The sequence below is a fragment of the Pseudoalteromonas sp. NS-SX12 genome (assembly GCF_057367955.1).
On record NZ_CM170634.1, the window covers coordinates 346028 to 403698 of the forward strand.

Genomic DNA, 57671 nt, shown 5'->3' on the forward strand with positions numbered 1-57671 from the left:
TCGGTGCCACCGTCAGCTTCTAACCCTGCAACAAAACGTTTAGCCGCTTGCAGCTGTGAATACGTTGCCGCGACGGATCCACGCTGAAACAATTCAACTTCATGATCAAATGCCACAATATTAAAGAGATCATCTGTACCGAGTTTTTCCAACGCTAAAATTAACGCCTGTTTTGCTTGTTCCATTGATGTGCCCGCCATAGAGCCCGAGGTATCAATCACAAACACCAATTCACGGGGCAAGCTGTGCGATATAAAATCCGATTTAGGCGGCATCATCATCACTTTGTAAAATGACTCGCCATTAATATTTTCATGGAACACTTGCGTGGTAATTTGCTCATTTAAAAGCGGCACAAATTTAATATCAAAGTCGCGATTTGCCACTAAGCTTTGTGGCGCAGGAATAAGTTGATACTGTGTATTTCCGGTTTGCACTACCGACAACATATGGCTTGGGCTAGTGATGCTATCGAGTTCAAAACCTAAGTTCACATCAAAATTGATAGTAATTTTGTTGTTTACATTGAAACTGGTTAACACAGTGTTTTGCAAAAAATCGAGAGTTGGCGCCTCCTCGGCCATCAATGTGTTGGTATTAAAACTGCTTTGCGAGCGCGTTTGAAAATGGCTAATCGGGTCATTTTCATCAAGGTCAAGATTATTAAAATAGCGCGGTGCAACCACTGTCGGTAAGCGCAAGCTAAACACTTCATCTTGATAGGTTAATGGAAATTGAAAGCTCAACTTAACAGCAACTTCTTGCCCTGGCTCAATATTAGCAACCTTGGTTTTAAATACATTGGCGCTTTGGTTTTTAACTAATGCGGCTTTATGGCCTTGTTGCTGGGCTTTTTTATAAATCACCTCAGCCTGTTGTTTTTCTTTAATTTCACCAATAATTTTGCGGTTATCAAGCATCATTTCCATGGCAAACACCGCGCTATTTTCAGGCAATGGAAACTGATAACTGCCATTGAGCGTTTCTAATGCTGGGTTTTGATAGACCTGTTTTAATTCAACAAACGCAAGCATGCCTTTTACTTGAATATCAAGGTGGGTCGATTTAAGCACGCTTTGCTCAACTTCTTGCCCTGCCTGATTAGTTAAAATAAGCCCTTGTGCCGACACTTTCGCGCTAAACAAAATGGCCGAGGCAAGCCACGCTACAAAAAGAATGGCAAGGTTAATGAAAAGGCGCATATGCGCGCCTTTTCGTTTACCTTGTTGTTCTTTTTCACCTCCTGTTGTGTGTTTTGGTAACATTACTAGCCCCTCTCTAGTATTGGTTGTTAGCGGTTTGAGATTGCTCTTTAAGTCGTGCATGCACTGTTACACGGCGGTCAAATACGTTGCTTTCGAAGCTGTCTTCTGCATTTTGTTTGGCAATACTTTGGCTTTCACCAAAGCCATGGGTGCTTAAGCGGTTATGGTCAACACCTTGTTTAATCAGAAATGCGGCTACGTTGTCGGCACGTTTAGTTGATAGTGCTAAATTGTTTTCATCATCACCGCGTTGGTCGGCAAAACCATTTAGGTCGAGATAAATTTCTGGCTGCTGTTTCATCACTTCAGCAAGTTCAATCAATTGCTCAGCAAAGTGTGGTTCAATTTCTGAAGAGCCCGAGCGGAACTGCACCGACATTGCTAGTAAATTATCGATACGCTGCTGTGCAATGTGCTCAAGTTGTGATTCAAGTTGCTGTTTTGAGGCAACTAGCTCTTGGTAATCAGAGGTTTTATGTTGTAGTGCAACAATGGTTTGTTGCTGTTTTGAAATTTCAGCTTGCTGCTCTTTAATATCAACCTTATCGCCTTCAATCTTACCGATAAAAATACCGACAATACCGCCTGCTACCGCGCCAACCGGGCCGCCAATTAATGCGCCTACCGTTGCGCCAGCGCCAAAGCCAATTAGTGGCTCTTTTTCAAAGTCTTGCTCTTTGGCCATTGCTGGGTTGCTAAGTGCTAATGCGATAACTGAAACTAAAAGTGCCTTTTTCATAATATTCTCCAAGAATGTTTTAATTTTTTTAAATACGTTGTTTTGTGTTGATGCTGCTGCACCGTTTGCGTTGGAGTAATTAAAACAAGCTGATCTGGCAATTTTTGGTTTGAAAAAAGGCAATGCGATGAGCAATTGTGGCAAAAAAATGGCAATTGCTCCGATTCTCTATTTTTTGCTCATTTTTTAGGTATAGTGGCGGCTACCAATACGCAATTAACCGTAATCAATGAAAAAAATCGCCATCATCGAAGATCAAGACGCCATTCGTGAAAACTATATTGATATGCTAGAAAGCCAAGGCTATTTAGTTAAAGGCTATGCTGATCGCATCAGCGCACAAGACGAGTTATTAGCAAACCTGCCAGATTTAGCGATTATTGATATTGGCCTAGGTGATGAAATAGATGGCGGCTTTATGTTGTGCCAAGCATTACGCGCAAAAAGCCAAACCTTGCCGATTATTTTTTTAACAGCCCGCGATAACGAAATCGATACCGTATCGGGTTTACGCATGGGTGCTGATGACTACCTTACAAAAGACATCAGCCTTGCCCATTTAGCCGCGCGTATTTCTGCAATTTTTCGTCGCCAGTTGGCGCTCAATACTCCCCAGCAGCAAGCACAACTTATTGAACGCGGCGAATTAGTGATAGACCCTGAGCGCATGCAGGTCACTTGGCAAGGCGTTACGATTGATTTAACCGTGACTGAATATTGGTTAGTGCATGCACTTGCTATTCGCCCAGGCCATGTAAAACAACGCAATGACTTAATGAATGAGGCAAAGATTTACGTTGATGACAGCACCATCACCTCACATATTAAGCGTATTCGTAAAAAGTTCTTAAAAATTGATGATGCATTTGATCATATCGATACCGTGTATGGCATGGGTTACCGCTGGGAGGCAAAATAAGCCATGAGAATTGGTCTGCGCACTAAAGTTGTTGTTCTTTCAAGCTTTTTGTTATTACTGCCATGGCTTGGTCACCAGTATGTGGCTGAAATGGAAAACTTTTTACGCTTAGGACAAGAAAAAAACTTAGTTGCCACCAGCCGCGCTTTGGCAACCGCTCTGCACGACAGACCAAAATTATTCGATAGCCAAGCAAGCTTTTTAGAATCGGTTGAAAAAGGCCGCGATCTTTACGCTTACAATATTGTAGGACCTATTCAACTCGACGGTAAGCTGCAAGATTGGCAACCCTACTTGCCCCTTGTTTGGCATTATGGCGACGCCTACTTAACGCAAGATAACGCAATGCATAGCGATGAAGACATCTCGTTTAAGCATATGGTCGGCAAATACAAAGACTACCTTTACGCGCAATTTAGCGTAACCGATGACGATGTTGTTATGCGCGGTAGAAACACCATCAGCTTAGAGCGTAACGATCACTTAAAAATTGCCTTTACCAATATTGAAGGTGAGGTGAAAACCTATTTAATTTCAACCAAACAAGCAGGTTGGGTTAACGCCTTTGACGCCGAAACCAAAATGCCCTTTACGCAAATTCAAGGTTACTTTCGTTTAACTAAGCAAGGCTACAATATTGAGCTGCGCCTGCCATTAACGCTTCTCGGTAATAAATTGGGCTTTGCAATTTTAGATAAAGACCAAGGCGAGGAAAAATTAGCAGAAATCGCCACCTCTAACCTCAACGAGCAGCAAAGCTTAGGCTCGATTTTAGTGCCCTCACCAGAAATTGAAGAAATTATTAAAGGCATGGCACGTGCGGGCAGCCGCGTATTTGTAGTCGACCAGCATCGTCGTGTTTTAGCCGATGCCGGTAATATAAAAAGTGCCGATGGCGGCTGGGGCGACACCATTAAAAAGCGCAAACCATCGCGTTGGGAGAAATTTGAAGAAGAATACCTGCACCCAATTTATTACAAAATTCTCACTCGCCCTGCAACTGAGTTTACCGATATTACCCGTGATGTAGCCGCGCTTGATGGCAGCCATATCAATGCAGCACTTGATGGCCACGCAAAATCAACATGGCGCTTAACCCCCGATCAAAAAGCGGTGATCCTTTCTGCGGCCTACCCTATTTGGATTGACGACCAAGTAATGGGCGCTGTAATTGCCGAAGAAACCACTAACGGTATTCGCGAAATAAGAAACAAAGCGTTTGAAAAACTGTTTAATGTGATTTTAGCTATTATGCTCATTGGTACGCTGAGCTTATTTTTATTCGCATCCATTATCTCAACACGAATCAGGCGCTTACGCGACGCTGCAGAAAAAGCCATTGATGCACAAGGGCGTGTTACAGGAAAAATTGACAAACAATTCTCTAGCGATGAAATTGGCGACTTGTCACGCAGTTTTGCTAGTATCGTAAATCGCCTTGGCGGCTACACTCATTATTTAGAAAATATGAGCTCGCGTTTATCGCATGAGCTGCGCACGCCAGTAGCTGTGGTACGCTCGTCCCTTGAAAGCCTTGAGCTACAAAATACTCATGAGCCTAGTCAAAAATATATTGCTCGCGCAAAAGAAGGTGTGGCGCGTTTAAACAAAATACTCACCACCATGAGTGAAGCAACACGCCTAGAGCACGCCATTGAAAATAGCCAAAAAGAGCAATTTAATTTAAGCGAAGTAATAAATGGCTGTATGCAAGGTTACACCCTTGCCTACCCGAATAAACACTTCAATTTAGCCCTTAGCGATGAAGCTTATGCACTTAATGGGGTGCCTGAATTCATTGCACAATTGCTCGACAAACTGATAAGCAACGCAGTTGATTTTGCCGAGAAAGAGACAAGTATTGAAGTGAACTATCACATCACGAGTGGTAAAGCGCAATTTAGTATTTTTAACGCAGGCCCTCAATTGCCGCCAGATATGGCCAATCATATATTCGATTCTATGGTATCAGTACGTGAATCAAGCAAACAAAAAGAGCCTCATTTAGGGTTGGGTTTATATATGGCACGTTTAATTTGCGACTTCCACGGCGCAACTATTACAGCTGCTAATAAAAACCAAGGCGTTGAGTTTTTAGTAACGTTTAAGGGTTAACTATAAAACTGTTAACCCACTAATTATTAAAAACAATTTGGTTACCTTACCGATATTTTTGAAAATAATTTCTCAAGTTTTTATTGCGATAAACGATATAAAGTTATTGTATTAGTTGTGAAGTAGATATGTAATGCAAACCGATTCAAACAATAACTTAAACCTAGCCTCTTTAAATAGCGCGATTATCGTTGAACAAGAGCTATGGCAAGCCGTATGTATTAACTGCTATGACCTTGTTGCTAAAGGTGTTGCTAGTTGTACAAACTCGCTTAACTACATCATTGAAACGGCATTAAAGCTGGCTCAACAACTTAATTTACCCGCTGTACTTTGGACAACCAACTGCGAGAATGAGCAAAAATTAGCATCATTATTAGTTGCCATTAATGCCCAAATTAAAACACCACAACAGTTATTAAACCGATAACCCTCGACTGTGTGACCTTCAACAGTCACACTTAATTTAACGCCCGAACAAGCGGTTCGTGGCGTTAAATTCTTTTCATTAGATCAACATTTTTTAGTACATAAGCTAATATGCAATTTGTTGAAATTGCGTGCTGACTATAATGAGACACACACTCAAATTACCACGAGCATGCTTTGCAAATTTGTAATCTCAATCTTAGGTTATTTATTTGTTTTAACTTTGTTATTCTCAATACACACACTTAGCGTGAGAATAACAATGACAACAAAAAAACAATTGAAACGTGCCCTACTAGCAGTGAGTGTCAGCTTGGCTAGCTTTTCGCCATTTACCTTTGCTGATTACACCATTTTCCACAATGCAAAAGGCTATACGCTAAAGCAAGATAAAGGCGTTCACGAATTTTCTACTTTAGTTATTAAAGACGGGAAAGTCGTCGCAACAGGCGATAAATCAATTATTTCAACTTATAGCCCTGCTGAAAAAATCGATGTAGAAGGTAAAACCTTACTACCAGGCCTAATCGATGCGCACGGCCACATTATTGGTCTTGGTAAAAATCAAAGTCAGCTTGATTTACGCAGTAGTAGCTCATTGAAAGATGCGCTAAAGAGCATAGAAGAATATGCAAACCAAACAGATGGTTGGGTGATTGGCCGCGGTTGGAACCAAGAAAACTGGCCTAGTAAGGCATTTCCTACTGCCAAAGATCTCGATGCGATAGTGAGCGACAGACCTGTTGCACTAACACGCGTTGATGGTCATGCCCTTTGGGTAAACTCAAAAGCACTCGAAATTGCGGGTATTAATAAAGATACACAAGCACCTAGCGGCGGTGAAATTATCCGCTTAGACAACAGAGAGCCTTCAGGTATTTTGATTGATAATGCAGAACCACTTGTTTATCAACATATGCCAAGCGTTGATAAGGCCGAAGCAAATAAACGCCTTGATGCCGCAGGTGAACATTTGCTGAGTTTAGGTATTACCTCAGCACATGATGCTGGCATTGATAACTTAACCTACCAAGTTTATTTAGAACGCGCAGCTAACAACACCTTACCTATTCGCATTTATGCCATGTTAAGTGCAACAGATAGCGAGTTAACTAAACAACTTGCCGCTGGCAAAAAGTTTGATGATCACGACATGTTGGCGATCCGCAGTATTAAAGTGTACTCGGATGGTGCGTTAGGTAGTCGCGGGGCTGCGTTACTTGAAGACTATCAAGACCGTATTGGCCACAAAGGCTTAATGCTAATGAGCAAAGATGAATTAGAAAACGTATTTACTCAGGCGTTTAAAGCTGGGTTTAGCGTAAATACGCATGCCATTGGTGATAGAGCAAATCGTGTGGTACTCGACACTTATAAAAAAGTTTACGCTAAAAGTGGCGGTAAACTACTTAGAAATCGCATGGAGCACGCGCAAATTGTTGAGCCAAGTGATATTAAACGCTTTAAACAACTCGCTATTATTCCTTCAATGCAACCAGTGCATGCCACATCTGATATGCATATGGCGGAAGATCGCCTTGGTAAAACACGCTTAACGGGCGCTTATGCATGGCAAACCTTTTTAAAGCAAGGTTCTCGTGTAGCGGCGGGTTCAGATTTTCCAGTTGAGTTAGCAAACGCGTTTCATGGTTTATACGCCGCAGTTTCACGCCAAGATAAGGATGGTGCACCAAAAGGTGGCTGGCTTGCTGAGGAAAAGTTAACTCGCGAGCAAGCGCTACGCGCATTTACTTTAGATGCGGCCTATGCGGCTCACCAAGAATTTAAAATTGGTAGTTTAGAAAAAGGTAAGTGGGCAGATTTTATAATTGTGGATACTAATTATTTTAAAGCGCCACTGAGCGATATTTACCACACTCAAGTTGAACAAACCTGGCTGGCGGGTAAATTAAAATACCAACAAAAGTAAGTATAGAGATTTTAGAATTCAGAGTCTTGATACTGCGCTCTGAATTCTAAATATTGAAGCTTTTTAGCTGTCTGCTTTAATATCAGCTGTCGTTGATTTTTTCTTTGCTAATTTAATTAAGTGATAAAGATTTACGAAGGAAAGTAAGCCATTGGTAAAAGCTACCGGCCAAGCTGAAATAGCCAAACCATACAAGGTAAAACAAATACAGCCAGCTAAATTAAACCAACGTAATTTAGTGACATCTTCCATCATTAACGAAGCAACGAGCAATGCTGATGCAAAATAACCTAAATATTCCCAAACCATTGTATCGCTCCGATTCTAATTATTACCAATTTGCTGTAAGCTAAACGGTCCGATAGAATAGCTGAAGGACAATTGTCCAACAGCAAACGCTAATTACTTGTACTCAACAAGCGAGACTATATGTTCGATTACCACTTTTCAAAAACTCTAGTTGATGAGTTACTGTCGTACGCAGGCAACAGCTATACCTTAAAAAAAGGTAAGTTACTTGCCGAGCAAGGCAAACCATTAAGTAAATTAATTTTAGTACGTAGTGGTACAATTTCATTTAGTTACGACGTAGGTAACGGTAGGCGCTTATTGCTAGGGCAACTTGACTGCCACAATACTTTAGTGGGTGAAGTTGAAGCGCTTAATGACAGACCGTGTATTTATTCGATGACCTGTCAAAGTGAAGTAACCTATAACTTGATTGAGTTAAAGTACTGGCGTGAATTATTACAAGAAAAGCCAGAATTAGCACTCTACACCGCGAAAAGCATTGCTGAAAAGTTTATTGAGAACCAACAAATAAACTTAAACAAGCTGCTGTTACCACTTAGCTTTAATATTGCCAAAGACTGCTTAGCCCGTTACCAAGATGAAACCGTGACAATGTTAAAGCCTTATCCTAAAGTAAGTGCTGAAGCAGAGCGTTTTGCCACAACAGAACGTGCATACCGCCGCGTGGTAAGTGATTTAGTAGAACAAGGCTTAGTGCAGCGTACAGAGCAAGGCTTAAAGCCACTTGACGAAGATAAGTTAGAAGACTTTATTGATAGTTTTGCCAGTCGTTAAACTATTCTTGCAATAACAAAAAAGGTCGCTATTGCGACCTTTTTTAATGCTATTTATTTAGCGATTATTTTTTATCAATAAATAAATGGCTAATTTCTTTTAAATCAGTTTTGCCATTTGCAATTTCATCTGGTGTTAAACCTGAAAGCTCATGTGGGAAAACTAACCACTCGTCTGAGTCATGAATATAGTAATCAGGTTCAATCGGTGTTTTGTTATTTTTTGGCTTATAGTAAGGACAAGCCACGCGAATATCTTGTGGCAAATTTAAGCGCATCAGTTCTTTTAATTTTTCTTTTAGTGCGAAAATACTGCGACCTGAATCAAATACATCATCAACAATTAATAAACTGTCAGACGCGTTAGCGTTTTCGATAATGTAATGTAAGCCGTGTACTTTAATATCTTTTGATTGCTTTCCAATACCGTAATAAGACGATGTACGTACCGCAATATGATCTGTGTCTACACCTTTAAAGTCATAGTATTCTTGTACAGCAATACCGATTGGTGCACCACCACGCCAAATGCCCACAATATAGTCAGGGCGAAAACCATCATCAAAAACCTGTGCTGCGAGTTTAAATGAGTCTTGCAAAAGCTGCTCGGCGGTAATAAAAACCTTATCTGACATGATGTGCTCCTGAGATTATTGGGGTATAAAAAAGGTGTGCATAATAGCTTATATTTAACGAAATAGCTTGCTTTATATCAAAATAGCATGTCTTAAGGCTTTTAAAATATATCATACCAATTCACTTATATAGCCGATCATTCTAGCGGGTTAAATATCATGCTAACTGCGTTTGAATTTATCAATGTAGAACAACTACATTAGAAAAATTCCGCCTTGTTATCATTTCATTTATCCAGCGCTAGCTCTGATCACATACTTAACAGAATTGGTATCACAAACTGTTAGGTTAAATATTGGGCTTTCAAAAAAGAGCTTTTGAAAATATACATAAAAAACGTATGAAAATATTTTTGGTAAATTTAACCAAAAGTCAGACTTTAGGGATGAAGCAAATAAACTGAGGTACCCAATATGTGGTGGATATTTGCTTTCATGCTGCTTGGTCTTTACGTTGCATTAACCCTCGTAAGGTTTAATGATAAAACACTAAGTGAGAAAGAGCTTCGAAAATTAAACTTTGAAAAGCATTAATAAAAAAAGCCTGCAACTGCAGGCTTTTTTTTATTTTATTACCAAAGCTGGTTATGCTTTTTCAAGTAATGTGCGAGCAACCGTACGCATACCCCAAGTAGTAGCACCGGCAGCCCACTGACTACCCGCAGAGTTTTGGAAACTTGCAGCAAGATCGATATGCACCCAGCCTTTACCGTCATTTGGCACAAAACGAGATAGGAAACCAGCGGCATTTGATGCACCGCCAAAACCACCGCCTTTCTGCGCACGGCTGTTTGCCGTATCTGCGTATGGAGATGGACAGTTAAACTGGTGGAACTTCTCAAGAGGTAATGCCCATGCAGCTTCAAACTCGTCGCTAGCAAAGTTTTCAACTTCACGCACTAGCTCTTTATCTAAACCAAATAACGCATTGTATTCTTGACCTACCGCCATAAGCGCTGCACCAGTTAAGGTTGCCGCATCAATAATTAGTGGCGCGCCTGTTTCGCCAGCTGCCATTAGGCCGTCAGCAAGTACTAAACGACCTTCCGCGTCAGTATTTACGATTTCTACTGTAGTACCATTTTTGTACGTAAGAATGTCACCTAACTTGTATGCATTACCTGAGATTAGGTTCTCTGCACAGCATAGGAATAACTTAACGCGCACATCTAAACCACGGCTAATTGCCAGAGCAAGACCAGAAGTAACCGTCGCCGCACCACCCATATCACACTTCATGGTTAACATGCCTTCACTTGGCTTAATTGAGTAACCACCTGAATCGAATGTAATGCCTTTACCTACAAGCGCTGCTGCTACTGGTGCATTTTCATCACCTGTTGGGTTGTAATCGAGTGTAAGTAACACTGGCGGGCGCTCACTACCACGGCCTACAGCGTGAATACCAATCCACTGTTGCTCTAATAATGCATCGCCTTTAATAATGTCGTAGCTTACGTGCTCTGGCGCCATTGAACCGATAAATTCAGCCGCCTTTTCAGCAAGGCTTTCTGGATAAACATCTTCTGCAGTACCATTAATCATCTGACGTTGCCAAATTGCAGCACGCTTTAACGCCGCTAATTCATCAAGTGATGATTGGCTGTTTTCTGCAAATGTAACTGCATCAAGATTTTTAGCTGTCACAAAGCCTTGATAAAGCGCCCACTGACTTTCTGTGCACCAAGTGTCACCTTCTAAAACGATTGCTTTAATGCCTTGATTAGCAAGTGCACGACCTGCCTTTTGTACGTTTTTAAGGGTTTCTTCTTGCTGTAAATGAACGGTTGCACCGTCATTAGAAAAAGAGAGTAAGGCTTTTTCACCCCAATGCGCCGCTGCGGCATCTTGAGATAACTGAACTTTGAACAGATCTGACATATTTTTTTCTCTCGTGTGTTCACATAATTGCGTGGCCCCAGTGTACACTAGTCACATACATAGCCCAATAATTTGCGATTAAAGCCATGCAATTTCAATCAAAGCTGCAACAAGCCAAGCTTATAAAACGATACAAACGTTTTTTAGTCGATATCGAAACCAGCCAAGGAGAATTAACCATTCACTGTGCGAACACCGGGCGTATGACTGGCTGCGCCGATTCTGGCTTTACTGCGTATTATTCAACATCTAGTAATACCAAGCGTAAATACCCTCATTCGCTCGAACTGACACAAAATCTAGCGGGAGATCTGATCTGCGTTAATACCAGCATGGCCAACCATGTGGTTGCCGAGGCGATAGCTAAGCAACAAATACCTGAATTATTAAATTACGATACCCTAAAACAAGAAGTGAAATATGGCGATGAAAACAGTCGCATTGATATTTTATTGAGTGATGCCGAAAAGCCAGCGTGTTATATCGAAGTAAAATCGGTCACCTTGTTAGAAGAAAACGATAAAGGTTACTTTCCCGATGCCGTCACGGCCCGAGGCAGCAAACATTTGCGCGAATTAGTGACAATGAAGCAACAAGGCCATCGTGCGGTATTATTCTTTTTAATTCAACACACTGGCATTAAGTCTATGGCACCCGCAGCTCATATTGACAACAATTATGCAATGGAAATTAAAAAAGCATTAGCAGCAGGGGTTGAAATTTTATGTTATCGCACCAACATAAGCTCGGAACAAATTGTAATAGATAAAACCATTCCCTTTGTCGCACCACAGTGAATAGTTAACGAGTTCAAACGTTTTACCGCATAAATTATTGTTAATTAGGCTTGTCTAAATTTTTTTATTGGTAAAAATTAATTGCACTTAATTTTTTATTCTGCTATTTATAGCCGCCGACTTTTATTGGGACTCTATTCATAGAAGAATTAGGAGACAGTTATGCCATCACAAAATAATTTGAGTTTACTGGCTCAAGCAGGCCTAGCGCCGTATACAGAAAAACCTGGCGAAGAATACATGAGTGACGCACAACTTGCGCACTTTAAAACAATTCTTGAGACATGGCGTAACAACTTACGTGAAGAAGTAGATCGCACAAAAAACCATATGCAGGATGAAGCAGCAAACTTCCCTGATCCAGTTGACCGTGCAGCACAAGAAGAAGAGTTTGCATTAGAATTACGTACCCGTGACCGCGAACGTAAACTAATTAAAAAGATTGAGAAAACATTACAACTAATCGAAGATGAAGATTTTGGCTATTGTGTTACTTGTGGCATCGAAATCGGTATTCGTCGTTTAGAGGCTCGCCCAACAGCTGATCAATGTATTGATTGTAAAACACTTTCTGAAATCAAAGAAAAACAATCAGGCCGTTAATTTGGCTTAAATGTTGGCAAACACATCAGATTTTGGGGCATACCGTGGCCGGTTTGCCCCCTCTCCTTCTGGGCCATTGCACTTTGGCTCGCTCGTAGCCGCGCTCGGCAGTTATCTTGACGCCAAAGCACATAACGGTAGTTGGCTTGTTCGTATTGAAGACATCGATACGCCACGCGTTGTTTCGGGTAGCGACACTCTTATACTTAAAACGCTTGAAAACTACGGCCTATATTGGGACGAATCAATTCGCTATCAAAGCGCTTGTTTAGCGCATTATCAAACAGTGCTTGAACAGCTGATCAGTAAAGACTTAGTCTATGCTTGCCAATGCACACGTAAACAAATTAAGCAACATGGCGGGTTTTACAACGGCCATTGCCGTGACTTACACCTTACATTTGATAGCCAAGCGCTGAGACTAAAACAAACCATACCAACCTATCAATTTAGTGATCTTTTTAAAGGCGAAATCAACGTTGAATCTGTGTTTTCAGAAGAAGACTACATTATTAAACGCCGTGATGGCTTATTTGCCTATCAACTAGTAGTAGTGTTAGACGACATAGCACAAAAAATTTCTCATATTGTGCGCGGTGCTGATTTACTATTCCCTACCGTACGACAAATCAGTTTATTTAAGCAACTAGACTCACCTGTGCCACAATTTGGTCACCTTCCATTAGCTGTAGCAAAGCCTGGTTTTAAGTTATCAAAACAAAACTATGCAGCGGCGATTGACATGGATAAACCACAGCAAACACTTATTGCTGCGCTTAAATTCCTCGGCATCAACGCCAATAAAACTCTGTTAGATGCCAGTGTCGATGAAATTATTCTATGGGCAATAACGGCATGGCAACGAAAAAACGTACCTGCCAATGATGAAATTCAGCTTATTAACAACGAAACCAGCTTTACCTTCAAGCCGCTTTAAATTAGCGCAATCTTTACACTAAATTATGGCTAAATATCAGCCCACACAAGCGTGCTAGCCATGGCATTAACTGGGTGATTAGTATATTATTACGCGGTTAATTTTCCCTGTATGAATTCTGGAGCCGTCCCATTATTTCTAAGCTTGTAAAAATCTGTCGAGGTATTTTATCTGGATCAGAACAAGGTCAGCAGCCGCAAAGCGTTGCGAGTTTTTCTAAACCGCTTGTCGTTACCCGCGAAAATCATGTGGTATCGCGTAAACAACTTAGCCCAAATGCCTTAAAAGTACTGTATCGTCTTAAAGATGCTGGCTACGACGCCTATTTAGTTGGCGGCTGTATTCGCGATATTTTACTTGGCCTAGAACCGAAAGACTTTGATGTAGTTACCAACGCTACACCCGAGCAGATTAAAAAGCAGTTTCGCAATTGCCGTTTAATCGGCCGCCGTTTTCGTTTAGCGCATATTATGTTTGGCCGAGAGATCATTGAAGTGGCCACCATGCGAGGCCATCACAATGATGAAGAACAGGGCGAAAAAAATAAAAGCCAAGCAAGCGAGCAAGGACAATTACTACGTGACAACGTTTACGGCACTATCGACGAAGATGCAGAACGCCGTGACTTTTCAATCAACGCGCTGTACTACTCAATTAACGATTTCAGTATTCATGATTTTGCCGGTGGTATGGAAGCGATTAAAAATCGCCGTATCGAACTGATTGGCGATCCTGAAACGCGCTACCGTGAAGATCCGGTACGTATGCTGCGAGCGGTACGTTTTGCCACAAAACTGGATATGACCATTGCGCCAGCGACAGAGAAACCGATGTTTCAGTTGGCGTCGCTGCTTGGTAATATTCCAGCAGCCCGTTTATTTGAAGAGATGTTAAAGCTATTCTTAAACGGTAAAGCAGAAGCTAACTTCCACTTACTGCGTCAGTACGGGTTATTTACTTACTTATTTCCTGCACTTGATAAATTACTGAACAAGCACCCAGACGGCACTGAGTATCAGCTTGTTACGCAAGTATTGAAAAATACCGACAAACGCATTAATGCAGGCAAAAAAGTAACACCAGCCTATTTAATCGCAGCATTTTTATGGTACCCATTACAAAGCTTAGCCAACCGCATTACAGCGCAGGGCGAAACACCATTTAATGCATTTAATATGGCGATGAATCAAATTTTATCTGAAAGTGCAAAGTCGCTTGCAGTACCAAAACGTTTCACCATTGGCGCTCGTGAGATTTGGCAATTGCAACACCGCTTTGATAAACGTGGCGGTCAACGCGCATTCCGTTTAACGCAGCAACCGCGTTTTCGTGCCGCAAAAGATTTCTTCTGTTTACGCGCGCAATTTGAGCCTGAACTGGCAGAGCTTGCAAAGTGGTGGGACAACTATACAGAGCAAGATGCTGGCAGCCAAAAACGTATGGTTAGCGATTTAAATAAAGGCGCTAAAAGTGGTGGCAATTACCGTCGCCGCAGACCACGCAAAGCAAAAAGTAATAACGCAAAACGCCATGACTAATCGCGTAAATTCTTTGGTTTATTTAGGCTTAGGGGCTAATTTAAATGCCCCATTAGAGCAATTACGAAATGCCACACAGGCATTAGCCTCACACCCCAGTATTACCCTTGTTGCAAGCTCTTCACTTTATGGCAGTAAACCAATGGGACCGCAAGATCAACCTGACTATGTCAATTCAGTTGTTGCCATTGATACAGCGTTATCGCCGCTTGAGCTCCTTGATATTACACAACAAATCGAGCTCGATTTTGGTCGCGTACGCAAAGCCGATCGCTGGGGACCACGCACGCTCGACATCGACATTATTTTATTCAAAAACCAACAACTTGATAATGAACACCTAACTGTGCCACATTACGGCATGAAAGTGCGTGAGTTTGTTCTTTATCCAATGCATGAAATTGCACCGGACCTTGCGCTACCTTGTGGTACAGACCTAGCAGATTTAATAAAAACAATAGATAAAAATGGCTTGAGCATTATTGCAGCAAGTTAATAACGGCAAGTAATCGAGGGATTTATGGCTAAAATTACCGTTTCAAAACTTAAAAAAATGAAACAAGAAGGCGAGAAAATTGCCGCTTTAACCGCATATGATGCAAGCTTCTCAGGCCTCTTCGAAGAGCAAGGTGTTCACGTTTTATTAGTGGGCGATTCAATGGGTATGGTGCTGCAAGGTGGCAACGACACCTTGGCGGTAACTAATCAAGATATTGCCTACCACACACGCTGTGTGCGCGCAGGCGCTAAAGATACCTTTGTCATCGCTGATTTACCTTTTATGACCTATTCGAACCCAGCTGATGCGTGTAACAACGCGGCTGAGCTTATGCGTGCTGGGGCAAACATGGTTAAACTCGAAGGCGGTGAATGGCTTTATCCAGCAATTGAGTTGTTAACGCAACAAGGCATTCCTGTGTGTGGTCATTTAGGATTAACACCGCAATCAGTACATGTATTTGGTGGTTTTAAAATTCAAGGTCGCACTAACGAAGCCGCAGAGAAAATGATTAACGACGCCAAAGCGCTTGAAGCCGCAGGCGCCCAATTGTTAGTACTGGAATGTATTCCTTCAGAACTCGCTAAAGCCATTACCGACGCTATTTCAATTCCAACGATTGGTATTGGCGCAGGCAAAGAAACCGATGGTCAAATTCTAGTTATGCATGACCTTGTTGGTATTTCTGCAGGCTATATCCCTAAGTTTTCAAAGAACTTTTTATTGGAAACTGGCAACATGCCAGCAGCAGTTAAAAAGTATATCGATGATGTGCAAAGTGGTCAGTTCCCTGGCCCTGAGCATGAATTCAATTAATTTAAGTGTTAAGTAGTTACTTTTATGCAATCGGTTTCTAACGTTTCTCAATTACGCAGTAAAATCAAAAGCTGGAAACAGCAAGGCCTAACAGTGGCATTTGTGCCAACAATGGGCAACCTACATGCTGGTCATTTTTCACTGGTTGATAAAGCTAAACAAATCGCCGATAAAGTGGTTGTTAGTATTTTTGTTAACCCAATGCAATTTGGCAAAAATGAAGATCTCGACAAGTACCCGCGTACTTTACAAAACGATCAAAATGGCCTGATTGAGCACGGTGCTGATTTACTGTTTACACCAACCGTTGAAACCATCTACCCCAAAGGGCTAGACGCACAAAGTTATATTGATGTGCCAGGAGTCTCTGAAGGCCACTGTGGTGCCAGCCGCCCTGGTCACTTTCGTGGCGTAGCGACAATTGTTAATAAACTCTTTAACCTTGTTCAACCTGATATTGCCTGTTTTGGCGAAAAAGATTTTCAACAACTTGCGGTTATTAGAACCATGGTTGAAGACTTATCGATGCCGATTGAAATTATCGGCGTTGCGACCAAGCGTGAAGACTCTGGCCTCGCCATGAGCTCGCGTAATGGCTATTTATCGGATGATGAAAAGCAACAAGCAAGTGCGCTATATCAGATTATGCGTGACGCTGAAACGGCGCTTAAAGCCAACGAGTTAAGTTTAGATGAGATTACAGAGCAAGCTAAGTTAGCGATTGATAAGCATGGCTTTACACTTGATTACTTTAATATTTGTAATGCAAAAACCTTACAATTAGCCACTAAGGAAGATACTAATTTAGTTATTCTTGTTGCTGCATTTTTGTCAAATGTGCGTTTAATTGATAACTTACAAGTAACGACAGCCTAGAACCAAGCAGTTCTATACTCAATTCAAAAATAATAAGGATTAAGGATAATGAAACAGTTAATCACTATCGCGTTAGTAGGTTTGTTGGCTGCATGTAGCTCTCAAAACTTAACACAAGAGCAAAAAGAAGGGCTTAATCGCTGTGCACAGCAAAACTTTCAGTGCGAGTCTTCTTGTAGTAATTCAAGCTTAAACGAAAGCATGACTAACGGCGTATGCATGCGTAAATGCGTTGACGAACACAATGCTTGTAAAGCACAAGTTGGCCCTGAATTTATTAACTAAAATATATAATTTTAAATACAAAAAAGCCGCTAATTAGCGGCTTTTTTTATGACTTAATCGATTAACTTATAGAAGGCCTAGCTTCTTAAGCTCTCTGTTAGCCATGTTTGAATCAAGTGGTACATAACCGTCTTTTTCAACAATCTTTTGACCATCTTTAGAAAGTACCATCTTAAGGAACTCAGCTTCGATTGGTGAAAGCGGCTTGTTAGGGTGCTTGTTCACGTAAACGTATAGGAAACGAGAAAGTGGGTATTTACCTGTTGCTACGTTTTCTAACGTTGCATCAACGTAGTTAGTACCTTTCTTAGCTAGTGGAACAGTACGAACACCTGATGTTTTATAACCAATGCCTGAGTAACCAATCGCATTTAATGAAGATGAGATTGACTGTACTACTGATGCAGAACCTGGTTGCTCATTTACGTTGTTTTTAAAGTCACCTTTACACAGTGCTTTTTTCTTGAAGTAACCATAAGTACCAGACACAGAGTTACGACCGTATAATTGGATATCTTTACCAGCCCAAGAACCTTCTAAGCCTACATCGCTCCAACGTGTCGCTTCTTTATCTGCACCACACTTACGTGTTGATGAGAATACAGAATCCACTTCTTTAATTGTTAAGCCTTTAACTGGGTTATCTTTGTGTACAAATACAGCTAGCGCATCGATAGCAACACGTACTTCAGTTGGCTTATAACCGAATTTCTTTTCAAATGCTTCGATTTCTTTTGATTTCATCTTACGGCTCATTGGACCGAAGTTTGATGTACCTTCAGTTAGTGCCGGTGGCGCAGTTGATGAACCAGCAGCTTGAATTTGAATATTTACGTTAGGGTACTGACGCTTATATTCTTCTGCCCAAAAGGTCATCATGTTTGCTAATGTGTCTGAGCCTGTAGACGAGAAATTACCAGAAATACCTGTAGTTTTTTCATAATCTGTTAATTTGTTATCTACTGCAATCGCGTTACCAGCAAGCATTGCTGTAACAGTTAGGCCCATAGTAGCCACTAAGTTTTTAAGTTTCATTGGGTAACTCCAATTGATTATCCCGTTTTGATGATGCGACTATTTTTAGCCTTTTCCATGACATTAAAATGACTAAAATATGACAAATTTATTAACACACTAATTTATTCAGCTTCAACTTCTAACACTTTGTTTTTTATACGATCGTTAGAAAAAGAAAAACTAAATATTGAACCTTCGCCCAATTTTGATGAAATATTTAAGTGAGAATCATGACGACTTAATACATGTTTAGTGATCGCCAAACCTAAACCCGAGCCACCAGTATCGCGAGAGCGTGCCTGATCAACACGGTAGAAGCGTTCAGTTAATCGATGAATATGCTCACCAGCAATGCCATCGCCGTTGTCTTCTACACGGAACTCTGCGCCCTTATCGGTTTTGTGCCAACTAATGTTTATTTCACCATGAGCTGGGGTATAGCGAACGGCATTAAATACTAAATTTGAAAAGGCGCTGCGCAACTCTTGCTCTTTGCCAATTAAATTTAATGACTCGTCCATATCCAGCACAATTGTGTGTTGTTTTTCTTGGTTTAATTGTTCGGCCTCGCGGTAAATTGCGGTAAGCATATCCGCTACATCTACCTCTTCCTCGAAGTCTGGCTTATCAGAATTTTCGATGCGTGCCAACGCAAGTAACTGCTCGACTAAGCTTGCCATGCGCTTACATTGATCCAGCATAGTTTGTTGCGCTTTACCCCACATTGAAGGTGGTGGCGCCATATCTGGATCAAACATTTCGAGATAGCCCGACATTACAGTTAACGGCGTACGCAACTCATGCGACACATTAGCAATAAAGTCTCGGCGCATTTCTTCGAGTTGTTTGATTAACGTCACATCGCGCACCACCATCATTAACTGTGATGCGGCATAAGGCGTTACCCTCACTTCTAATACACTGTGTGGATCAATCGGTGATTGCAGCTCTAATGGCTCAAGGTATTCTTTTGCACGCATGTATTTAATAAAATCTGGACGACGAATTAGGTTATCAAGTCGCTGACCATGATCGAGCGGCCACTGTAATCCTAATAAAGCGATCGATTCTTTATTACACCAAACGATCGCCAGATCATCTTGCAATACTAATACGCCATCGGGAACGGCTTCTGCACCTTCACGAAAACGACGAATAACATCTGCAAGCTCGTTACGTTTTCTTCGATTGCGCTGTTGCAGGCGATAAATGCCTTCAAATACCTGCTCCCAAACACCTTCACCTTCTGGTGGGTAATATTTGCGTTGTTCTGTAAGCCAATCGCTTAATCTAAATAGCTGACGATAATTCCACACTAATAGTGAAAATGTACCTAGCCATAAAAGTAAAAAAGGAGCCCCTAACAGGACTCCTATTAACGTAAGCGGGATAAAGTAAACAAAAAGGCGTTTGACTAATTCCCGCTTACTCACAATTCGCAGCATAGACTTCTCTTAGAAATTAAATTTTGCTCGAAAAACGATAACCTGCACCACGTACGGTTTGTACTAATTTATCATGACCCATAGGTGCAATCGCTTTACGTAGACGACGAATATGAACATCAACCGTGCGATCTTCTACGTAAACATTTGTACCCCAAACATTATCAAGCAGTTGTTCACGGCTGTAAACACGTTCTGGGTGTGTCATAAAGAAATGAAGTAATTTAAATTCAGTTGGTCCCATATCCAATTCGTTACCTGCAGATGTTACACGATGCGAAATAGGATCTAGGCGTAACCCATGTACTTCAATTGCTTCTTCGAGCGATGTAGGTGATACGCGACGGAATACCGCTTTAATGCGTGCCATTAACTCTTTTGGTGAAAACGGTTTAGTGACATAGTCATCAGCACCTACTTCTAGGCCTTTGATCTTGTCTTCTTCTTCACCACGAGCGGTTAGCATAATAATTGGGATATGGCGGGTGTAATCACTATTTTTAATTTTTTTAGCGATTTGAACACCACTTGTGCCAGGCAGCATCCAGTCCAGTAGAATCATATCTGGATAAGGCTCAACTAGCGCATCCATTGCAGAATCATAATCTTGGGCTTCAATAGCCTGAAATCCATTTTGTTCAAGTACGAATACCAACATTTCACGAATTGGTGCTTCGTCATCAACCACTAGTATCTTACGCGACATGAATTAAATCTCTAAGTTATCAACTGACTTCATTATCAAAGTAAAGTGTGACACTTTTATGAATATAAACATAAAAAGATCATAAATAAACTGTTGTCTATTTGTAGTGTTACTTTAACCTAACTTACATAATCATATAAAACAATTTAAATTCAATAAGATAAAATAAAATTAGCGCTTTAAAATTAAACTAAAAAGCCCCTAAAAGGGGCTTATAAAATTAACTAAATTGTCACGTTTTTATATCATTTAAAAATCATAACGTAAGGTAACGGCCAAATGTCCTTCATCATCGCTATTGTCCAAATCACGCTGGGTGTACCAAATATAAGCCTTTGCCTGCTTACCTAATTTGCGCTCAACACCTACTGAACTGGCCGAGCCACTGTCTTTTAATTTACCAAAGCCTGTTTCATCATCTTGGTACTGTACTAAAATTTTATAATTTTCGATTTTATAAGAAGCACTTACAACGAACGTATCACCATCATCGCCCGATGACACTTTTTCACTATTTTGGTACATACCGTTAATTGTAAAATCACCGAGTTTACCTTGTGCTGATACGCGATCTATATTGTAGCCAGCAACATCCTCATCATGCGCATATGCGACATAAAACGGCGTTTTCTTAAGTGCTTTATCACCATAACCAATAGCAGCCGACACCCCAGCACCATCGCTTTGTTTGCTGTTTTCTTCCGCTATATAGGTTAGTTCAAACTGTAATTGACCAAACTTGGGTGATTGATAATTTACCATATCGCCCAAACGGTTTTCGCCGGTGGCAAGGTGTTTAATATCGCCAACGAAGTCATTCATCATATCAAGCTTGTTTTGCGACTTTTTCAGAGCCGTGTCTTTTCGACCGATCAGGATCTGACCAAAGGTTTTACTTTTTAGACCTAAGTATTGATCCCGCGATTTAATATTATCATCACTGCCATTTGCGCCATCTTGCTCTGAAATATTAACTTCCCACTCAAGCTTAGTTAATACGCTAAGATCATCTGAAATACCATGCTTTGCTTTAATACCAAAACGTGATGCATATGAGTCAACTTCGGTCTCGCTCTCTTGATTATCGATATCAACGTAGCGTAAGCCTAGATGGGCACGTCCGTATACTTGGGCATCTGTTTCAGCAAATGCATCTAACGGAAGAAGCACTAAACCTATACCACTTGCTAGCAAGAGTTTTTTAATCATGGTAATTTCCTCAAAGCAGAGTTTAACTAAAGCATTACGCTATAATTATTATACACTTAAGATCAAACAGATTTTCTTATTTACTAATTACTTTAGTACATTTAACGGGTATGGCAATTATCGCAGATCAATATTTTACCAATAGGATCATCTTTATACTAAGATCTACCACGATATGGCTGTTTGAGATCAAAAACTTACTAAGATCACCTAAGAAATAGATCGAATTTCAATAAGTTAGCTATAGTTTTTAATCTGATCAGCCCTAAATAAGCAGTTTAGTTGGTAGGATCGTGATCCCAGCCAATCAAATTACGATCGTGTTAGTAAGAATTTGATCCCACAATCCTAAATGATCATAATCCCAGACATACTATTAATCTCATTTTTTTTCGCCGAAATAAGCCAGCTCACAAACCGGTTATAAATAAAGTAAATGTTAGAAGACTGGCCTGTTAAAGCACTATTTTGATAGGTTGATTGAAGGTTATGGATTTAAATTATTGACGCTCAACACCTGGGCGTTCGACACAAAAAAAGCGTTTATATGAGCTATATAAACGCTTTGCTTGTTAAAGGAAGTTGTATAACTTGATGTTATTTAACTTGTTGGTTTAACTCACCAGCAAGGTATTTTTCATGCATCGCATCAAGTGAAATTGGTTTGATTTTAGCCGCTTGACCAGCTGTACCAAACGCTTCGTAACGTGCAACACAGATTTCAGTCATTGCTTTCGTTGCTTCCGCTAAAAACTTACGCGGGTCAAAGTTTGCAGGGTTATGCGCAAGGTGACGACGAATTGCACCGGTTGATGCTAAACGTAAGTCGGTATCGATATTTACTTTACGAACACCGTGCTTAATACCTTCAACGATCTGCTCAACTGGCACACCGTAAGTTTCAGGGATCTCACCGCCGAACTCGTTGATCACAGCAAGCCACTCTTGTGGTACTGATGACGAACCATGCATTACTAAGTGAGTATTTGGAATACGCGCGTGAATTTCTTTGATACGGTTAATTGCAAGAATGTCACCCGTTGGTGGACGTGTAAACTTATAAGCACCGTGTGAAGTACCACATGCAATCGCAAGTGCATCAACACCTGTTTGCTTAACAAAGTCAGCTGCTTCTTCAGGATCAGTTAATAGTTGGTCTTCAGTTAGCTTACCTTCTGCACCAATACCGTCTTCTTCACCTGCTTCACCCGTTTCTAATGAACCAAGTACACCTAGCTCACCCTCAACTGAAACACCACACGCGTGTGCCATTTCAACGGTGCGACGTGTTACATCAACGTTGTACTCGTAGCTTGAAGGGGTTTTACCATCTTCAAGTAGTGAGCCGTCCATCATTACTGATGAAAAGCCTAATTGGATTGAGCGTTGGCAAACTGCTGGTGATGTACCGTGATCTTGGTGCATAACTACTGGAATGTGTGGCCATTCTTCAATTGCCGCTAAAATCATATGGCGGATAAACGGCGCACCGGCGTATGCACGCGCACCTGCTGAACCTTGAACGATAACAGGACTGTTTGTCTTGTCTGCTGCTTCCATAATTGCACGCATTTGCTCTTGGTTATTCACATTAAACGCTGGAACACCATAACCATTTTCTGCCGCATGGTCTAATAGCTGACGCATACTGATTAAAGCCATTTTGCTTTCTCCAATTTTTGATGGCACCTAACGCCATCGAGTTTGAACGGATAGATTTGTTTATTGCCAAGTAATCACTAAATTGAGAGAGAGATGATTACTTGGCTTTTTATTCAGTTACTTAGATTTAATTCAATTAACCTAAGTATAGCGTGCACAAATTATTTCGCGCGCGCTTCTAACATTGCTACAGCTGGTAACTGCTTGCCTTCTAAGAATTCTAAGAAAGCGCCACCACCTGTTGAAATGTATGAAATTTTGTCTGCTACTTCATATTTATCAATTGCTGCAAGGGTGTCACCGCCACCAGCAATTGAGAATGCATTTGACTCTGCAATCGCATGTGCAAGTGCTTTGGTACCTTCACCAAATTGGTCAAATTCAAATACACCAACAGGGCCGTTCCATACAACAGTACCGGCATTTTTGATAATCTCAGCAAGTGCCTTCGCTGAATCTGGGCCGATATCAAAAATCATGTCGTCTGAGTCAACATCTGCAACTGACTTTAATGTTGCTACAGCTGTTTCTGAGAACTCTTTACCCACTACTACATCAGTTGGTACTGGAATATCGCCACCCGCTGCTTTTGCTGCGTTAGTTAACTTGTTTGCTTCATCAATTAAATCAGCTTCATAAAGTGATTTACCAACGTTATTGCCCGCAGCTGCGATAAAGGTATTTGCAATACCACCACCACATACTAACTGATCAACAACACTTGAAAGCGACTCAAGTACAGTCAGTTTAGTTGAAACTTTTGAACCACCAACAATGGCTACAAGTGGGCGCGCTGGGTTATCAAGTGCTTTACCAAGTGCATCTAGCTCTGCCGCAAGTAATGGACCTGCACAGGCAACATCTGCGAATAAACCAACACCGTGAGTAGACGCTTGTGCGCGGTGCGCAGTGCCAAATGCATCCATTACATACACATCACACAGTGCAGCTAATTTTTTAGCTAAAGCTTCGTCGTCTTTTTTCTCGCCTTTGTTGAAGCGTACGTTTTCAAATACAACCACTTCGTTGTCTTGAACGTCAACACCATTAAGGTAGTCTTTTTCTAGGCGAACAGTTTGCTCTAATACGTCATTTAAATAGTTAACAACCGGTAGCATTGAGAATGCGTCATCGTATTCGCCTTCTGTAGGGCGACCTAAATGCGACATAACCATTACTTTTGCGCCTTTTTCTAAGGCTAATTTAATGGTTGGTAACGACGCACGAATACGCGCATCACTGGTTACTTTACCGTCTTTTACTGGAACGTTTAGGTCTTCACGAATAAGCACGCGCTTACCTTGTAAATCTAAATCAGCCATTTTAATGACAGACATTTGAGCTCTCCTTTAACATAAAAAAACCGCAAATTTGTTGGCAAACTCACGGTTATCTAAATCTAACTTTTTAGTGCCATCGCCTCGGCAGTATCTAGCATACGGTTGGCAAAACCCCATTCGTTATCGCACCAAGCTAAGATTTTTACTAAGCGCTTGTGGCTTACACGGGTTTGTGTACCGTCAATAATCGATGAATGGCTATCGTGATTAAAATCAACCGATACCAGTGGTTCTTCGGTATAACTGATAATACCGGCTAAGTGTTGATGCTCTGCATCTGAAAGTACTTTATTAACCGTTTCAATTGTTACATCGGTATTAAGTGTGACACTTAAATCCATTGCAGTAACATTGATGGTAGGCACGCGCACGGCAATGGCTTCAAAGCGGCTTTTAAACTTAGGCAGAATGCGCTCGATACCACGCGCTAATTTAGTATCTACCGGAATAATCGATTGGCTTGCAGCACGGGTACGGCGAAGATCACTGTGATAGGCATCAATCACTTGCTGATCATGCATTGACGCGTGAATGGTAGTAATTGCACCTGACTCAATACCAAATGCATCATCAAGTACTTTAATCACTGGCACAATACAGTTAGTAGTGCATGAACCGTTAGAGACGATAGTGTGTTCAGCTTTTAATTCATTGTCATTAATACCAAAAACAATGGTGGCATCCATATCGGCATCGGCAGGTTGCGAGAACAACACCTTTTTAGCGCCCGCATTTAAATGCAATTCAGCATGTTCACGAGAATGATAAACACCTGTACATTCAAGCACCACGTCGACATCTAATAAACCCCAAGGCAATTCGCTTGGATTTTCTTCGGCAAATAACTGAATTAAGTCACCATTTACGGTAATGGCATCTTGCTGTAATTGCACAGGAAATTTAAAACGACCATGAGAAGTGTCGTATTTTAATAAATGCGCGATGCCTTTAGCGTCTGCTAATTCATTGATCGCGACAATTTGAATGTCGTTAGTACGACCAGCTTCATATAAAGCTCTTACGATATTTCGTCCGATTCGACCAAAACCATTAATTGCAATTTTGATTGCCATTAAGTTGTTTTTCCTAACAGTGCCGAGCACTTTCACAGTTGGTGAGAGGGTTGATGGCGGGTATTCTAAAGCAAAGAATTTGAATACGATAGTGAAAAAATTTTATTCTTTGATTAGTAAAGATAATGACACCGGTTACTTACTAGGTAAATCAAGGGATCCAGTAATTTCGCAAGTTTCATGAAGATTTTTAGAAAAATGAGATTTTAATTTATCCGTTAAAAATGACACCGGTTTCCCTAAATTTATTGCGACAATTAATCGCTCAACACGCGCTATAAAAAACACAAAAAAAACTAATTTACGCTTTTAAAATTTTCTTAAATTGGAGGCGTAAATTTAGTCTTTCAAAACCAACTCTTTTTCTTCTTGGCGTAATGTCAGTACTTCAAAGCCATCTTTTGTGACTAAAATAGTGTGCTCCCATTGTGCTGATAATTTTTTATCGCGGGTAACTACTGTCCAACCATCTCGTTTGCTCTTAGTTTTGGCGGTACCTTGGTTAATCATTGGTTCAATAGTAAATGTCATACCTTCTTGGAGCGTTACACCAGTATCCTTTTTGCCAAAATGCAATACTTCAGGCGCCTCGTGCATTTGTCTACCGATACCATGACCGCAAAACTCTCTCACTACAGAGTAACCTTGTTGCTCAGCATGATGTTGAATAACCGCGCCAATATCACCTAATTTAGCACCTGGTTTCACTTGCTTAATGGCCAGCCAAAGTGCTTCGTAAGTCGTTTCAACCAAACGTTTCGCAAACGGCGATACTTCACCGATACAATACATTTTACTGCTATCTGCGATAAAACCATTTTTCTCTAAGGTAATATCGATGTTGATAATATCGCCATTTTTTAGTTTTTGCGTGCTACTTGGCACACCGTGACAAACCACTTCATTAATTGACGGGTTAAGCACAAATGCAAATCCGTACTGACCTTTACTCGCAGGGCGCGCATTTAACGTATTGGTAATATAGTCTTCAACAAAATTATTAATTTCTAGCGTTGACTGGCCGACTGCGATAAACGTATCGAGTGCAGAAAATACGTCTGCCAGTAATTGGCCGGAAGTACGCATAAAATCAATTTCCGTTTGATTCTTAATAATGATTTCACTCATTGCATTCACCTTGCTGATCACATTGACGCAGTAACTCTTGCTCCATTATTTCAGCAAAGGTTAAATTAGGATTACGCTCTGCAAGGCGCCCTACTTTTATCCAAAACTCGGCTTGAGAGTTGATTGAACGCACCATTACGGTGCTAGCATGACGAATTTCATCATGTAATTGGTCAGAAATTTTAACGATACCCATAGCGACACACTGTTTGATTATATGCTTTATATATAGTACGTATACATAACATATAAAATCAATAAAAAAATGGCGCCAAAGGCGCCATTCTGGGCTGGGTAACAAATAAAAAGTTTATCTTGGCAGATTTTTGCTTAACTTTTTGTTTTTATTCATTACATCACTGTAATAACCGTGAAGCGCTTCACTTAATTGACCTTCTTGGCGTTTAATTTGTTCCGCTTGGGTAATGTTTTGCTGCTTTAACGTTACGTTTTCAGCACGTAATTGATTGATTACATCACCTTGCTGCTGCGCCTTAGTTTTAAGTTCATCAACGCTATGAATTGATTCTTTTAACAGGGCATTTAGCTCTTCATTACGCTCATTAAGTTCACGGCAGTGATGCTTCATTACCGATTTACTCATATTCGCTTCTTCAACTTGTTGCTGGAGATCTTGAAGCTTAGCGGTCACTTCTACGCTTGGTTTTTTCTTTGCGTCTGTTAACTGTTCCATCAGTGTTTCAAGCATGGCGTTTGAGTTTTCCCACTCACGCTCAATTAACTGCACATGCTTAATAATCATCGCATGATCATTTTGCAATTGCTCAAACTGCTGCTGTTTTTCTAAAAGCAGTTTCTTCTGTTCAATTAATTGTTCAGTAAGCGCTTTTTCATGTGCACGCTGTGCAAAGGAGGTAATATTAGCTTGTACGGGATCTGAACCGCAAACAAGTTCAGGAGCATTTCGTTCAGAGGTAACCATTTCCCTTTCCTCGTTATTATACCTATCAAAAGTTGGTTAAATTTTAGCAAGATAAAGGCAGGGGGGAATTTGATCTAAATCAGTTTTTTTAATTAAGAATCGTTATCAAAGGTAAAACTATTGCGCTAGATCAAAAAAGCGATGCATTTGCATCGCTTTTGATTATTATAGCTTTTTTTGCAATTATACGAGTTGATTCGCTTTTGCTACGATATTCTCTACCGTAAAGCCAAAGTGTTCAAATAGTTCATTTGCAGGCGCAGATTCACCAAATGTTGTCATACCTACAACCGCGCCATTTAAACCAACGTACTTATACCAGTAATCTTCAATGCCCGCTTCTACCGCGACACGTTTAGTTACTGCACTTGGTAGTACTGATTCTTTATAAGCCGCATCTTGTACGTCAAATAAATCAGTTGACGGCATAGAAACAACACGTACTTTTTTACCTTGAGCGCGAAGTTCAGCTGCTGCTTGCATTGAAAGCTCAACTTCAGAACCTGTTGCAATAAGAATAATCTCAGGCTCACCATCACAGCTTAATACGTAACCACCTTTACGTACATTCGCTAATTGCTCAGCTGTACGCGCTTGTTGTTGTAAGCCCTGACGTGTAAATACAAGTGATGTTGGGCCATCTTTACGCTCAATAGCATCTTGCCATGCAATTGCAGACTCAACTTGGTCACATGGGCGCCAGTTAACTAAGTTAGGCGTTAAACGCATGCTTGCTAGCTGTTCAACTGGTTGGTGCGTAGGACCATCTTCTCCTAAACCGATTGAATCGTGCGTATACACAAAGATTGAAGGCTGCTTCATAAGCGCCGCCATACGTACTGCGTTACGCGCGTATTCCATAAACATTAAGAACGTCGCACCGTAAGGAATAAAGCCTTTATGCAGCGCAATACCATTCATAATTGCCGACATACCAAATTCACGTACACCGTAGAAGATGTAGTTACCTGATGCGTCATTTGCTGTTAAGCCTTTTGAACCTTCCCAAAGTGTCAGGTTTGAACCTGCAAGGTCAGCAGAACCACCCATAAACTCAGGTAACATAGGGCCAAACGCATTAAGTGCATTTTGTGATGCTTTACGTGTCGCTGGGTTTTCAGGGTTTGCCTGTAGGCCTTCAATATAGGCTTGTGACTTCTCAGCCCAATCAGCTGGTAATTCACCTTTTTGACGACGTTCAAACTCTGCCGCTAGTTCAGGGAAAGCTGCTTTATACGCATCAAATTTTTCAGCCCAAGACGCTTCTTTTGCGGTACCCGCTTCAACTGCATTCCAATCAGCATAAATATCAGCTGGAATATCGAAAGCATCATGCTCCCAGTTTAAAAATTCACGTGCAGCTGCAATTTCAGCATCACCTAATGGTGCACCGTGACAGTCGTGGCTACCTGATTTGTTTGGTGAACCGTAACCGATTACTGTTTTACAACAGATCAATGTTGGTTTGCCCGTTTCTGCACGTGCTTCATCAATTGCCGCGCGAATGGCTTCGCTATCGTGACCATCTACATTCCGCACAACATGCCAACCGTAAGATTCAAAACGTGCTGCCGTATCGTCAGTAAACCAACCTTCTACTTCACCGTCGATTGAAATACCGTTGTCATCCCAAAACGCAACTAGCTTACCAAGGCCTAATGTACCTGCTAGTGAACACGCTTCGTGTGAAATACCTTCCATAAGGCAACCATCACCTAGGAAACAGTAAGTAAAGTGATCAACAATATCGTGACCTTCGCGGTTAAACTGGTGCGCAAGTGCTTTTTCAGCAACAGCCATACCAACCGCGTTCGTAATACCTTGGCCTAATGGGCCTGTCGTTGTTTCAACACCCGGTGCATAACCGTATTCAGGGTGACCCGGTGTTTTAGAGTGCATTTGACGGAAGTTTTTAATTTCCTCAATTGGAAGATCATAGCCAGATAAATGCAGTAAAGAATAAATTAGCATTGAGCCGTGACCGTTTGACAGAATAAATCGGTCGCGATCAGCCCAATCAGGGTTTGCTGGATTATGGTTTAAATAGTCGCGCCATAGCACTTCAGCAATGTCTGCCATACCCATAGGGGCACCTGGGTGGCCAGACTTGGCCTGTTGCACAGCGTCCATAGATAGAACGCGAATAGCATTTGCTAGTTCTTTACGTGACGGCATGGATTTTCCTACCTCATTATTTGTTTGCTGTCATAATTTGGATACATTGGCCAATAAGCACTGGCAATAGGAAGTACTTATTGGTCAATGTACCCACGCAGCTCTATTCTTACCTATAAGCACACGCGGAGCAATGGAAAACCGACTATAATCTAGCTTCTTTATGCACAAAACAGCCTAGTAACGGTGAAGAAATTTCACTTTTAATTTTTTTTAGACGTCTAGGCGTAAAGTTGTTGTTTGCAGCGTCGTTATTCGGTAGAATACTCGACCATTTAATTGAACCTGCGCAAATCCTTGTGGCAACGCGCATTTTTTGTGAGTGAGTAGAAATACCATGGCAAGAACTTTATTTACTTCTGAGTCAGTATCTGAGGGTCATCCGGATAAAATCGCTGACCAAATTTCTGATGCGGTTTTAGACGCAATTATCACACAAGATAAGCATGCGCGTGTTGCCTGTGAAACAATGGTTAAAACAGGTGTTGCAATTATCTCTGGTGAAATTTCAACAGATGCGTGGGTAGACCTTGAGTCAATCACACGTAAAGTAATCACAGATATCGGTTACACATCATCTGACGTAGGTTTTGACGGTGACACATGTGGCATCATGAACCTTATTGGTCAACAATCACCTGAAATCGCACAAGGTGTTGACCGTACTAAGCCTGAAGAGCAAGGCGCTGGTGACCAAGGTTTAATGTTCGGTTACGCAACTAACGAAACACCAACATTAATGCCTGCGCCACTTTATTACTCGCACCTACTTGTAGAGCGTCAAGCACAAGCACGTAAGTCAGGTATTCTTCCTTGGTTACGTCCTGATGCAAAATCTCAGGTAACCTTCGTATATGAAGACGGTAAGCCTGTTGCAATTGATGCGGTTGTACTATCTACTCAGCACAACCCAGACATCGAGCAAGACGCACTAGTAGATGCTGTAATGGAAAACATTATTAAGCACACGCTACCTGCTGAGCTTTTAACTGAAGACACTAAATACTTCATTAACCCAACTGGTCGTTTCGTAATCGGTGGCCCTGTTGGTGACTGTGGTCTTACAGGTCGTAAAATCATCGTAGATACTTACGGTGGTATGGCGCGTCACGGTGGTGGTGCTTTCTCTGGTAAAGATCCATCAAAAGTTGACCGCTCTGCGGCATACGCGGGTCGCTATGTTGCTAAGAACATTGTTGCAGCTGGCCTTGCTGATAAGTGTGAAATCCAAGTTTCTTACGCTATTGGTGTTGCTGAGCCAACGTCAATCACAGTTGATACATTCGGCACAGGCAAAATCTCTGAAGAGAAATTAGTAGAGCTAGTACGTGAGCACTTCGACTTACGTCCTTACGGTATTACTAAGATGCTTGACCTACTTCACCCAATGTACCAAATGACTGCAGCATACGGTCACTTCGGTCGTGAACCGTTCGAAATGACGGTAGGCGAAGATACATTCACAGCATTTAGCTGGGAAAAAACAGACAAAGCAGACGCACTTCGCGCCGCTGCTGGTTTATAATAACCGTCTGATTGAGAAAAAGCGCCATTGGCGCTTTTTTTATGCCTAAAATTCAGTAAGTTGCTATGATAACCGCTCTAGCAAGTGATAAAGAAACTACACGGTGAAGTTATGTACCTTTCAATCAAGCATTACCCTGAAATAGCAAACAATACTAACCAACAAAGAATTGTACGCCTTGCCAAACCTTACTTAACAACTCCGGCAATTGTTTATATTACACATGTTTTGGTGTTGGTTTCTCTGGTTGTAATAAACCTACCAAGTGTGCAACAACTATCGCCTTTGCTTTTAAAGGGCGGTTTATTTATTACTTATTTAATAGCAATGCATTTTGCGGGCATTAATACATGGCAGCGTAAGCAGTTTTTAACACACCTTGATGAAATCCAAACAAAATCAGAACAATCCGATATCGCCCTCGCCCAGTCATCTTTATTTAATTATTGGAAAGACACTCAAATAACTAAAACCTTTATCGTTACCGCCCCTACTTTCGCACGCATGAAAACCTTCGAATTTGGTTATTTGAGCCTCAGCGAAAATGGAGAAAAAGCGATGATCCGAGTATTAGAAGACGAAAACTTGGCATCAAGCCAACTTAAAATTGCCATTTTTAACGACCAAGTCATCCCTGCGGTCATCGAGGAAAATACGCACGTTATCCTCACACTTGCAGAGCATTCGATAAATGGCACAATTAGTAAAATTAACCAAGTAGCAAAACGAAAAGTCACTACAAATCAATTAGCGATTAATTTTACCGAAAAACTATTGGTGGTCGAGTTTGAACACACGCCAAATGAGCTATCATTGGTATCCCATGTGACCAACCCACAAACCAAACTTACCTATACACTGAAACTGATAGCCATCGACTCACAAGATTATGTTGTTTATAAAGTGCTAGAAGACCACCCGTCGCGCCCGCTAATGAGTGCAGATGTAATTATCTTTAATAGCGATAATAGCGATAAAAAACAAACAGCCAATGTACTTGGTTTTTCAGAGCTCGCAACACATCACGTCGGACATTACCCGCTAGCGGGTGGTATGATTAGCTAAGTAACTCAGCTTCAGCAAACGCTATTTGATAAAAACATAGGATTTAATATGAACAAAGGACATGTAATTGCATTTGTGCTTGGCGCCCTTAGCGTCGCACTTATTTCGACATTAATGCCTTCAGATAGTCAATTAATTAGTAAAGAACAACCATCTGATAGCTCTGACCACACATTATCTGAGCCGCTAGAATCAAGCTTTAATAACATCAAAAAACCGTTAACGGAAACCCTATCCACACAGCACAAATCAATACAACACTCACTAACAGCGCTGACTAAATCTGAGCTGGTTGCTGAAGTTGAAAGGTTAGAAAGTGAATTAACACATGCTACACAAAAACATGAACAGCTGATTAAAGAGGTAAGCGAACATGCTGAAACCATGTTGCGCGACAAGGTCGCGGAGCTCGAGCAACAAATGCAACAACAACTTGAATTACTGCTCAGTGATGGCGTAGACACCCTTAATTTAGCAACTAAGTTTGAGCAACAAACCCGTGACGAACATTGGGCCGAAACGACAGAAGCGGTGTTTCAAGATTTTTTTACCACACATGATTTTATTGAATTTGTGCAACTAAAAACGATTGATTGCTGAGAAAGTATTTGCCAAATTAACTATCAGTATGCCGATGGTTTCGAATCAATACACCTGTTCCAACATAAATTATCAGAGTTTGTTACCAAACATAAATTTGCTACTAGCCAATCACAAGAGGCTAATGGTTCAGTCAATATGCATATCGCGAAATAACCTAGGGTCTGTTGACCTTTCAAGTTCGTTTTTGCAGCAGTTTGATTGGGCTTTATACAAGGCAGAGGATGCGTGGCATAGTTATTCTATGTGAGTCAGCCGATAACACAGTAGAAAACCCAATCAAGCGTTGCCGAACGGTTGTTTTGAGCGTACTTTTGTCATTGTTGCCTATATGGATGTAGGTAAGGGGAGTGAGCATGACGCGGAAGCTTTGCTCGATATTCGCTTAGATTGCTAGGCCACACATCGAGCGCCGCGATAAAAGCACGCTCAAAGAGAACAAAAATAGAACAGTAAAGGTGGGCAGACCCTAGTCAAATGGCACTACAAGGGTAAAGCTTCAAGCGCGCTTTCATCTTTTTGAAGGTGCTAAATACGTTAGATTTTGCGACAGAATTACCTAACCAATGTGGAATTTTTCCTGCGGGATCTGCAATCGCTTGATACTCAACAGAAATCGTATCTGCGTCTCGCTGAGTAATTACCCAACTGGCAGCTACATGCTCAATGCGAATGAAACCATCACGCTTTGCGTATTCGTTGTTAGCCGCTTGAATGCCAATTTGCATTTGTGTATTTGACGTTCTAAAAATACGTGAGTAAGTCACCATATCACGATTTTTAATCGGCCATGGCGCATTAAATTGAGTGTAAACGATATGCTCGTTTTGTGATGGTGATTTTAGCACTTCGACACTGTCCACATTGCTTAACCACTTATCAGCATTGTCTGTATCAAGTAAAAGTGCTTCAAACGCTGCTAAGCATCCGCTAGTCACTGTGTAGGCTTTTAACTTTAAAAGTCCATCGGGCAGTTTTTGCTGATAAACTTCAATTCCTTGTTTAATTTTTACTTGCTGCCACTCTAATGCACTCAGCGGAGTACAAAAAAGTAGCAGCAACAGCATAGTGCGCATATTATTGCCAGTAAGGCTCCAATTTTTGACTTGCAAGACGGCTATGTTCCATTGCTGCGAGCAAACCATCATTTTTTTGTTTTAACCAACCCAAAATACTGGTGAATTGTTCGGGTTCTTGTTGCGTTTCACACAACTGTTTTAAATAGTCGTATGTCGCTAATTCATCCATACCATGAATAATATCAAGCCAAGGGCCTCTAAATTCATCACGTAGCGGTCCTTCAAAAAGCTGCCCTAAGCAACAACCGCTGAGTAAATTACGGTGTAATTTTTGACGTTTTGCGATGTAGCTTTCAGCGCTCACCACATCATGTGGTAATAAATGCTGCATTTCTTGCCAATCGTTTTCAAAAAGACGTGCCGCAATATCTTTTACAGGCGTACCAGCAGCAACAATTTGCTCTTGTCCCCAGTCATCACGCCAACGCTTTTCAATTAAAAAGCGCGTTAAATCCAGAATAAGTTGGTTGTAGCGCGGGCTATGGAAAATTGCCTTTAACGCCTTGCGCGACGGTTGCTCAGCTTTTAAGTTATCAATCACTTGTTCAAGCTCAGGCGCAGCCGAAATGCGTTTATAAAACGCATGTTTCTTTGACGTAAACGTTCGTAATTGAATCGCCGTTTCAACCCAAGAAAAGGTTTCTAATAGCCATTTAAGCTCTTTACGCAACGATTTAGTAACTTGTTTGTCGGCAACTTGTTCAAACAACCAAAAGCTATGGCGAATAAGGCTAACCCCATCAACAATGCGTTTTAGTGTTTTTAATTTTGGCGAATCGATATAGCATTGCTCGTGTTTTTGCACAAACTCAATGCCGTATTGAAGGCACTTCTCAAGCGCTTCTTCTTGTGTCGCGTTTTCATCTAACTGTACATAGCCTAAGAATGTATCAGCCATTAACGGCGCATCGTCCGCTAAACGGTAGCCACGTGCGGCTTTACTGTATAGACCTAAACGTACTTCACTACAGTTAATTAACTTATTTGCTAATTCAAATAACTCTTTGCGATCACCACTTACCAATTCCATTTCCACTTCACAAATCGGCACACTTTGGCCTGAAGCAGAAATATCACCTTTATCCAACACCAATTCAATTTCAGTACCTGAGTCGGTTTCTAATAACCAAGTACGACGAATAAAGTTAGTGTTAAAAATAGAGAAAAGGTTTTCACTAATAGTGCCTGGCTCCATGCCAGCAGGCCAAATTGAGGTATCAAATAACTCAATGTTTGGGCGCGAATTATTAATTGGCACATTGTATTCTGGACGTTGATGAAAGCCACCAACCACTTTGCCTGCCAACTTAATTGTTTGCTCACATTCGCCGTCAACACAACGCGTGCGTAAACCGATATCTAGCGCTCTTAACTCTCTGCTTGGAGTATCAAAGTATGCGTTTTGTAAGTTGCGAGAAGCTTTATTACTGACTTTTTTTGAAAACTGGGTAATCAGTGCTGGCAGTTGAGAAATAACTTGTTCTGAAACTAAAAATTTCAGCTCAATTTCAGTATCCATTAGCTGGAGGGTTGACCTATTTTATTAGCAAAGCCTAAGTAAAACCAAATATCGGGCTAAATGCAACCTTTTGTGCATCGACTTACAAACAACGACTAAATTATGAAGTATTGTGTGAATGCGCTGCGCGACTTGCTATTGCGCGGTGAAATCCATACTATGAAGCCTCAAATACCAATTCACTTAAATAGCTAGTCATTTTAGCGGGCTAAATATCATGCTAACTGCGTTGGAATTTATCGATGTAAAATAACTACATCAGACAAATCCCGCCTTGATAGTATCTCATTTATCCAGCGCTATAATTAGTTACATATTTAAACGACTTGGTAAATTTATCGGACAACAACAATAAAACAGGATCCTCTCAATGTTTAAACCGATTGCTGCATTTCTTTTATTAGCGAGTTTAAGCACAGCTATCCACGCAGAAACGCAAACTAACGGCGAATCAGCGACTGAAGTACTGGAAGTACAAACAACTGAAAGCGCATCTTCTTCAACTGCTTATATTACCGACAACCTATTTGTTTATATGCACTCAGGTCCAGGCAAAAATTATCGCATTCTTGGTTCTGTGCAAGCAGGTACCGAATTACAGTTGCTCGATGAAAATAAAGAAACGGGCTATAGCCAAGTAAAAGATAGCCGCGGTCGTACAGGTTGGATTGATAAACGTAATATCAGCAAGCGCCCGGGTTTAGCACAACAAAACCTTAAGCTAAAAAATCAATTAGCTGATTTACAAGCAGAGCTAAATTCAAGCCAACGTGATATGCCGGTACTGCGTCAAACTGCCAGTGATTTAGAAGTTAAAAACCGTGAACTCAATGCTGAAATAGAAAAGCTTAATGCCCAAATCTCAAGCTCACGTAATCAAAAGCAACAAGCCAGTGAAAAACAGCAAAAGCAGCTATTGATTTATGGCGGCGGTATTGCATTTATTGGTATTTTACTGGGGATTATCATCACAATCGTGTTATCGCGACGCAAACGTTACGACGGTTGGGCGTAATATCTACTCTATATAAAAAAAGCGCTTAACCAGCGCTTTTTTTGTATCTGTCCCGTACTCAAAAACGTGTGAGTAAACGTTATTCCTACTGCATTAATTTGTGAATCGCTTGCTACGAGAGCTAAACCACTCAGCAATAAAACAGGTAGTTTTTAATAAATCCGGAATTACTCTTCAACCTGCACGGTTAAACCGGCGTCTTGCTTAACATGCTCAATTACCATGTAAGTACGGTTGGTACCAACGCCTGGTGTATCTACAATTTTACCGAGTACTTCACGGTATTCAATCATATCGCCAACACGTATTTTTAGTAGGTAATCGTAGCCACCCGCCACCATATCACACGACACCACTTGACCAATGCGCATAATATGCTGTTTGAAAATATCAAATGCGGCTTCGGTTGATTCTTTTAATGTTACCTCAACGTGGGCAACCACATTTTGTTTCAGCTTGGTAGCATTTAAACGTGCACCATAACCTTCAATATAACCATCGTCTTCAAGCTTTTTAACCCTTTCAAGGCACGGGCTTGGACTTAAATTAACTTGTTTCGCTAAATTTACGTTAGAAATTCGGCCATTTCTTTGTAAAACATCTAAAATTGCTAAATCGATTCGATCGAGCACTCGTGTTTTGATAGAGGTGGTCATACAGAATATTATTTGGCATCTTTTGAACAATTCCCTGTAAATTACCGGATATAGCCAAAATACGCCAGCACATTCTGCTGAAAAGAAATTACACTACGCCCCTATTTTATAAATTTAACCTATTTTATTTTGAGGGTTTCTTTATGCTTTACAATGGTGATTTAACTACCAAATGTCCGATCCGCCAGCAGATCCGTGACTTTTACCGTATTGATGAAGACCAAGTTATTGACCATATTCTGCCACTTGCAGAAGTCGGTGTTAGCGCACGTAGCCGTGCATGGGAACGTGCACGCCAAATGGTATTAAATATTCGTAACGATCAGGAAGGTCAAGGTGGTGTTGACGCACTACTTAACGAATACTCACTGTCTTCTGAAGAAGGCGTGGTATTAATGTGCCTTGCTGAAGCATTGCTACGCGTACCAGATAAAGAAACTCAAGATAGCCTTATTCGCGATAAGCTAGCAAACGGCGACTGGAGCTCTCACTTAGGTAACAGCGATTCTCTGTTTGTAAATGCATCAAGCTGGGGTCTGTTATTAACAGGTAAAATGGTTAACTATGCAGACAAAAACAAAGAAGACCAGTTTGGCTTATTAAAGCGCACTATGGGTCGTATTGGTGAACCTGCTATTCGTAAATCAGTACAATATGCCATGAAGATCATGGGCAAGCAGTTTGTTATGGGTACTACCATTGAAGAAGCTGTAGAGCGCGCGAAAGATAAAGAAGCAAAAGGCTACGCATACTCTTACGATATGCTAGGTGAAGGCGCCCGCACTATGGCGGATGCTGAACGTTATTTTAATAGCTATATGATGGCAATTCACGCTATCGGTAAAGCAGCCAATGGTCGCGGTCCTATAAAAAGCCCTGGTATTTCTGTAAAACTTTCAGCTATTCACCCTCGTTATGAGTTCACACACCGTGAGCGCGTAATGGAAGAACTTGTGCCTAAGCTTAAAGAACTTGCGCTTACAGCAAAACAGTATGACATTAACTTTACGGTTGATGCCGAAGAAGCTGACCGTTTAGATATCTCTTTAGATATTATTGAAGCGGTATTTTCTGACGATGCTCTTGGCAATTGGGCTGGTTTTGGTTTAGCGGTTCAAGCTTACCAAAAGCGTGCTATTTTTGTAATCGACTGGTTAGAAGCACTTTGTCGCCGTGTAAATCGTAAAATGATGGTTCGCCTTGTAAAAGGTGCTTACTGGGATACTGAAGTAAAGCTTACACAAGCAGATGGCCTTGAAGATTACCCAGTATTCACACGTAAAGCGACAACTGACGTGTCTTACAAAGCGTGTGCAATTAAGCTAATGAAAGCACGAGATGTGATTTTCCCGCAGTTTGCAACACACAATGCATACTCAGCAGCCACTATTTTAGAACTTGCTGATGGCAACTATTCAAACTTTGAATTCCAGCGCTTGCACGGTATGGGTGAATCATTATTCGACCAAGTTGTAACGCAAGATCGTGTTCAATGTCGTGTATACGCACCAGTAGGTCAACACGAAGACTTACTTGCATACTTAGTACGTCGTCTACTTGAAAACGGCGCTAACTCATCATTTGTAAATGCCATTGTTGATGAATCTCAGCCAGTAGAATCACTGCTTGAAGATCCCGTTGAAAAAATTCAACGTGTTCGCAATAAGCGCAACCCACAAATCGTTTTACCAAAAGACTTATTTGGTGAAGAGCGTCAAAACTCTAAAGGTTTAGATTTAACCAACATTAACCATATTACGCCATTCAAAGCGAATATTGACAAATGGGTTGCTGAGAACCTAATGACTCATGCCGATGTGCCTGAAGGTCACGAGGCGGTAATTAACCCAGCAAACCACGCTGAGGTGCTTGGTTCTATTCGTCACCAAGACGAAGCTGAAATGAAAGCCCTTGTTGATACAGCTGAATCAGCTTTCCAATCTTGGTCTCAAACGCCAGTTGCTGAGCGTGCTGAAATCTTACGTCGCACAGGTGACATTTTAGAGCGTCATCGCGATGAACTTATTGCACTGTGTATTAAAGAAGCAGGTAAAGTAGCGCAAGATGGTGTTGATGAAGTACGTGAAGCAGTTGATTTTTGTCGTTACTACGCAGCGCGCGCTGAAGAGCTTGCAGCTGATAGCCGCTTTTCACCACGTGGTGTAATTTTATGTATCAGCCCTTGGAACTTCCCACTTGCGATTTTCTTAGGCCAAGTAGCAGCGGCAATCGCAACAGGTAACTCAGTCATTGCAAAACCAGCAGAGCAAACATCACTTGTTGCACTTCGTGCAATTGAGTTAATGCGTGACGTTGGCTTACCTAAAGACGTAGTACAGCCTGTTATTGCTCGCGGTAGCAAAGTAGGTCAGGTAATTATTCCTGACGAGCGCGTACAAGCAGTTATGTTTACAGGTTCAACTGAAACAGGTACACGCATTGCGCAAACCCTAGCAGAACGCGGTGGCGACCAAGTACCTCTGATTGCCGAAACGGGTGGTCAAAACTGTATGATCGTTGATTCTACCGCACTACCAGAGCAAGTAGTTGACGATGTTATTTCTTCTGGCTTCCAATCAGCAGGTCAGCGCTGTTCTGCACTGCGCGTATTATTCGTACAAGACGAAATCGCAGACAAAGTAATCAAGATGATTAAAGGCGCGATGAAAGAGCTACACGTTGGCGACCCAGCTTATCTATCAACAGATGTTGGCCCGGTTATCGACCAAAAAGCACTTGATGCGCTAAATGAACACGTTGAATACTTAAAAGATAAAGCGACACTGCATTTTGAATGCCCTATTCCGGCTGAAGATGAAAACGGTCACTTCTTCTTTGCACCACGTTTATACGAAATCAGTGATTTATCGGTATTAACGAAAGAAGTATTTGGTCCATGTGTACACGTAATTCGTTTCAAAGGTACTGAAATTGATAACGTAATCAACCAAGTAAACAGCACTGGTTTTGGCTTAACTATGGGTATTCACACACGTATCGAAGAACGTGCTGAATACTTAGCTAAACAATCACGTGCCGGTAACATTTACGTAAACCGCAATATGATTGGTGCCGTTGTTGGTGTGCAACCATTTGGTGGTCGCGGCCTATCAGGTACTGGCCCTAAAGCAGGAGGCCCAACTTATCTAACACGTTTAGTAAAAGAAAATGCTGCACCTGAAAACGTTCAAGCTACCAATATCAACCTTGATGGCGAAGCAATTGTTGATGACAACCATGCAGTTGAACGCGTTAATCAAATGATGGTTAACTCAATTCGCGATGAAAAAACTTGGCGTGCAACCAGCTTAAACGACCGTATTTCAGTATGTCGTCAGATGCTGGCTAAAATCGCACAAGTTGAAATCATGGATAAGCTTGCAGATGATTTAACACAAACAATTGCCGATGCACGTAGTCAGCTTGACCGTATTGAAAAGCGTTTAGCCAAAGGTACTGTGCTGCCAGGCCCAACTGGTGAATCAAACACAATTTACCTAGAGCCGCGCGGCTGTGTTGTTTGCTACGCAGATAAAGATACTTCATTTAACTTCTGGGTATTGTCTATCGTAACGGCGATTGCAGCGGGTAATACTGTAATTACCGTGGTGTCTGACCTATTCCACGAAGAAGCGTTAGCTTTCCGTGCTAAGTTATTAGCATGCGGTGTTGCTGAGGGCGTTTTACAAGTGGCTAAACTGTCTGAGTTTAATGCAACACTTGCTCACCCGCATGTTGCAGGCGCTGTAATTGGCAGTGGTTGTGAGCGTAAAGCACATGTAAACGAAAAACTGGCTGCTCGCTCTGGTGCTATTTTACCGGTGATCAGTGCACAGTATTACGACACACTAATCAATCGCTTAGTTACTGAAAAAACCATCAGTATTGATACCACAGCATCAGGTGGTAACACATCACTCATGACGCTAACTGACGAAGATTAATCTAAAGCTCGGGAAACCGGCTTGTTAAGCAAAATAAAAGGGCTAAGTGTAAACTTCAGCCCTTTTCTTTTATCTTCCGCTTAATTTTCAGCATAATGTTTGCTAATTTTAAAGATAATCAAAATTCAAAGATGTACTGCCAATGTTAAAAACCATTTTAATATCTGATCTTAAACCCGGCATGTATGTGCAAGGGGTTGTAAAGCAACAAGGTAGTGTAAAAGTTAAGTCAGAAGGCTGGGTAAGGACACAAGCCGCCATCAATAAATTAGCAAAGTCAGGTATTTTAGAAGTATCTGTCGACCCTGATAAATTTATTGATTTAAACGCAGAAAAAAATAGCGATTCCAGCGAGAACGCAATCGAAACGCCGAAGTTTGATCCAACCAAAGCAACGGCGAGTTTCTCAAGCGAAGCAAACAAAGCAAAAAAACTTTATACCGAAGCGAAACAACTGCAATCAAAAGCATTTGACGATATTCGCGCCGGTCGCAAAATTGATGTTGCGCCATTTAAGCAGGTTGCTAGCGGCTTTATTGATTCGGTTTTTCGCAACCAAGACGCCCTCGCCTGTATGACCCGCATTCGCGAAAAAGATGCTTATTTGCTAGAGCACTCAATTAATGTATCGGTATTAATGAGTATTTTTGCCAAGCACATGGGGTTTGAGCGTGAGGTTATTCATGAACTAGCAACGGGTGCACTGTTACATGACATCGGCAAAATCAAAGTTCCAGACGCGATTTTAAATAAACCAGGCAAACTCACCGATGCTGAATTTGACGAAATTAAACGTCACGCGCTATACAGCAAAGAGATTTTAGAAGAGTCAGAACTCAGTGATATCGCCATTCAAGTTGCCGGATTTCACCATGAGCGCTTAGATGGCAAAGGCTACCCATTTGGCCTTAAAGACGACGAAATAAACCAGTATGTACGTATGATCTCAATTGTCGATGTATATGACGCTTTAACCGCTAAGCGCGTTTACAAAGATGATATGAATCCAATTCAAGCATTCAAAATTTTACGAGCAGGTTGTCCAAGCGCGTTCGACAGCGACTTAGTTGCACGTTTTATTCAATGCATTGGCATTCACCCTGTAGGCACATTAGTAAAACTAAAAAGCCAGAAACTAGGCATTGTGTCACAAAGCAACTTTGAACAGCCGTTAAAACCAACTGTTAAAGTATTCTACAGTGCGAAACATCAACATTACACTGAAGTACAAGACCTCAATTTAGCCAGCAACCGCATTGACGACGAGCTTGAGTCATCTATTAAACCAGAAGACTTTGGCATTGATTTAATTAAATTCTTCCGCAATGCTTTTTTTGATTAAGATACATGAGCATCACACCAGACGGTAAAATAAAATTGCCCATTACTAAATTAGAAGTGGGCGATTTTGTTGAAGAAGTAACTAAACAATTAGGCGCTGTTAAAGTAGTGCAAACAGGCTTAGTAAGAAATTACTTTGCACTGCAAGCGCTAAAGAAAAAAGGCGTAATAGAAGTACTTGTCGACCCTAGTCGCTCTAAAAAAAGCACTCAACAACAAACAACAACGTTTACTAAAAAAGTCAAAATTGAGAGTCAATTAGAAGCGGCACTTGATTGGCAAGACCGAGCGCATACAATCATTGACGATACATTAGCGCGCGCAAAATCCCACACCCCAATTGATATTTCGGGGTTACAAAGTTTAGCGCAGCAAGTATTAACTCTGACGCGACAGCATAAAGAAGCCGCTGCATTAGTGGTACGCTGTAAAATGTCTAACACTTTGCTCAACAGTCACTTACTGCGGGTGGCGGTAAGCTTGGCGCAATTTTGCATTCATCAAAACTATCAAGCGTTAGCAAGTGAACACATGGTGCTTGCAGGACTGCTTTCACGCGTTGGCTACCAAATGCTGCCTGACAATTTACGCCTTCCTGACGGCAAACTCGCACCAATGTTGAGAGTTAAAAAGCAGCAACATATTTCACAATTACAAAAGCTATTGCGCGTCAGTGGTCAGCCCGATGAACATGTTTTACGCTTAATTTCTGAGCAAAATGAGCTACTCGATGGCAGCGGTTATCCGAACCAATTAGATTTTGATAAACTCAATTCAGCGCAGCGCATTTTTAGCATCGCCATTATGTACGACAGTTTAGTTTATGGCTTTGACCATACTAAAGCCATTGGCAGCGCTGCTGCATATCGTGAATTAATGGAACATTCACCGAACCACTACGACCCAGATTTACTGCAAACTTTTATTCAAGCTATTGGGGTTTATCCAGCGGGAACATTAGTTAAGCTATGCTCAGGTCGCGTTGCACTTGTTGTTGAAAATCAACAGCAACTAACAAAACCTCGGGTGAAAGTATTTTACAACGCCGAGTTTAATCATCACTTGGCAGTGCGCATAATTGATTTAGCGGAATCTGATGACAGCATTGAAGGCACGGCAAGTGCCCAGCGTTATGATTTAGATATAGCTGATTTAATTTCAGAAGACGGGATTTAATGGCCGTTTTAAAACTGCCAATCTTCCATCGCAGCTAAACTAAACTCCACACCGTCGTACTGCATTAAGGTTTGTTCTGCAGCAATATCAATAATGTAAACGCCATTAATATTATCACCCACTTTGAGTTCTCGGTCGTTAATCTTAATCCAACTACGACTAGGTTCTGAAGCAAATACATGCGCTTGATAACGCATTTCGGGAATACGCGCTCTAAATGCCTCAGGCAATAATTGAATAGGAGACACTTGTGCCGAAGCAGATGAACCTGAAATTACTTGCTGTTCTAATGGTTCATTTTGCGCCTGCTCAAATGCTTCGCTAAACGCATCAATTAATGCGTTGGTTTGCTCTCTCTGTTCTTTTGCTTGTTGATAGCCAACCACTTTATATTCGGATAAATCGGCTTCACCTTGCGCATTTTCATCTGCTTTAGGTTGTGATTTTTCACTTGGTGTCGGTTCTACAACAGGTTGCGCATTTGCAGCCACCGGCTGAGTGTAAACTGGCACAGGAACCAGTTGGTATTGAATTTGTTGCTGGGTACCTGACGTTGCTGGCACTTGCGGCTGAATCGGCATTATAGCTTGGTTATTTGGCGTTGCCTTGTTTTGTAAAACCCCCGCTTCAATCGCAGGTTTCGTTTGCTGAGTCTGCAATCCTTTACCGATAAAGAAACCCAATGTAAGGGTCAGTAAAAAGCCTAAAAATAAAGCCAAATTACGGTAAAAACGTAATTTTTTACTTAACAGGTATTCCTGTTGATAATCACCTTGCATTGGCACAGCACCTCGGCTCGAAGTTTCATTTTGCTTTAATGCATCAAGAATATAAGACATACATACTTCTTTTAAAAAATAAACGACAAACCAATGCCCGTTAATACAGCGACTATAGCAAAGCAGGCATACATCCACACCTGATAATTTGCACCTGATGAAGCCGTTACTGACGCTTCAAGCGGTAATATTTCAGTTGCCGCTGTTGCTATCATAGTTTTGTTGACCTGTTTACGACTATTGGCAAACGCCCCCATTAGCGCTCGTTCGCACAATAAATTGATAAGCCGCGGGATCCCCCCAGTTAATTGATGAATACGTTTAATTGCTGAGTTTTCAAATAACATGGTATCGCAGCCAGCGATATGCAAACGATGTTTGATATACGCAAATACTTCAGACTCATTAAGTGGCATTAAATGGTAGCGAGCGGTAATACGCTGAGCTAATTGCCGTAACTCGTTACGTTTTAACAATGTTTGCAGCTCTGGCTGACCAACTAGAATAATTTGCAGTAATTTGCGCTGATTAGTTTCTAAATTAGTAAGTAAGCGCAACTGTTCAAGCACTGCACCACTTAAATGCTGGGCTTCATCAATGACGAGCATCGTGCGTTTGTCTTGGCTATGGTTTTTTAACAGTCGATTTTTAATTTTATCGGTCAAATTTTTAAGCGTCGCCTCTGACTTTTTATAACGAATACGCAACTCATCACAAATGCTCGCAAGTAACTCCAACTCAGACAACGATGGGTTTAACACAAACGCCACTTGAGTTTCATCACCTATGCTTTCGAGCATGCAGCGTGTTACCGTTGTTTTGCCAGTTCCAACCTCGCCCGTAAGCAGCACAAAACCACCGGCATCACCTAAACCATAAGTTAAATGAGCCAATGCTTCTTTGTGACGTTCACTTAAAAAGAGGTAGTCAGGATTCGGTGCGATGGAAAATGGCTGATCCGTTAAGCCAAAATAATCTAAATACACTTACTTCAATACGCTTAATAAAAACTCAGCCTATCATACCAATTCACCAACGAATTCCAAATTATGATAGGATTTCAATCATTATCGTTATTTATTATGTGTAAACCTAACACAATGAAAATATACCTAGTTGGCGGCGCAGTAAGAGACAAACTATTAAATCGCCCAATTAAAGAGTCAGATTATGTGGTAGTTGGTAGTACGCCAGATGAATTATTGGCGCTTGGCTACCAGCAAGTTGGCAGTGACTTTCCTGTATTTTTACACCCAGAAACAAAAGACGAATACGCACTAGCAAGAACCGAACGAAAATCAGGGCAAGGTTACACTGGTTTTATTTGCGACTTTACGCCAGATGTCACACTGGAAGAAGATTTAATTCGCCGCGACCTAACCGTAAACGCCATGGCTGAAGATGAAAACGGCAATATTATCGACCCTTTCAATGGACAAGCCGATTTAGAACAAAAACGTCTTCGCCATGTAAGCGATGCGTTTTGTGAAGATCCATTGCGCATTTTGCGTGTTGCACGCTTTGCTGCTCGTTACCATTATTTGGGCTTTACTATCGCGCCAGAAACAGTATTACTAATGCAAAAAATGGTTGCCCAAGGTGAAATTAACACCCTAACCAAAGAGCGAATTTGGCTGGAAATTGAAAAATCTCTTGCCGATGGCGCAATCAATGTATTTACCGATGTGCTTGCAGAAATAAACGCGCTACCGGTTATTTTACCGCCACTGACAAACCATTGGTCACCTGATTACAGCCAAGAGATCGCAACGCTTTTAACGAGAGTAGCTGGCGAAAACCAACTCATTATCGCCTTTTGTTTGTGGCTAAAAGGGATTCAGCCAACTGAGGTCAAAACACTTTCCGAGCGTTTGCGTTTACCCAATGCCTATGTTGATGCACTGAGCCTATTTACCACCTTTGCGCCTATTTTTAAGCACAACCAAGCATCAGTAGAGCAGGTACTGGCACTCTTTAATCAAGCAGATGTTTGGCGACGCCCCGAGCGGTTAAACTTATTTATTGAAACCTTTGCCTTGCTTGGAGAAGAACATTCAGCCTTGGCTCGTAAACTACAAAGTGCGGCAACAAAAACCACCGCTATCGATGTACAAGCTATTATTAAACAAGGTTTTAAAGGTGCTGAAATCAAACAACAGCTGGCGCAAGCTAGGCAAGATGCCGTAAGTGGTATATTTGAATAATATACGCTAAAGCCTTAAAGGTAAGTGATAAAATAATTAGACGCTTACCTTTAATTTAATAGTGACTTTTACACCGCCCAGTACACTATGCTCAGCAAAGATTTCACCTTGATGGCGTGCGATTAAATCTTGGCAAATGGCTAAGCCAAGTCCTGTACCACCTTTGTACAAAGCCTTATTATTTTCACATTGATACATCCGCTTAAAAATTGTTGTTAGCTCACTATCAGACACTCCCGGTGAACTATCTGATAATGTAATAACAAGGTTCCCTTTTTTAATACTCGCATCTAGTTCAATATTTGCAGGTGTTTGTGTATATCGAATGCTATTTGATAGTAGGTTAGTAAGTACTTGCGTAAGCCGTTTTTTATCTGCATCAAGCGTTGTGCTCTCAGGTATATTAATGTTAAAGGAAAAGTGTATTCCTTCACTTTGGGCGATACGTGTTTGTGCATCACTGCACCACATTTCGAGCCAAGGTTTCGCAAGCATAGTTGCTAGATTTAACGACAGCTCTTGTAGTTCTGCATTTGCTAGCTGATCAATATCTGCAATTAAAGTATTAATATCACCAATACGGCGATGTAATACCTCATATGTTTTTTCATTATTATCAACAATATTGTATTCAAGGCCTTCTATTTGCATTTTAAGTACACTTAATGGTGTTCTAATTTCATGCGAAACTTCAGCAAGGAGCTGTTTTTTTCGAGCAAGTAATGCTTCTGAAAATTCAGCTCGGTCTTTAATTCTTTGCTGCTTTCTTACTGTTTCAAATTGCCACTTCACCACCAAATAAATAAGTACAGTTAAAGCACAAAGAAAAAACGTATATGCCCACCAGGTTTGCCACCATGGAGGTAATAGCTCGAATCGATAAGTAACGGTCTCTCCAATCTGCTCACCATTTATTGCTCTTACCTGAAACTCATAATTTTCAGGACGCAAATTGTTATACGTGATTTGATTTAGCCTTGAAGGTTCACTCCATGTATCGCTACTACCAATCAAACGTGTTTGATACATAATGCGCTCAGGTGCAGCCCAGTCGCTATGCGCATATTTTATTGTTATTTGAATCGTGTCAGGTGTAAATTTAGTGGCAAAATTTTGCGCTTCAATAGCAGATAAATAATGATATTCTCTTTGCTCGTTGAGAGAGTAAATTTCGATAATGCGACTCGCTAAGCGCGACTTTAAATTGATTTGCTCTGGGTTAAAATGTATTACTCCATTGGCAGACCCCCAATAGATATTTTCTTTATCTATTACAGCGCTATTTAATGTTGAATCCACAGCCAAATAACCATTATCGTAAGCAAACGTGTTTACTTTCGGTGTTTTTTGGCTGTTAAATAACGAATTAATAGCGACACGATTATTGCCCCCTTCCGTGCCTACCCATAAATACCCCTTATATGCCTTTAGTGCCAACACTATGCTACTAGCGAGACCGTTTTCCGTACTAATCTGTTGCCCCTGCCATTTACCTTGTTGTTCGTTGAGTACAAAAACACCTTTTCGTGTTCCGAGATAAATATAGCGGCTGTCTTGTTCTAAACTATAAGCCCAATCACTTGGTAAGCCATCTTCCTCAGTAAAACGATAAACATGACCTTTATTAAGATAATGTGTCCCCCCACCATTGGTAACAAACCAAATACGATTTGCGGTATCTGCAAGCACATTAATTACGTACTGCTCTTGCTCTAGCATTAACTTTTGTAATTGATTATTGCAGTTTCGGTACAAACCTTTTGACGACGCGATATAAATACAACCATCCGAAGCCTCGAGCACTTTGTGAATGATATCGGCAGTTAAACCTTGCTCTTTGCCAATCTGAGTCGCGCCATTCTCGCCAAGCACCATAATACCTTGTCGTGTACCAACCCATATTCGATCCGCTTGGTCTTGCGTGATGCTATGAATGTACGGATTCATCAAAGGTGTCTCAGGTTCGTACCATTGATCATCGGATAAGACTTGAATGCCTCCGCCGTACTGACCTAGCCACAGTTGATTATTAATATTTGATAATGCACTAACACGTTCATTTCTAAGCCCGCTTCGCTTATTTAATAACGAAAAACCACTCTCTTTAAAACGGTTAATGCCATTGCTGTAAGTGGAAATCCATATATGGCCTTGGCTATCTTTCATCAAGCCACGAATATGGTCAGCATTCATCCCATTTTGATTGTTGAGACGAAGAGCGTGATCATTTTGAATTTTAACAACGCCTTTACTGTCATCACCAATCCAAAGAGAGCTATTTGTTTCATCAAATAGCAATGAAGTCACATTGGGGACAGTGACTCCTAATAGTTTATTTACACTTCTATTTTCTATATCGATGCGGCATATACCTTGACCTTTAACCGCAAAAATAACTAAGTTGCCCTCACCTGTTAACGAGGTAATATTCCCATTGCAAGCTTCATCGCGAAATTCATAAAGATTAATTTGCCCATTTGATAACGAAAATAAGCCCTTATTTGATGCCAACCATATTGAGCCATTAAGTGAAGTCAAACGATTAAATACCGTCAAAGGTATAGCGTTAGAGGTCGTCGCTATTTCACCATTTTGATAACGGTATATTTCACTATCAGTAATAAAGAATATTGCTTTATTTAATATAGCAATATCATTCACTTTCTCTAAAAATGGTTTGCCGTTAATATGAAGACTACGAAATTTCTTGCCATCAAAACTACTTACCCCTTTATCCGTGGCAAATAATAACTCCCCCTGCAATCCATTTGCTATTTTCCATACTCGATTGTTATTAAGTCCATGTAACTCTTTGAAGCACCTAAAAGAATTTGAGATATATTGGCATACTCCCTCGCCATTTGTCGCTAACCACAATACGCCATGTTTATCTTGAAAGGTTTGATAAATAGCCCCTGTTGGCAAACCTTGACGCATAGAAAAATGTCGAATGTCAAAAAGCGTGTTAAGCTCATATTGCATCGACTTTACGGTTTGCCATCTGGACATGCCATTAGCGTTTGGAACTTCAACAAAAGCTGCGTTAGCAACGTTAGTTAAACTAAAAGTTCTTCGTTTGATAGCTGTATTTTTAGTTTTTTGCCATTGAATAGCCTGAGCTTTATCTAAATTCACATAGCTCGACCTTTGGAGCGCAGGTTGACCAATAGGCAAAACCAAGGTTGATAAATCCTGCCATACAGCTGGTTGAACTTGTGTTGCTGTAAGCTCCGAAATACCATCATTTTGCGTATCGGTCGTAGCGTCAATATAAAATGAAACAACAAAGCAAAGTAATACAACTAAAAGACGCAAAACAAACGTACCCATTACACAAACAAAATCATTATTAAGTTATCAACTTATATTCATCAAATGAAGCTTTGATATAGACAAAATTTAACTATCTTAGCGCGAAGCAAGCTCTCAAGACAAAAGGTTAACTATGTTACAAGCAAAATAAAAAGGCTAAGAATCATTCTTAGCCTTTTTTCATTTTTAATCTTACAAACTTACTTTAAGCACTGATATATCCAAGTCCAATGAGTGCAAACAATGCAAACCCTAAAATTAATCGGTAAATCACAAATGGCAACATGCCCATGCGTTCAATAAACTTTAAGAATAGGAAAATACAGGTATACGCTGAAACGAACGATAGCACAGTACCTAAAATCAGTGCATACCAATCAACCGCTGTGTTATCTAAAATCAGCTTGATGATCATCACTAGCCCTAAACCACCAATAACGGGAATAGACATTAAAAACGAAAAACGCGCTGCACTTTTTTTATCAAGTCCAAGCAATAAACCGGCGGTAATAGTTATACCAGAGCGTGAGGTACCAGGAATTAACGCAACCGCCTGCGCAATGCCAATCAGCAAGGCTGCTTTCCATTTAACATCGAAAATGTTCTTGTTCTCTTTTGCTTTGATATCCGCATACCAAAGCGCTAAACCAAAAACGATGGTTGTCGTTGCAATCACCGCAGCACCGCGTGTGTTAGCTTCTATGAAATCTTTTGCAAGGCCAGCAACTAAACCCGCAGGAATGGTTGCCAGAATTATATACCAGCCAAGTTTACTTTCTACTGTGTGGCCCTTTCCGGCACAAGACTTAAACCATGCAGAAAGTATTTGAACTACATCTTTACGGAAATAAATAAGTACTGCGAATAATGTTCCAACATGTACTGCGATATCAAACGCCTGACCTTGATCTTCCCAGCCAAGTAATTGACTCGGTAGAATAAGGTGGCCTGAACTTGAAATAGGCAAAAATTCAGTAAACCCTTGAATAAGTGCCAGTGCAACAATTTCAATCAGTCCCATTTATTTTAAATCTCCACTTTCCACAATTTTTGCTTATTTTTATTATAATTTTGCCACAGCTCACCAATACTCAGGTTGACCGTAGGGTGGATAAAGTCACTGGCTATTTCAGCAAGAGGCCAAAGTACAAACGCATTTTTGGTAATTTCATCACGCGGCAATTGCGCTGGCGTGTCACAGATCATCTCGTCAAAAAATAACAAATCGAGATCGAGTGTGCGTGGGCTAAACTTTTTATCGGCAGGGGTGCGACCATGGTCGCGCTCAATTTGTTTAAGGCGAGCACATACTTCTTCAAGCGGTAAATTGGTTGTAGCAGCGGCCACAAGGTTATAAAAGTTATTCCCTTCAAAACCAACCGATTCACTTTCAAAAACACTTGAGTAAATAACATTATCAAAATGCTGAGGTAAAATAGCTAAAGCAGCTTTAATGTAATGCTCTTTATTGATATTAGAGCCAATACTGATAAAAATCTGTGCCATTAGCTTTGCTTTTTACGTGTGATTTCAATACCCACAGTTTGCGCTTCAATTACAGCTTGGGGCTTTGAGATTCGCAATGTCACTTGCGATACAGCAAACTCATTTAAGATGATAGTAGTTAGTTGCTCGGCTAACGTCTCTAATAATTCAACTTGCGTAGATTCACAGTGAGCAATAATGCGCTCAGACACTTTGGCATAATCAACCACATCATCAACATTGTCAGACTTCGCAGCTTGGGCAAAATTTGTCAGCATTTCAACATCAAAAAACAAAGGTTGTTTCGCTTGTTTTTCAAAATCAAACACGCCAATAATGGTATTAACCTGTAATTGACTAATAAAAACCTTATCTTGCACCCGTATTCACCCCGATTATACTGTGGTCGGATACCAATTAGAGAAAAAAATAGGTACTCTTATGGGTAAATCCGCTAAAAAGAATCAGCGGCAGATAATAGCCTATATTTGCTAAAGAAAAAATAAGGAACGCTGTGTTAGCAAGCTTAATGATTGTCTTTGCCTATCTGTTTGGCTCAATTTCTTCAGCAGTGCTCATTTGTAAGCTGTTTCGCTTACCTGATCCCAGAACAACGGGTTCTAATAACCCAGGCGCAACCAATGTTTATCGTATTGGCGGCAAACTGCCTGCAATCTTAGTACTGATATTTGATGTGCTGAAAGGCACAATCCCAGTATATGGTGCTTACTTTCTTAAGATAGAGCCTCTTTATTTAGGTTTTATTGCAATTGCTGCATGTCTTGGCCACATCTACCCAATTTTTTTTGGTTTTAAAGGCGGTAAAGCGGTGGCAACCGCGTTTGGTAGCTTGCTGCCCATAGGTTTTACCTTGGCAGGCTTATTAATTTTAACCTGGCTTGGTTTAATTTGGTTGACTGGCTACTCTTCTTTGGCCGCCATCATTACCGTAAGTTTAGCGCCTTTATTTACGTGGTTTATAAAACCGCTTTATGTTTTGCCTGTAACCATGCTGGCAGCGCTGATTGTATTTCGCCATCGAGCTAACGTTATACGCTTACTTAAAGGCACTGAGCCAAAAGTAAAATCAAAAAAAGCCGAGTAATCTCGGCTTTTTTATTTGATAAACGCTAACTGCAGCAGCGGTTAATTCGAAAAATTAAATTGATTCCAACTCATCAAGCGGCCAACGAGGCTTTGCGCGCATATCAAGTGGCGCATACTGCTTTGCTTTCAAGCGTTGCATGCCCGCGTAAGCAATCATTGCACCATTGTCTGTACAAAACTCAGTGCGCGGGTAATAAACACGGCCTTGCATGCCTGTCATCACTTTCTCTAGTGTTTCACGTAAATAAACGTTAGCACTCACGCCGCCGGCAATCACTAAACGCTTAATGCCGTATTCTTTCAGAGCACGTTTACATTTAATTACTAAGGTATCAATGACTGCCGTTTGAAAAGCATGGGCGATATTGGCCTTCACTTGCTCAGAAATATTGCCATCTTCGTCTTTTTCTTTATTAATGGTATTTGCAGCGAAGGTTTTTAACCCGCTAAAACTCATATCAAGGCCTGGTCTATCGGTCATTGGACGCGGAAAACGATATACTTCTGGTTCACCTTTTTCTGCAAGCTTGGCAAGCAATGGGCCACCAGGGTAATCAAGGCCTAATAGTTTAGCCGTTTTATCAAACGCTTCACCTGCAGCATCATCAATTGACTCACCAAGAATCGTGTATTGACCGATACCGTCAACTTTTACAATCATGCTGTGGCCACCCGATACAAGTAGCGCAATAAATGGAAATTCTGGTACATCTTCATCAAGCATCGGCGCCAATAAGTGGCCTTCCATATGATGCACTGCTACAGCGGGCACATCCCACCCATAAGCAAGCGAGCGGCCAATTGATGAACCAACTAATAACGCACCTACCAAACCAGGTCCTGCAGTATACGCAACGCCATCTAAATCTTCGGGTCCACAACCAGCTTGTTTAAATGCAGCCTCAATTAAAGGAATAGTCTTACGTACGTGATCACGCGATGCCAGTTCTGGTACAACACCACCATAATCCGCATGCACTTTTACTTGAGAATACAACTGATGAGCCAGCAAGCCTTGTTCATCGTCATAAATCGCGATTCCCGTCTCATCACAAGACGATTCAATACCCAAAATACGCAAGTTTCTCTCCTAAAATAACAATTAAATACCCAATCAAAGCACGCTCAATTAAGTTAAGGCGGCGATTTTACAAGCTTTAAGATTTTTTGTCAGCTTTTTACCATCTTTGGTATAATTATTCTTTACATTGCGTGGTGCTTCAGATTACAATGCCGCACCATTTTTGAACTAGTCGGTTAAATCTTAACCGAGGTGAGTGGCACTAGCTAAAGTTTTAGCTAATAAAACTCATTTAAGTAGAAACATATTACTAAGTAGGTGATTTTTTAATGCCAGTTATTAAAGTTAGAGAAAACGAGCCGTTTGACGTTGCTCTTCGCCGTTTTAAGCGTTCATGTGAAAAAGCAGGTATCCTTTCAGAAGTTCGTCGTCGCGAGCACTATGAAAAGCCAACAGCTGAGCGTAAGCGCAAAAAAGCAGCTGCGGTAAAGCGTCACATGAAGAAGCTTTCTCGCGAAAACGCTCGTCGCGTAAAACTTTACTAATCTAGATTAGGTCTTGTAAATGAGCCTTTTAGCACAACTTAAAGATGCACAAAAAGATGCAATGCGCGCTAAAGACAAAATTCGTCTTGGTGCAATTCGCATGGTTTTAGCAGCTATTAAGCAAAAAGAAATCGACGAGCAAGTTACGCTAGGTGACGCTGAAATCACGTCTATTCTAGTTAAACTTGTAAAGCAGCGTAAAGATTCTGAATCTCAGTATCGCGACGCCGGCCGCGAGGACTTAGCTGAAGTTGAAGCTAATGAAATTAAAGTACTTGAAGCGTTTTTACCAAAACCGCTTACTGATGAAGAAATTCTTACTTTAATTGATGAATGTATCGCGTCAAGCGGTGCTTCTGGCATGCAAGATATGGGTAAAGTAATGGGCTTGCTTAAAGCTAAAGCTGAAGGTCGCGCAGATATGGGCAAACTTTCAGGTTTAATTAAGCAAAAGCTTAGCGCTTAACTCAGAGTTTTAAAGGCTGACTTTCTCAAGTCAATAACTGCTGGCCTTAACAGCTTTAGAAACCGAGCTTTTGCTCGGTTTCTTCATTTCTGAAAGATGATAACGTCTAGCGTCATTTTTCATTTTTGGGTATGCTAGCCCCCTACTCTCAATCAACATACGCGAATAACGATATACCATGGCCGGAAAAATTCCTCGTAGCTTTATTGATGACCTATTAGCCAGAACCGACATTGTCGATCTTATTGATGGCAAAGTAGGCCTTAAAAAAGCAGGTAAGGATTATCAGGCATGTTGTCCGTTTCATAATGAAAAATCGCCGTCGTTTACGGTATCGCAAGATAAGCAGTTTTATCACTGCTTTGGTTGTGGCGCCCACGGCAATGCCATTTCATTTATGATGGAATATGAAAAGCTCGAGTTTGTAGATGCCATAGAAGAGCTCGCGGGTTTACTCAATTTAGATGTGCCTCGTGAGAATGCCACAAATCAAGGGCCACAAGTCAGTACTGAGCAAAAACGCTCTGATTACGAATTAATGATGCATGTTGCAAAGTTTTACCAACACCAATTAAAGCATCATGACAACTCCACTCAAGTAATCGAATATCTCAAAGGACGTGGGCTCAGTGGCGAAACTGCTAAACAATTTATGATTGGTTACGCCCCCAGTGAATGGGACAGCGTGTGTAAAACATTCGCGAAGAACCAAGATAGCAAAAAACAATTACTCGAACTAAAACTTGCCAGTGAAAAGTCGGCAGGACGCCAATTTGATTTCTTCCGCGACCGCTTGATGTTTCCAATTCGCGATAAACGCGGACGCGTTATCGCCTTTGGTGGACGCATCATGAATAGCGACGACAATGGCCCGAAATATTTAAACTCACCAGAAACCCGAATTTTTCATAAAGGCTTTGAACTTTACGGCTTGTATGAAGCCAAACACGCTAACAAAAAGCTCGAACAAATACTGGTAGTTGAAGGGTATATGGACGTGGTTGCACTTGCTGAAAAAGGCATTAACTACGCAGTTGCAGCACTTGGTACAGCAACCACACCTGAGCATATTCACACCCTATTTAGAACCACCGACCGCATTATTTGTTGTTACGATGGTGACCGTGCAGGGCGCGATGCTGCGTGGCGAGCACTGGAAAATGCGCTACCCTATTTAAATCATGGTAAATCACTCGAGTTTGTATTTTTACCTGATGGTGAAGACCCTGACTCATTAGTACAAAAAGAAGGTCGTGAAGCCTTTGAATTACGTTACGACGATGCCACTGATTTCTCGGTATACTTGTTTGATAGACTTGCACAGGAAATTAATCTGACTACAGACGCAGGCAAATCAAAGCTATTACAGCAGGCGTTGCCACTGATTGAAAAGGTCCCGAGCGACTACTATCAGGATAATTTACTCGATAAATTAGCGCGTCTGATTGGCCGCACCCGTGCTCAGTTACAAAAGAAAATAAACACACCAAAGCAGCAACAAGGTCTTGCTAAGAAATTTAAAATAACACCAATGCGACGCGCAATTGGCTTGCTATTACAGCATCCAGAACTTGCCAGTGAAGTGCCATTCCAGCCAGAATTAGCGCAGATGGATGTACCGGGCATCAAGCTTTTTATTCAATTACAAAAACTCGCCTTAGATAAAACCAACACCACAGCGCAACTGCTTGAGCAATTTAGAGAAAGTCCTGAATATGCGCCATTAGCGAAACTCGCCGCGTGGCAGCATCAAGTAAATCAAGATTCGTTAACCAGTGAATTTCAAAGTACTTTTAATTTTATTGAAGATCAGTGTTTAAATTTGCGCCTAGAGTCCCTATTAATAAAAGAGAAAACGCAAGGTTTGAGTAAAGCTGAAAAGCAAGAATATTCAATGCTCACACTTGCATTAAAAGGCAGATAACAGCTAGCCAAATTCAACCTTTCGTGTTATACTGCCCTATTCACTGCGTCTTGTATCAAGTTGTTTAAGACGCCCGTTGTATCAACTTATCAGAGTGGAAGAGAATACCTCTATGGAGCAAACTCCTCAGTCACAGCTAAAACTCCTCATTCAAAAAGGTAAAGAGCAAGGTTACCTTACATTTGCCGAAGTTAACGACCACCTTCCACAAGACATCATAGATTCGGAACAAGTTGAAGACATCATCGGCATGATCAACGACATGGGTATCCAGGTAGTAGAAAATGCACCTGATGCCGATGAACTTATGATGCAAGAAACAACTACCGATGAAGATGCTGCAGAAGCGGCAGCGGCAGCGCTTGCTACGGTAGAGAAAGAAATCGGTCGTACGACAGATCCGGTACGCATGTATATGCGTGAAATGGGTACTGTAGAGCTTCTAACACGTGAAGGCGAAATCGACATCGCTAAGCGTATCGAAGACGGTATCAACCAAGTACAGGTTTCTGTTGCAGAGTACCCTGAAGCAATTAATTACTTACTTGAGCAATGGGATAACTACCTTGCTGAAGATGTACGCTTAAGCGATATTATCAGCGGTTTCTACGATCCTGACGCAGACGAAACAATGATCTCTGCAACGCACATTGGTTCAGAACTTTCTGAAGAAGAATTGGATGATGAAGATTCAGATCTTGAAAGTGATGATGACGATGATGAGGAAGAAGCAGATACGGGCCCATGCCCTGAAGAAGCTGCAGAAAACTTTGAAAAGCTACGTAACCTTTATAATCAAGCGCGTGGTATTTTTGAAGAGAAAGGTCGCTCTCACCCAGATGCAGTAGCTATTATCGCTGA

The 57671-nt window shown here is 41.1% G+C and carries 52 protein-coding genes (2 of these 52 running past the window's edge); 26 read left to right on the forward strand and 26 right to left on the reverse strand.

Annotation, left to right across the window (positions count from 1 at the left end; all coding sequences use genetic code 11):
• Both AC2IOM_RS01695 and pdsO read right to left on the reverse strand, forming a co-directional pair.
• Positions 1–1265, reverse strand: the 5' portion of a protein-coding gene (locus tag AC2IOM_RS01695; protein ID WP_486358931.1) for a VIT domain-containing protein. 796 nt of this gene lie to the left of the window's left edge; the window shows 1265 of its 2061 coding nt (coding positions 1–1265); it begins with the start codon at positions 1263–1265; its stop codon lies off the left edge, out of view.
• Between the two features lie 13 nt (positions 1266–1278).
• Complete coding sequence (pdsO, locus tag AC2IOM_RS01700; RefSeq protein ID WP_082428631.1) at positions 1279–2004, reverse strand: sortase-associated OmpA-like protein PdsO; 726 nt, start codon at positions 2002–2004, stop codon at positions 1279–1281.
• A gap of 229 nt (positions 2005–2233) precedes the next feature.
• Between pdsO and pdsR the strand changes: the two genes are divergently transcribed.
• From pdsR to AC2IOM_RS01720, 4 genes are all read left to right on the forward strand, one after another.
• Entirely contained in the window at positions 2234–2923 is a 690-nt protein-coding gene (pdsR, locus tag AC2IOM_RS01705) for a proteobacterial dedicated sortase system response regulator (protein ID WP_105170927.1), read from the forward strand.
• A 3-nt stretch (positions 2924–2926) separates the two neighbouring features.
• Positions 2927–5038, forward strand: coding sequence for a proteobacterial dedicated sortase system histidine kinase (gene pdsS, locus AC2IOM_RS01710; protein ID WP_486358932.1), 2112 nt, complete (start codon positions 2927–2929; stop codon positions 5036–5038).
• A 133-nt stretch (positions 5039–5171) separates the two neighbouring features.
• The gene (locus AC2IOM_RS01715) at positions 5172–5468 is read left to right on the forward strand and encodes a hypothetical protein (protein WP_010560981.1); all 297 of its coding nucleotides are present in this window, start codon (positions 5172–5174) and stop codon (positions 5466–5468) included.
• Positions 5469–5729: 261 nt separating this feature from the next.
• Complete coding sequence (locus AC2IOM_RS01720) at positions 5730–7397, forward strand: amidohydrolase (protein ID WP_486358933.1); 1668 nt, start codon at positions 5730–5732, stop codon at positions 7395–7397.
• A gap of 63 nt (positions 7398–7460) precedes the next feature.
• Here AC2IOM_RS01720 and AC2IOM_RS01725 read toward each other — a convergent pair whose 3' ends face one another.
• Positions 7461–7706 carry a uroporphyrinogen decarboxylase gene (locus AC2IOM_RS01725; protein ID WP_486358934.1) on the reverse strand — a complete coding sequence of 82 codons (246 nt, stop codon included), beginning with the start codon at positions 7704–7706 and terminating at the stop codon, positions 7461–7463.
• Between the two features lie 120 nt (positions 7707–7826).
• Here AC2IOM_RS01725 and AC2IOM_RS01730 point away from each other — a divergent pair, with 120 nt between their 5' ends.
• Complete coding sequence (locus AC2IOM_RS01730; RefSeq protein WP_100912691.1) at positions 7827–8483, forward strand: Crp/Fnr family transcriptional regulator; 657 nt, start codon at positions 7827–7829, stop codon at positions 8481–8483.
• Positions 8484–8547: 64 nt separating this feature from the next.
• Here the strand turns inward: AC2IOM_RS01730 and AC2IOM_RS01735 are convergent, their stop codons facing one another.
• The gene (locus tag AC2IOM_RS01735; RefSeq protein WP_054981114.1) at positions 8548–9117 is read right to left on the reverse strand and encodes a phosphoribosyltransferase; all 570 of its coding nucleotides are present in this window, start codon (positions 9115–9117) and stop codon (positions 8548–8550) included.
• A gap of 585 nt (positions 9118–9702) precedes the next feature.
• On the reverse strand, positions 9703–10998 hold the full coding sequence (pepB, locus tag AC2IOM_RS01740; protein WP_138629038.1) for an aminopeptidase PepB: 1296 nt from the start codon (positions 10996–10998) through the stop codon (positions 9703–9705).
• A gap of 86 nt (positions 10999–11084) precedes the next feature.
• Between pepB and sfsA the strand changes: the two genes are divergently transcribed.
• From sfsA to AC2IOM_RS01780, 8 genes are all read left to right on the forward strand, one after another.
• Complete coding sequence (gene sfsA, locus AC2IOM_RS01745; RefSeq protein WP_486358935.1) at positions 11085–11795, forward strand: DNA/RNA nuclease SfsA; 711 nt, start codon at positions 11085–11087, stop codon at positions 11793–11795.
• Positions 11796–11957: 162 nt separating this feature from the next.
• A complete protein-coding gene (gene dksA / locus AC2IOM_RS01750) occupies positions 11958–12398 on the forward strand; it encodes an RNA polymerase-binding protein DksA (protein WP_010560988.1) in 441 nt (146 codons plus the stop codon).
• Between the two features lie 10 nt (positions 12399–12408).
• Complete coding sequence (gluQRS, locus tag AC2IOM_RS01755; RefSeq protein WP_486358936.1) at positions 12409–13335, forward strand: tRNA glutamyl-Q(34) synthetase GluQRS; 927 nt, start codon at positions 12409–12411, stop codon at positions 13333–13335.
• A 164-nt stretch (positions 13336–13499) separates the two neighbouring features.
• Entirely contained in the window at positions 13500–14873 is a 1374-nt protein-coding gene (gene pcnB / locus AC2IOM_RS01760; RefSeq protein ID WP_486359568.1) for a polynucleotide adenylyltransferase PcnB, read from the forward strand.
• Positions 14866–15369 carry a 2-amino-4-hydroxy-6-hydroxymethyldihydropteridine diphosphokinase gene (gene folK, locus AC2IOM_RS01765; protein WP_486358937.1) on the forward strand — a complete coding sequence of 168 codons (504 nt, stop codon included), beginning with the start codon at positions 14866–14868 and terminating at the stop codon, positions 15367–15369. Before pcnB ends, folK (AC2IOM_RS01765) begins: the two co-directional genes overlap by 8 nt.
• A 24-nt stretch (positions 15370–15393) precedes the next feature.
• Positions 15394–16188, forward strand: coding sequence for a 3-methyl-2-oxobutanoate hydroxymethyltransferase (gene panB, locus AC2IOM_RS01770; protein WP_100912685.1), 795 nt, complete (start codon positions 15394–15396; stop codon positions 16186–16188).
• A gap of 24 nt (positions 16189–16212) precedes the next feature.
• Positions 16213–17064 carry a pantoate--beta-alanine ligase gene (panC, locus tag AC2IOM_RS01775; protein ID WP_105170938.1) on the forward strand — a complete coding sequence of 284 codons (852 nt, stop codon included), beginning with the start codon at positions 16213–16215 and terminating at the stop codon, positions 17062–17064.
• 48 nt (positions 17065–17112) lie between these two features.
• On the forward strand, positions 17113–17349 hold the full coding sequence (locus tag AC2IOM_RS01780) for a hypothetical protein (protein WP_010560994.1): 237 nt from the start codon (positions 17113–17115) through the stop codon (positions 17347–17349).
• A gap of 66 nt (positions 17350–17415) precedes the next feature.
• On the opposite strand, the gene AC2IOM_RS01785 is transcribed toward AC2IOM_RS01780, so the two are convergent.
• The 11 genes from AC2IOM_RS01785 to tkt form a co-directional block, all read right to left on the reverse strand.
• The gene (locus AC2IOM_RS01785; protein ID WP_100912683.1) at positions 17416–18384 is read right to left on the reverse strand and encodes a PstS family phosphate ABC transporter substrate-binding protein; all 969 of its coding nucleotides are present in this window, start codon (positions 18382–18384) and stop codon (positions 17416–17418) included.
• Between the two features lie 104 nt (positions 18385–18488).
• Positions 18489–19811, reverse strand: a complete 1323-nt coding sequence (gene phoR / locus AC2IOM_RS01790; RefSeq protein ID WP_486358938.1) for a phosphate regulon sensor histidine kinase PhoR — start codon at positions 19809–19811, stop codon at positions 18489–18491.
• Between the two features lie 16 nt (positions 19812–19827).
• Positions 19828–20517, reverse strand: coding sequence for a phosphate regulon transcriptional regulator PhoB (gene phoB, locus AC2IOM_RS01795; RefSeq protein ID WP_010560997.1), 690 nt, complete (start codon positions 20515–20517; stop codon positions 19828–19830).
• A gap of 249 nt (positions 20518–20766) precedes the next feature.
• Positions 20767–21726 carry a porin gene (locus tag AC2IOM_RS01800; protein ID WP_010560998.1) on the reverse strand — a complete coding sequence of 320 codons (960 nt, stop codon included), beginning with the start codon at positions 21724–21726 and terminating at the stop codon, positions 20767–20769.
• A 597-nt stretch (positions 21727–22323) separates the two neighbouring features.
• Positions 22324–23388: a class II fructose-bisphosphate aldolase gene (fba, locus tag AC2IOM_RS01805; RefSeq protein WP_010560999.1), complete on the reverse strand. Its 1065-nt coding sequence runs from the start codon at positions 23386–23388 to the stop codon at positions 22324–22326.
• Between the two features lie 161 nt (positions 23389–23549).
• Positions 23550–24725, reverse strand: a complete 1176-nt coding sequence (locus AC2IOM_RS01810; protein WP_486358939.1) for a phosphoglycerate kinase — start codon at positions 24723–24725, stop codon at positions 23550–23552.
• A gap of 62 nt (positions 24726–24787) precedes the next feature.
• Positions 24788–25801, reverse strand: a complete 1014-nt coding sequence (epd, locus tag AC2IOM_RS01815) for an erythrose-4-phosphate dehydrogenase (RefSeq protein WP_010561001.1) — start codon at positions 25799–25801, stop codon at positions 24788–24790.
• A gap of 339 nt (positions 25802–26140) precedes the next feature.
• Entirely contained in the window at positions 26141–26929 is a 789-nt protein-coding gene (map, locus tag AC2IOM_RS01820; protein ID WP_486358940.1) for a type I methionyl aminopeptidase, read from the reverse strand.
• Complete coding sequence (locus AC2IOM_RS01825) at positions 26922–27125, reverse strand: ParD-like family protein (RefSeq protein WP_010561003.1); 204 nt, start codon at positions 27123–27125, stop codon at positions 26922–26924. The genes map and AC2IOM_RS01825 overlap by 8 nt, the downstream gene beginning before the upstream one ends.
• A 114-nt stretch (positions 27126–27239) precedes the next feature.
• The gene (locus AC2IOM_RS01830) at positions 27240–27872 is read right to left on the reverse strand and encodes a hypothetical protein (protein ID WP_486358941.1); all 633 of its coding nucleotides are present in this window, start codon (positions 27870–27872) and stop codon (positions 27240–27242) included.
• A 183-nt stretch (positions 27873–28055) separates the two neighbouring features.
• Positions 28056–30047, reverse strand: a complete 1992-nt coding sequence (gene tkt, locus AC2IOM_RS01835) for a transketolase (protein ID WP_486358942.1) — start codon at positions 30045–30047, stop codon at positions 28056–28058.
• 337 nt (positions 30048–30384) lie between these two features.
• Between tkt and metK the strand changes: the two genes are divergently transcribed.
• From metK to AC2IOM_RS01850, 3 genes are all read left to right on the forward strand, one after another.
• Complete coding sequence (gene metK / locus AC2IOM_RS01840) at positions 30385–31572, forward strand: methionine adenosyltransferase (RefSeq protein ID WP_038639862.1); 1188 nt, start codon at positions 30385–30387, stop codon at positions 31570–31572.
• 111 nt (positions 31573–31683) lie between these two features.
• Entirely contained in the window at positions 31684–32637 is a 954-nt protein-coding gene (locus AC2IOM_RS01845) for a hypothetical protein (protein ID WP_486358943.1), read from the forward strand.
• Between the two features lie 48 nt (positions 32638–32685).
• A complete protein-coding gene (locus tag AC2IOM_RS01850; RefSeq protein ID WP_486358944.1) occupies positions 32686–33237 on the forward strand; it encodes a hypothetical protein in 552 nt (183 codons plus the stop codon).
• Positions 33238–33710: 473 nt separating this feature from the next.
• Here AC2IOM_RS01850 and AC2IOM_RS01855 read toward each other — a convergent pair whose 3' ends face one another.
• Together AC2IOM_RS01855 and AC2IOM_RS01860 are read right to left on the reverse strand one after the other, a co-directional pair.
• On the reverse strand, positions 33711–34313 hold the full coding sequence (locus tag AC2IOM_RS01855; protein WP_486358945.1) for an START domain-containing protein: 603 nt from the start codon (positions 34311–34313) through the stop codon (positions 33711–33713).
• A 1-nt stretch (position 34314) separates the two neighbouring features.
• The gene (locus AC2IOM_RS01860) at positions 34315–35835 is read right to left on the reverse strand and encodes a CYTH and CHAD domain-containing protein (RefSeq protein ID WP_105170947.1); all 1521 of its coding nucleotides are present in this window, start codon (positions 35833–35835) and stop codon (positions 34315–34317) included.
• A 370-nt stretch (positions 35836–36205) separates the two neighbouring features.
• Here AC2IOM_RS01860 and AC2IOM_RS01865 point away from each other — a divergent pair, with 370 nt between their 5' ends.
• Positions 36206–36850 carry a TIGR04211 family SH3 domain-containing protein gene (locus AC2IOM_RS01865; RefSeq protein ID WP_010561011.1) on the forward strand — a complete coding sequence of 215 codons (645 nt, stop codon included), beginning with the start codon at positions 36206–36208 and terminating at the stop codon, positions 36848–36850.
• A gap of 167 nt (positions 36851–37017) precedes the next feature.
• Here the strand turns inward: AC2IOM_RS01865 and AC2IOM_RS01870 are convergent, their stop codons facing one another.
• Positions 37018–37506 (reverse strand): winged helix-turn-helix transcriptional regulator, encoded by a 489-nt coding sequence (locus AC2IOM_RS01870; protein ID WP_010561012.1) that lies wholly within the window; start codon positions 37504–37506, stop codon positions 37018–37020.
• A 143-nt stretch (positions 37507–37649) separates the two neighbouring features.
• Here AC2IOM_RS01870 and putA point away from each other — a divergent pair, with 143 nt between their 5' ends.
• From putA to AC2IOM_RS01885, 3 genes are all read left to right on the forward strand, one after another.
• Positions 37650–41450 carry a bifunctional proline dehydrogenase/L-glutamate gamma-semialdehyde dehydrogenase PutA gene (gene putA, locus AC2IOM_RS01875; RefSeq protein ID WP_010561013.1) on the forward strand — a complete coding sequence of 1267 codons (3801 nt, stop codon included), beginning with the start codon at positions 37650–37652 and terminating at the stop codon, positions 41448–41450.
• 142 nt (positions 41451–41592) lie between these two features.
• Positions 41593–42792, forward strand: a complete 1200-nt coding sequence (locus AC2IOM_RS01880; protein ID WP_138629066.1) for a cyclic di-GMP phosphodiesterase — start codon at positions 41593–41595, stop codon at positions 42790–42792.
• Positions 42793–42797: 5 nt separating this feature from the next.
• Positions 42798–43967 (forward strand): HD-GYP domain-containing protein, encoded by a 1170-nt coding sequence (locus AC2IOM_RS01885; protein ID WP_486358946.1) that lies wholly within the window; start codon positions 42798–42800, stop codon positions 43965–43967.
• A gap of 8 nt (positions 43968–43975) precedes the next feature.
• On the opposite strand, the gene AC2IOM_RS01890 is transcribed toward AC2IOM_RS01885, so the two are convergent.
• Complete coding sequence (locus tag AC2IOM_RS01890; protein WP_486358947.1) at positions 43976–44806, reverse strand: general secretion pathway protein GspB; 831 nt, start codon at positions 44804–44806, stop codon at positions 43976–43978.
• Between the two features lie 11 nt (positions 44807–44817).
• Positions 44818–45732 (reverse strand): ExeA family protein, encoded by a 915-nt coding sequence (locus AC2IOM_RS01895; RefSeq protein WP_138629073.1) that lies wholly within the window; start codon positions 45730–45732, stop codon positions 44818–44820.
• A gap of 114 nt (positions 45733–45846) precedes the next feature.
• On the opposite strand from AC2IOM_RS01895, the gene AC2IOM_RS01900 reads away from it, so the two are divergent.
• Positions 45847–46950, forward strand: coding sequence for a tRNA nucleotidyltransferase/poly(A) polymerase-related protein (locus tag AC2IOM_RS01900; protein ID WP_486358948.1), 1104 nt, complete (start codon positions 45847–45849; stop codon positions 46948–46950).
• Between the two features lie 36 nt (positions 46951–46986).
• Here AC2IOM_RS01900 and AC2IOM_RS01905 read toward each other — a convergent pair whose 3' ends face one another.
• From AC2IOM_RS01905 to folB, 4 genes are all read right to left on the reverse strand, one after another.
• Positions 46987–50265 carry a two-component regulator propeller domain-containing protein gene (locus AC2IOM_RS01905; RefSeq protein WP_486358949.1) on the reverse strand — a complete coding sequence of 1093 codons (3279 nt, stop codon included), beginning with the start codon at positions 50263–50265 and terminating at the stop codon, positions 46987–46989.
• A gap of 202 nt (positions 50266–50467) precedes the next feature.
• Positions 50468–51283 (reverse strand): undecaprenyl-diphosphate phosphatase, encoded by an 816-nt coding sequence (locus tag AC2IOM_RS01910; RefSeq protein WP_486358950.1) that lies wholly within the window; start codon positions 51281–51283, stop codon positions 50468–50470.
• A 5-nt stretch (positions 51284–51288) separates the two neighbouring features.
• A complete protein-coding gene (folK, locus tag AC2IOM_RS01915) occupies positions 51289–51768 on the reverse strand; it encodes a 2-amino-4-hydroxy-6-hydroxymethyldihydropteridine diphosphokinase (protein WP_486358951.1) in 480 nt (159 codons plus the stop codon).
• Entirely contained in the window at positions 51768–52127 is a 360-nt protein-coding gene (folB, locus tag AC2IOM_RS01920; RefSeq protein WP_100912661.1) for a dihydroneopterin aldolase, read from the reverse strand. The genes folK (AC2IOM_RS01915) and folB overlap by 1 nt, the downstream gene beginning before the upstream one ends.
• Before the next feature lie 134 nt (positions 52128–52261).
• Between folB and plsY the strand changes: the two genes are divergently transcribed.
• The gene (plsY, locus tag AC2IOM_RS01925) at positions 52262–52852 is read left to right on the forward strand and encodes a glycerol-3-phosphate 1-O-acyltransferase PlsY (protein WP_100912660.1); all 591 of its coding nucleotides are present in this window, start codon (positions 52262–52264) and stop codon (positions 52850–52852) included.
• A gap of 54 nt (positions 52853–52906) precedes the next feature.
• On the opposite strand, the gene tsaD is transcribed toward plsY, so the two are convergent.
• Positions 52907–53935, reverse strand: coding sequence for a tRNA (adenosine(37)-N6)-threonylcarbamoyltransferase complex transferase subunit TsaD (tsaD, locus tag AC2IOM_RS01930; RefSeq protein WP_010561024.1), 1029 nt, complete (start codon positions 53933–53935; stop codon positions 52907–52909).
• Between the two features lie 269 nt (positions 53936–54204).
• Between tsaD and rpsU the strand changes: the two genes are divergently transcribed.
• From rpsU to rpoD, 4 genes are all read left to right on the forward strand, one after another.
• Entirely contained in the window at positions 54205–54420 is a 216-nt protein-coding gene (rpsU, locus tag AC2IOM_RS01935; protein ID WP_010362466.1) for a 30S ribosomal protein S21, read from the forward strand.
• A gap of 19 nt (positions 54421–54439) precedes the next feature.
• Positions 54440–54886 carry a GatB/YqeY domain-containing protein gene (locus AC2IOM_RS01940; RefSeq protein WP_054979112.1) on the forward strand — a complete coding sequence of 149 codons (447 nt, stop codon included), beginning with the start codon at positions 54440–54442 and terminating at the stop codon, positions 54884–54886.
• A gap of 178 nt (positions 54887–55064) precedes the next feature.
• Positions 55065–56810 (forward strand): DNA primase, encoded by a 1746-nt coding sequence (gene dnaG, locus AC2IOM_RS01945; protein WP_486358952.1) that lies wholly within the window; start codon positions 55065–55067, stop codon positions 56808–56810.
• 112 nt (positions 56811–56922) lie between these two features.
• Positions 56923–57671, forward strand: the 5' portion of a protein-coding gene (gene rpoD, locus AC2IOM_RS01950) for an RNA polymerase sigma factor RpoD (protein WP_010561027.1). The gene runs 1096 nt beyond the window's last position; the window shows 749 of its 1845 coding nt (coding positions 1–749); it begins with the start codon at positions 56923–56925; its stop codon lies beyond the right edge, outside the window.

Excerpts from the sequence above, each read along its gene's own strand:
- pdsO (WP_082428631.1), bottom strand. The coding sequence starts at position 2,004 with ATGAAAAAGGCACTTTTAGTTTCAGTTATCGCATTAGCACTTAGCAAC.
- pdsR (WP_105170927.1), top strand. The coding sequence starts at position 2,234 with ATGAAAAAAATCGCCATCATCGAAGATCAAGACGCCATTCGTGAAAAC.
- pdsS (WP_486358932.1), top strand. The coding sequence starts at position 2,927 with ATGAGAATTGGTCTGCGCACTAAAGTTGTTGTTCTTTCAAGCTTTTTG.
- AC2IOM_RS01715 (WP_010560981.1), top strand. The coding sequence starts at position 5,172 with ATGCAAACCGATTCAAACAATAACTTAAACCTAGCCTCTTTAAATAGC.
- AC2IOM_RS01720 (WP_486358933.1), top strand. The coding sequence starts at position 5,730 with ATGACAACAAAAAAACAATTGAAACGTGCCCTACTAGCAGTGAGTGTC.
- AC2IOM_RS01725 (WP_486358934.1), bottom strand. The coding sequence starts at position 7,706 with ATGGTTTGGGAATATTTAGGTTATTTTGCATCAGCATTGCTCGTTGCT.
- AC2IOM_RS01730 (WP_100912691.1), top strand. The coding sequence starts at position 7,827 with ATGTTCGATTACCACTTTTCAAAAACTCTAGTTGATGAGTTACTGTCG.
- AC2IOM_RS01735 (WP_054981114.1), bottom strand. The coding sequence starts at position 9,117 with ATGTCAGATAAGGTTTTTATTACCGCCGAGCAGCTTTTGCAAGACTCA.
- pepB (WP_138629038.1), bottom strand. The coding sequence starts at position 10,998 with ATGTCAGATCTGTTCAAAGTTCAGTTATCTCAAGATGCCGCAGCGGCG.
- sfsA (WP_486358935.1), top strand. The coding sequence starts at position 11,085 with ATGCAATTTCAATCAAAGCTGCAACAAGCCAAGCTTATAAAACGATAC.
- dksA (WP_010560988.1), top strand. The coding sequence starts at position 11,958 with ATGCCATCACAAAATAATTTGAGTTTACTGGCTCAAGCAGGCCTAGCG.
- gluQRS (WP_486358936.1), top strand. The coding sequence starts at position 12,409 with ATGTTGGCAAACACATCAGATTTTGGGGCATACCGTGGCCGGTTTGCC.
- folK (WP_486358937.1), top strand. The coding sequence starts at position 14,866 with ATGACTAATCGCGTAAATTCTTTGGTTTATTTAGGCTTAGGGGCTAAT.
- panB (WP_100912685.1), top strand. The coding sequence starts at position 15,394 with ATGGCTAAAATTACCGTTTCAAAACTTAAAAAAATGAAACAAGAAGGC.
- panC (WP_105170938.1), top strand. The coding sequence starts at position 16,213 with ATGCAATCGGTTTCTAACGTTTCTCAATTACGCAGTAAAATCAAAAGC.
- AC2IOM_RS01780 (WP_010560994.1), top strand. The coding sequence starts at position 17,113 with ATGAAACAGTTAATCACTATCGCGTTAGTAGGTTTGTTGGCTGCATGT.
- AC2IOM_RS01785 (WP_100912683.1), bottom strand. The coding sequence starts at position 18,384 with ATGAAACTTAAAAACTTAGTGGCTACTATGGGCCTAACTGTTACAGCA.
- phoR (WP_486358938.1), bottom strand. The coding sequence starts at position 19,811 with ATGCTGCGAATTGTGAGTAAGCGGGAATTAGTCAAACGCCTTTTTGTT.
- phoB (WP_010560997.1), bottom strand. The coding sequence starts at position 20,517 with ATGTCGCGTAAGATACTAGTGGTTGATGACGAAGCACCAATTCGTGAA.
- AC2IOM_RS01800 (WP_010560998.1), bottom strand. The coding sequence starts at position 21,726 with ATGATTAAAAAACTCTTGCTAGCAAGTGGTATAGGTTTAGTGCTTCTT.
- fba (WP_010560999.1), bottom strand. The coding sequence starts at position 23,388 with ATGGCTTTAATCAGTATGCGTCAGCTATTAGACCATGCGGCAGAAAAT.
- AC2IOM_RS01810 (WP_486358939.1), bottom strand. The coding sequence starts at position 24,725 with ATGTCTGTCATTAAAATGGCTGATTTAGATTTACAAGGTAAGCGCGTG.
- epd (WP_010561001.1), bottom strand. The coding sequence starts at position 25,801 with ATGGCAATCAAAATTGCAATTAATGGTTTTGGTCGAATCGGACGAAAT.
- map (WP_486358940.1), bottom strand. The coding sequence starts at position 26,929 with ATGAGTGAAATCATTATTAAGAATCAAACGGAAATTGATTTTATGCGT.
- AC2IOM_RS01825 (WP_010561003.1), bottom strand. The coding sequence starts at position 27,125 with ATGGGTATCGTTAAAATTTCTGACCAATTACATGATGAAATTCGTCAT.
- AC2IOM_RS01830 (WP_486358941.1), bottom strand. The coding sequence starts at position 27,872 with ATGGTTACCTCTGAACGAAATGCTCCTGAACTTGTTTGCGGTTCAGAT.
- tkt (WP_486358942.1), bottom strand. The coding sequence starts at position 30,047 with ATGCCGTCACGTAAAGAACTAGCAAATGCTATTCGCGTTCTATCTATG.
- metK (WP_038639862.1), top strand. The coding sequence starts at position 30,385 with ATGGCAAGAACTTTATTTACTTCTGAGTCAGTATCTGAGGGTCATCCG.
- AC2IOM_RS01845 (WP_486358943.1), top strand. The coding sequence starts at position 31,684 with ATGTACCTTTCAATCAAGCATTACCCTGAAATAGCAAACAATACTAAC.
- AC2IOM_RS01850 (WP_486358944.1), top strand. The coding sequence starts at position 32,686 with ATGAACAAAGGACATGTAATTGCATTTGTGCTTGGCGCCCTTAGCGTC.
- AC2IOM_RS01855 (WP_486358945.1), bottom strand. The coding sequence starts at position 34,313 with ATGCGCACTATGCTGTTGCTGCTACTTTTTTGTACTCCGCTGAGTGCA.
- AC2IOM_RS01860 (WP_105170947.1), bottom strand. The coding sequence starts at position 35,835 with ATGGATACTGAAATTGAGCTGAAATTTTTAGTTTCAGAACAAGTTATT.
- AC2IOM_RS01865 (WP_010561011.1), top strand. The coding sequence starts at position 36,206 with ATGTTTAAACCGATTGCTGCATTTCTTTTATTAGCGAGTTTAAGCACA.
- AC2IOM_RS01870 (WP_010561012.1), bottom strand. The coding sequence starts at position 37,506 with ATGACCACCTCTATCAAAACACGAGTGCTCGATCGAATCGATTTAGCA.
- putA (WP_010561013.1), top strand. The coding sequence starts at position 37,650 with ATGCTTTACAATGGTGATTTAACTACCAAATGTCCGATCCGCCAGCAG.
- AC2IOM_RS01880 (WP_138629066.1), top strand. The coding sequence starts at position 41,593 with ATGTTAAAAACCATTTTAATATCTGATCTTAAACCCGGCATGTATGTG.
- AC2IOM_RS01885 (WP_486358946.1), top strand. The coding sequence starts at position 42,798 with ATGAGCATCACACCAGACGGTAAAATAAAATTGCCCATTACTAAATTA.
- AC2IOM_RS01890 (WP_486358947.1), bottom strand. The coding sequence starts at position 44,806 with ATGTCTTATATTCTTGATGCATTAAAGCAAAATGAAACTTCGAGCCGA.
- AC2IOM_RS01900 (WP_486358948.1), top strand. The coding sequence starts at position 45,847 with ATGAAAATATACCTAGTTGGCGGCGCAGTAAGAGACAAACTATTAAAT.
- AC2IOM_RS01910 (WP_486358950.1), bottom strand. The coding sequence starts at position 51,283 with ATGGGACTGATTGAAATTGTTGCACTGGCACTTATTCAAGGGTTTACT.
- folK (WP_486358951.1), bottom strand. The coding sequence starts at position 51,768 with ATGGCACAGATTTTTATCAGTATTGGCTCTAATATCAATAAAGAGCAT.
- rpsU (WP_010362466.1), top strand. The coding sequence starts at position 54,205 with ATGCCAGTTATTAAAGTTAGAGAAAACGAGCCGTTTGACGTTGCTCTT.
- AC2IOM_RS01940 (WP_054979112.1), top strand. The coding sequence starts at position 54,440 with ATGAGCCTTTTAGCACAACTTAAAGATGCACAAAAAGATGCAATGCGC.
- dnaG (WP_486358952.1), top strand. The coding sequence starts at position 55,065 with ATGGCCGGAAAAATTCCTCGTAGCTTTATTGATGACCTATTAGCCAGA.